The organism is Fibrobacter sp. (assembly GCF_045112255.1).
Classification (GTDB): Bacteria; Fibrobacterota; Fibrobacteria; order Fibrobacterales; family Fibrobacteraceae; genus Fibrobacter.
This window is the reverse complement of sequence record NZ_JBGUHR010000046.1, coordinates 1-57,671: the sequence shown is the minus strand read 5'-3', so window position 1 is coordinate 57,671 and position 57,671 is coordinate 1. Positions and strand designations below refer to the sequence as shown.

Sequence of the window (57,671 nt, the reverse complement as noted above, 5' to 3'; positions counted from 1 at the left end):
AAATGAATCTACCTACATATCGGCTCGTGGAATGGCGGAATACTTGCAGAAAATCTTCAATCCGTCAATCAATGTAAAAATTGAAATTAACGAGAACATGGGCTATGCACCAGCCTCGAAATTGCGTCTTTCCTCGGCTAAATTGCGTAGCCTGGGATGGGAACCCCGGTATGGATTGAAGGAGATATTTGAACGGTTGATTGAGTATCTGGGGGAGAACTGACTGGCTCTTGCCAGTTTTGTAAAAATTCAAAATTGATTAAAAAAGCCTAGCTTGCGTATGCAAACTAGGCTGAAATTTTTTGAAGCGTTGCTTATTTTTCGCACTTCTTGAAGAAGCAGCTGCGAGCGCCTGTGTGGCAAGCGACCTGCGGACCCTGCATACGCACCTTGAAAAGCAATGCGTCGGAATCGCAGTCGGCAGCCCATTCGACGACCGTCATCACGTTTCCGCTCGTGTCGCCCTTGTGCCAGTATTCCTTGCGGCTACGGCTCCAGAAAACCATTTCGCCGCATTCATGCGTACGGCGGAGCGCTTCTTCGTTCATCCATGCCATCATCAGCACGTCGCCTTTGTCGGCGTCCTGAACGATTGCCGGAGCGAGCTTCACGCCACCAAATTCCACTTCGAACTTTACTTCTTTAATCAAATCTTCGAACTTCATCTTTCGTCTCTCGTCTGTAGGCGCAAAGCGCCGTTCTTTCGTCTAATTATCCGCGAACCTGTCCATTGCCACGGAGAATCCACTTGTAGCTGCAGAGGCTTTCGACACCCATCGGGCCACGAGCATGGAGCTTGTCTGTAGAAATTCCCACTTCTGCACCGAGGCCGTATTCGCCACCGTCTGCAAAGCGCGTGCTGGCGTTCACCATGACGCTGCTGCTATCAACGTTTGCGACAAAGTAATCTTGCACGGCGGTGTCTTCAGCAACGACTGCTTCCGTGTGGCGGCTGCTGTTCTTTTCGATGTGGTCGCAGGCTTCTTCGACGTTATCGACGAACTTGACGCTTGCCTTGAGAGCGAGGTATTCGTGATGATAGTTGCTGTCGTCGCCGATGTCCTTGATGCGGCTGTCGTGCGATTGGGCGTCCTTGTTGCCAAAGAGTTCCACTCCACGGTCGGCGAGGCAATCAATGAGCTTCTTGACGTTGGCATCATCGATATGACGGTCGATAATCACGCATTCCATGGCGTTGCACACGCCTGTGCGCTGCGTCTTGGCGTTGATGAGGATGTTCACGGCCTTTTCGATGTCGGCGGACTTGTCCACGTACACATGGCAGATGCCGTTGAAGTGCTTGATGACAGGAATCTTGCTCTGTTCCACGACTGCACGGATCAAGCGTTCGCCACCGCGAGGAATCACGAGGTCGAGGCAATCGTTGCGCTGCAAGAGCATGCCCACGAGATCATGGCTCGTTTCGGTCACGAGCTGCACTGCATCCTTGTCAACGCCATTTTCTTCAAGCGCCTGGTGGAAAATCCCGGCGAGGCACTTTGCGGAGTTGAGCGATTCCTTACCGCCACGGAGAATCACGGCGTTGCCAGCCTTAAAGCAAAGGCAAGCTCCATCAATCGTCACGTTCGGGCGGCTTTCAAAAATAAAGAACACAGAACCTATCGGCACAGCGACACGGCTAATCTTGATGCCGTTCTTGAGTTCGCGCGATTCGAGGATGCGACCGAGCGGGTCGGTAAATGCGGCGATTTCTTCGGCACCCTTGGCCATCGATTCGATGCGGGCGTCGTTCAAAGTCAGGCGATCCATCTTGGAATCGTCGAGCTTGCCGGCGGCAGCTTCGAGGTCAATTTTGTTAGCGGCGAGGATTTCCGGCTTCTTTGCACGGAGGAGTTCTGCAACACGTGCGAGCACGGCTGCGCGCTTTTGTGCGCTCAATGTACGGATTTTCTTGCTCGCGTTCTTTGCGTTGTTGGCGAGCTCGTCAGAGTATTTTTCCAAATTAACGTTATTCTGTGTCATAATAAGCAAATATAGAAACTTCTTTTGCTGTCATCCCGGCCTTGTGCCGGGATCGCCTTCTTGTGTTGCTTGACTTAATACAAAAAGTCCCGCGCAGGGCGGGACTCTTGTAATTACGTTTGAACTGTGCCGAACCAATTACAGCAAGTTCACGATTGCCGTGAACAGAGCATCCGAAAGGGCGTTCGTTTCCAAGCCTTCAATCACGCTGAACTGGTTGAACATGATCTGGCCCTTGCCAAACGGCACGAGCTGCAGGTCCACACCCGTCTTGATTTCGCCATCCTTGAGCGTCACGGAACGTGCATAAACCTTAGCGCCAGCGAGTTCGTTCAACGAAATGCCCGGCATTGCCGATGCGGAGTTGTGGTCGAGAACGCCGTTGCCGCCGAACACAGCGAGGAGCGGGGAATCCTTCGGCAAGTAATGCAAGCTGAATTCGTTTGCGCCTGTGGTCCAGTGGGCTTCAATCTTGTTTTCGAAGTTGTGGCTCTGGTTCAAGAGGTCGATATCTTCAGTCGTCATATCGGAGAGCAACAATGTCTTGCCGCCGTTCTTCGTGACTTCGATAATCTTTTCCAGGATTTCATCCGGCCAAGAACTCAAGTTTGCAGTGAAGATAATTTGTTCAGAACCATCGAGGGCGGCGAGAACATCGCTTGATTCATCGTAGTTATCGAGGAAGCAAACCTTGCTCATGGCGTCCTTCACGTCGGCCTGATCAATCACGATCAAGTCTTCATAGCTGGAGTGGACTTCCTTGCCGCAATCCTTGAGCGTAAGCTTTATCTTGTACAAACCAGTGGCGCGCGGGGCCATCAATGTGCAAATGCCAAGCTGCGTAAGAGTCTTCTTTTCAGCCGGTTCTTCGGGCATGACCTTTTGCGTGTTGATGACTTTGTCCTTAGCGTCGAGGAGCGAAACTTCGATTTCCACGTCTTCCAGGCGGCTGTTGTTCAAAAGCGTAAGCTGGAAGCTGACTTCGCTCTGCGGCGTGACAACGTGTTCCAGTTCGCTGATGAGCACTCGGCTCGGAACCGTGATTTCGCGGGCAAAATTCTGGATGCCCTTGGACTTTCTGTTTTCATCGGTGAAACCGCTGAAGTCAGTTCCGTTGTCGGCCCACTGGTCAATGAAGAAACCTGCAATCTGCGGGTTGCTCTGGAATGCGGTGATCTGGTCGTACTTGCTCTTGAGCGCGATGCGGTAGACATCGGCGTTGAACGATTCGAAGTTTGGCCAAATGGAGAGCTTGTTGTCGGCGACGAATGTTTCCACAGACTTGAATTCGTTCTTGATCGCCTTCTGGCTCTTGACGCTGCGAGGACCGGCAATGGTGGTTGCGCGCTTCGGGAAGAGCGTGTTGTTCTTGAGCGTCACCAGGACCTTGTTTTCGATGTCGTTCAAGATCGGTTCTTCTTCATCCTGGAAGTGGCTGTCGCCAAGACCTGTATCTGGCACCATGAGTTCCACGTCTTCCTTGTCCAGCATGTGGGCGAGGTAGTGCGTGTAAGCGGCACTCGGGTTTAAACGCGGGTTCACGCGCATCGTGGCGTACTGCGAAATGCGGTCGATGGAGACCGGAATGATCTTGCCCGTATCCTTGTGGAAGTTGGCCTCGTTGTCGAGGTAAATGCTGTTGAAGTTGCTGATGGCCGGGCGGCAGGTGTCGATCGGGCTAATCGCGTTCAAGAGCTTGTTACCGTTCTGGAGCATGAACGTTCCGTTTTCGGAACCGAGAATCCAGGCGGCAATACACGGATGGTTGTGCTGGTCACGCACCATGTCGTTGATGAGCTTCTTCGTGATTTCGAGGCCTTGTGCGGTCGAACGCATCGTGTGGATCGGGAATTCCTGGAATACGAACAGGCCTATCTTGTCGCAAATGTCGAGAGCCGTGCTGCTGAGCGGAGCGCCGCAAGAACGGATGACGTTGAAGCCTGCTGCTTTCACTGCGTTCAGGTCCTTTTCGAGAGCCGGGTTCTGGTCAGTCCAGAGGCCACCTTCGCTCCACTGCTGGTTGTAGCTTACGCCCATGAGCTTCACGATGGAGTCGTTGATATAGTAGTCGCCCTTGAGGCAGTCGAACTTACGGAAACCGAAAGTCTTCACGACAGGGAAGGTGTATTCCGGGGCCTTGCCCTTCGCGCCCTTGATTTCAAGCTGCATTTCGATCGCAAACAGGTTCGGACGTTCCGGACTCCAGACGCACTTGTCCTTCTTCCAGTCCTTGATGCCGAGCAAGAACTTCTGCGTGGCGTTTTCCTTTTCGAGCTTGATGTCCTTGAAGTATTCGTAAACGTCGCCGTTCGGGTTCTTCATGAGGATGCGGAGGCGGGACTGGTAACCGCGCGGGTTGTTGAAGAAAGCTTCGACAGAAACGCGTTCCTGATCCATGTCCGGTTCAACGTGAATATCGGAAATAAATGCGGCGTTACCGAGAATCAAGTCTACGTGACCGCAGATACCGCCGTACGGATACTGCGACCAGGGGAGGCCAACCGGCATTTCTCCCGGGTGGGCATAGCGGTCATTTGCGCCTTCCTTGCTTTCGCGACCGAAGTCGATGCGGCTGTTTGTGGCACCCATGTTGGCAACGCGGATGCAGAGGATGTTTTCTTCGCCGAGCTTGATGGCCTTCTGCGTTTCAATGACAAAGGACGTGTAGGCGCCAAAGTGGTCGCCCAAAAGCTTACCGTTAAGCCAGATGGTGGCGTGCGTTGCGATCTTTTCAAAGCGGAGGAAAATGCGCTTCGTGACCTGCTTTTCGTCGTCGATCGTGAATCTCTTGAAATAGAACGCGCAGTCCTGAGCCATCAAAAGCTTGTCAAAAGCTCGTTCCCAAATGTGGGGGACGCTAACAGTTTGAGTTTTTTCAGGATACGTTGCATACCAACGATTGGAAATGCCGGTGTCTTCAGTGTCCCAGATCATCTGCCAATCGCCATCAAGGCTAATAATTTTGCTCATTAAAAGAACCCTTTATAAAATTCCGAAGGAAAGATAGCAAATTAGCCATTTGTCGATAGCCGTAAGTCTTTGCAAAATGCCTCGATTTTCACACACTCGTCATCTTGACGCCTGTCATCCTCGAAGCGAAGCGTAGGGGAACCATAATTTCTCGTAAATGCATTAAAAAAGAACCGCTCTCCGAAAAGAACGGCTCTTTTTGAATAAATTTAATTTATTCCTCAATTACGGCGTGACTTTATGCATGTTGTAGCCCAAGATAACGCGGTCGCCCGTGTTGCGAGTGCGTTTGATTTCAATTTTCAGCTGTGTGACGCCAGCCGGAACTGTTATGGATTTTTGACGGAATGTGGCAAGGCCAGCAGACGATGTGGTTTGTGCAATTAATGCTCCTGTTTGGTTGTTCAGGATTCTAAGCTGGTAATTAGACGAAAGGTGACGGACTTCATTAGCATAACGACCGCTTACAAGCCAAGCGATAGCGATGTTATACTGTGCGCCAGCTTCAACAGTTTCGTTGAAAGAATAGGTTTCATCGCTGTTGAAAAAGTCGCCGTTGTTGCCATACCAATAACGGGAAACGTTGTTTCTGACCATTTCATCAAATAACGGCACGTTCTTATCAGTAAGAACTGTGGCGTTGTTTAACATGTTGTAGTTGAACTGATAGATATTGTCTGTGTTAACTCTGATTACATGATTACTTGGATAGTAAGCTGTCAACATGAGGGCTTTTACCACTTCTGGATGCCATTTGTAGAAGGGATATTTTGAAAGAAGGTCGGCGGCCATGCCGGCTGCTATCGTGGATGCGCCCCAACCATCAGAAACGGCCATAAAATCGACTGTGTTGCCGTCGTGCTTGATACCTCTAGTGTAATCGTTCTCGGTGTTGTATGTGTAGGCGGGAACATATATTTCAGGCTTTGTGTACTCTGCGCCCTGTTTGTCTGCAAATTTCGGTTTGGTTGGGCTGGGGAGGAGTACCGCGAAATCGTCGTTTGACGCACCGACACTAATTGCGTTTAATGAGATACCCGCGCCCGTTTTTTGTCCGTTGATGGAGAACGGAGCGAATTCGATAACGCGATTGTGGTAAATGTAGTTGTCCTGTTCCGCAGCTTCGTCGTTGTACAGCGTTACATTTGTTGTTGTAGATGTTATGGAGTTTCCGATATGTTGACCATTGCTATAGGGATTTTGTGGGCGTGTAACGTAGTGTCCTGTAGCACGTGCGCTTCCTTCATTGATTGACGTGACTGTAACGTTTGGAGAAACACCTTTGAGAACGGAATTGGAGTAGTAATGTTGGATGCCGTATTTGTAGTTGTATGCGACATTACTTGTGTTGCAGTTGTTACCTGAAAAGGTTATAGGATTGTCGGCAACAATGTTGTACATATTGATGCCTGCACCGCAGGTGCTTGCAGACTCCGGCCAAGAACAGTCTTTTTTAACGATTGCTCCGTTTGAAAGATGTTTTAGATGTCCTAAATGCAACATGTCAAATGTGAGTTCTCTTTCAGAATAATATTTTTCGTTATCTGATTTGCTTACAACGGTGCAGTTGCCGCTTTTGCTTGGATATTGTGCTTGTGAGTGCGTGTAATTGATTTTGCTGTAGGAATTTCTGGGGGCGTCGTTTGCTTCAAAATTATCAATTGCGCTGAAATAGTTTTCTTGAGAACGCATGTATCCGTTCAAATGATATTTGTTGGTGTTCGTGTTGAACATTGCCCATACTTTTGAAACATGGTCTACGGATCCAATGGGCGTTACCTTTGCAAGAGCGTTTGACTTGATGGAATTGTTGACCTTTGTCGTGTTTAAGCTCTTTTCGAACTTTACAATGCCTGGATTTTTTGCATCCTTGCTGTTGATGATTTTCCCCTGAGCGTTGAATGTTGCTGCGTTTGCAGATACGGCAACGCATGATGCTAATAGGAGTGGAATGTATTTCATTTTTTTTATCCTTCTTGTTGTTAGTATGTACAAAATTTATTGAATAAATTTTGTTGAATAAATTATAACATAAATCGTTTTTATTTGTGTGAAATTTTGATTTTCTTGTTTGTAATTCTTTGTTTAAAAATTCATGTATTTGTATGAAATATAAGGACTTAGATAAGTCTAATAAATTTTTGTAAAATTAATTTTACAGTTTTAAAATGGTGAAATATTTGTGAAATTTTGCTCTTGTCCTGGGCGAAATAGGGATTGAATTTGACTGTTTCAATGCCTAAAATGGCGATTTTTTTTGCTTTTTTTCGAAAATTAAGCAACTTTTAACTAACAACTCCTTTACAAAAAGTCGTTTCGTTACTAAATTTGTGATCCCAATAGCAAACTAAAAAGGATTACAAAATGTATTCTATTGTTGAAGCAGGTGGTTTCCAGTATAAAGTCGAGCTCGGCAAGGCCTACAAGCTCCCGTTGATCGACGCCGCTGTTGGTTCTGAACTGGAGCTCAAGTCCGTCCTTCTTTTCTCCGGAAAAGAAGTGCAAGTCGGCACCCCTGTCCTGAATGATGCTTCTGTCAAGGTCGAAATTCTCGCCCATGGCAAGGAAGACACGATCATCGTGTTCAAGAAGAAGCGTCGTACTCGTTACGAACGTCGTAACGGTCATCGTCAGGGCTATACCGAGGTGCTCGTCACGGAACTCCGCTCTGGCGCTGAATCTGCAGTCGTAGACCCTCAAGTTATTACCCGCAACCGCGCTCGCGTGGCTGCCCTTGCTAAGCAGAAGGCTCAGAACAAGCCGCTCACTCGCAAGGAAAAGATCGCTCAGGGACTTCCGAAGCCGGCTAAGGTCAAGAAGAACTCTTTGCGTAAGGCTAAGGAGGCTTAATCCATGGCACATAAGAAAGGTCAAGGTTCAGTACGTAACGGCCGCGACAGTAACGCCAAGTATCTTGGTGTTAAGAAGTATGCGGGCGAAACCGTCAAGGCTGGCAACATCATCGTTCGTCAGCGTGGTTCTCACTTCCACAAGGGCAACAATGTCGGCATGGGCAAGGACTTTACCTTGTTCTCCCTCGTTGATGGCACTGTGAAGTTCGAACGCCTCGATGCAAAGCGCCAGAAGGTCTCTGTCTATCCTGAAGAAGCCTAATAACTTTGGTTAGCTTTTAAAAGCCGGACGCGAAAGCGCCCGGTTTTTGTTTTTATTTAGCATTGTCTCTCCGGACTCCGTTCTGGGGTCGATATACACGTTTTTATATAGCTTCTTGGTGTTCGCGTTTCTATCGTTTTTTCTAAATTAATAGCGTGAATTCTATGCGCTATTTAAATCTTTATTTCATATCTGCTTTGGCTCTGTTCTTCTTGGCCTGCTCCGACGATGACGACGGAACAGAATTCAAGTTCGACAGGGAAATCTACGAATATTCCATTATTGAAGGCTGCGGTCCTGGCGCACCTGAGGACAGTATTTGCTACAAGATTCGTTACCATTACCCGATTCGCACCGAAGATTATTCCGGCTTGTGCGTCTGGCTTGACGATGCTGTCATCGACGATACTTCGAAATCCGTTTCGAACAAGCAGATTGAAAAAGCTCATGACAATGTCGATAATTCTTTTTTCCGCAAATACCAGAAAAAGAGTAGCGAATACGATACGCTTGATCTCACGGAATCCATTGCTAAATTCGTAAAGATGGGCTATGACAGCCTTCAGGTTGTGATGTTCTGTGAGTATTCCGATGGCGGCGATCCGGGTTCTGTGCAACGCGTATTTTTGCCGTTTAAGGATGTCCTGCCTCCGACCGATGTGGAACCGTTGTCAGATTCCCTGTGGGCTACGGGCGCCTGGTTTGAATGGTATCGTCCGACCGATAGGACCAAGGTTCTTTCGCCGAATGATGTTTCTGGCAAGATTCTCGGCTACAATGTCGTCATCTATTCCAACGATCCCGATGAAGATGTCGGCAAGCTTGAAGTGACGATCCAGTCCCCGGCCGGTGTCGATAATAAGGGAACCCGCTTGTACAAGCGCAACGCCTACATCCATAAGAGAAATGACTCCGTTCTTGTCGATGCTATAAAGGTGAACGAAAAAAACAAGAACTATCTCCGTCTCGTTATTTACGATGGCGAAGGCTACAATTCCGAAGACATCTCGAAGAATCGTTTCCGCTTGATTGTTGACGGTCTCCGTACTCAATCTGGTGAAGATGATCCTGGTTATAGGATTGCAATTTCGTCTTGGGATATGGTTGGCAATGCTAGCGGTTCAGAAATCAACAGCTCCGTTGATTTTTGGCGCCAGTTCAACACGACGGATTCCATTGCACCTTTGATGGCAAGGAAAATATTTACGGCAGAAGATTCTCTGTTCCCCGGCTATACAAAGCTTGATAGCAACAATCGCGTGGGCATCTTGTGGAGCCGTAGTGTTGATCCGCTCAAGTTTGATCATGGAATCGAAGTCGATTCGGTTCTTGTGTTCCCGAGGGGCTGCAACGAAAATACTTGCTATAAGAATGTCTCGAACTACGAGATCGAGTATTATGACAAATTAGACAAGTCCTGGCATAAGTATTCTTCGAACAAAGAAAAAACCTACACGGACCGTTATAGCATGGATGAAAAGGGCAGGTTCAGTATTGACTATTCTGGCACGGGCCGCTTCGTGTCGGATACGATTCAATACGTTGCCCCCGGCGATACTTTGATCCTTCGCATCCGCTCTATTGACAATTCAGAATATAAGTCGGCGGCGCTGGTGGATACCATTTTCGTTTCGCCTGGCGAACTTGCAGATAAACTTAAATGCCCTAAAGGCTTTATTGCTGTATCGACCTCCGATACGTCATCCCTTTGCATGGAAAAGTTCGAACATCGTAGTGCGGATGGAAAATTCATGACGAATGTTCTGCATTCCGAGGCCGCTGCTGCTTGCGAGGCCATGTCTGCGAGCGGTTTTGAAATTTCTCTTTGCCGTGAACGTGACTGGGAGCTTGTCTGCCTGTCGGGCGGTTCTCTTCAGTATGGCGTTGTCGAAGAAAGTGATTCCAAGGCTTCCGATTACTTGTTCAAGGTTTGCAATGTCAGTACCAACGATTCTACCATTGCTGCAGATGTCAGAAAACGCGATCCGCATTGCATGAATCCGATGGGCATAAGGGATTTGCCTGGCCAGTACCAGGAGTGGGTGATGGGCCGGTCTGAAGATACGGCTGCGGTATTGAAGGGCGCAAGCTACATGGTTTATGAAGGCCTTGACCGTGAATCTATTGCTTACTGCACGAATCGCGCGTTCCCGTACTATACACGTCCGGGTTATACGCAGGATACTGTTTACCTTTACCGTGAAGGAACTTTGGTGGATACGGTTTATGCGGCCGATACAACGAGAAATCTGTATAAGAAGATTACGCCAAAAGACTTTAAGGATACGATCCAGTTCTACGATGTCGTCGATAAGAATGGTAAAGTGATCGGTAAGGACTTTTCGCTTTATTCCGAATACAAGAAGGGCGGCAAGGCTTGGCTCGATTCTCTTGGAAATGGACTTACGTATAAGCCTTCGAAGAAAGAAGCTGTGTTCCTTACTGGAGAGAAATCCTATTACCGTCAAGCGGCGTCTTTCTACAAGTCTCCCACGATCGGTTTCCGCTGCTGCGCGTACAAGAAGTAAGTAGGAAGTAGGCGGTAGGAAGTAGACAGTTGAAATTTGGATATAGAAACATGCAAGCTTGTTTCTGCATCACTCGACTCAGCCGTCATTCTCGACCCTGGAGTGCGTAGCGCGATAGGGGAGGGAATCCATAATTTCTCGTGGATCTCTTTTTAAATAAAGAATGAAAGAAATGAATACAGAAGATTTTTTGAATGTCGCCAAAGACCTTGCCCGCAAGGCGGGTGACCTTTGCCTTGAACTCCAGAATAACCTTGGCGATGTCCGCTACAAGACTGTCAAGGACGTTGTGACTATTGCCGATGTTTCTAGCGAAAAGCTTATTGTCGATGGGCTTCGCGCTGCGTTCCCGACGCATTCCATTCGCACTGAAGAAGCAGGCGTCATCGAAGGTTCGGACCCGCGCTACCGCTGGATTATTGACCCGGTCGATGGAACGGTGAATTTTAGCCGTGGCATTCCGCTGTGGGGAGTTTCTATTGCCTTGCATTTCGAAGGCAAACCGCTGGTGGCGGTTGTTAATTTGCCCAAACTCGGTGAGCTTTACACTGCTGCAAAAGGCATGGGCGCGTTCATGAATGACAGACAAATTCACGTAAGCCGCGAATCGAATCCGACGCATGCCATTGTTTCGAATGGCGATTTCAACGTGGGCGATGCTGCAAAAATCAATGCGCAGAATTCGCACAACTTTGCCCGCGAAGCCGAAACGTTCGAACGCGTGAAATGCTTGGGCTCTGCGGTGATAGAAGGTTGCTTCACGGCCTGCGGCCGCATCGACTGCTTTGTGATGACCATGAGCTATCCGTGGGACATTGCTGCGATTGCGCTCCTCGTTGAAGAGGCGGGCGGCAAATCTACGCACATTGACGGCACCCCCATGCAGTTCGTCGATGCCGAACAAGTTATCTTCACGAACGGCCTATTGCACGACACCCTCGTGAAAACGCTCGCTGTAACAGAACCTTTACTGGATTCCCCGCGCTGCTCGGAATGATGTAAGACTTTTGTCATCCTCGGAGCGAAGCGAAGGGGATCCATAATTTTTCGTAAAACAAAAAAATCCCGATTCTTTCGAACCGGGATTTTTTCATTTCCAATTGCTTTTAGCCATTGACCAATGACTATTGACCAATGACTAACAACTGATTACAGCGGAATATTTCCGTGCTTCTTCCAAAGCACAGCCTTCTTCTTGTTCTTCAAGTTTTCGAATGCAGAAACAAGGCGGTCGCGAACGCTCTTCGGTTCAATGACTTCGTCGATGAATCCGTTGCCAGCAGCAATGTACGGGTTCAAGTACTTTTCTTCGTATTCGGAGATGTACTGTTCGCGGAGCTTGGCCGGTTCAGCAGAAGCGGCGATTTCCTTTCTGCGGAGAATGTCGACAGCGCCTTCAGCACCCATAACGGCGATCTGAGCGATCGGGAGGGCGAACACGCAGTCTGCACCGAGGTTCTTGCTGTTCATGGCGATGTAAGCACCACCGTATGCCTTGCGGAGGATGAGCGTCACGCGCGGCACTGTTGCTTCGGCGTATGCAAAGAGGAGCTTTGCACCGTGGCGGATAATGCCGTTGTGTTCCTGCTTCGTGCCCGGCATGTAACCCGGAACGTCTTCGAGCGTAAGGATAGGAATGTTGAAGCTGTCGCAGAAGCGGACAAAGCGTGCAGCCTTATCGCTAGCGTCCACGTCCAGAGAACCGGCAAGGTACTTCGGCTGGTTAGCGACAACGCCAATCACGTTACCGTCGAGACGGATAAAGCCGATGACAACGTTCTTTGCAAATTCCGGCTGGATTTCGAGGAAGGAATCCTTGTCGGCAAAGCAGTTGAGCACGTCACGGACATCGTAAGCGCGCTTGAAGTTGTCCGGAATGATTTCTTCGATGTCGGCAGACTTGTCCACGAGCGTACCGGCCTGAGCGACGGACTTGTCGACGTTGCTCTGCGGGAGGTACTTGAGCAAGTTACGGACACCTTCGAGGCATTCCTTGTCGTCCTTGTAGACAAAGTGTGCAACACCGGACTTGGAAGAATGAACGCCTGCGCCACCGAGCTGTTCCGGGGTCACGACTTCAGCAGTCACAGCCTTCACGACAGCCGGGCCCGTGATGAACATCTGGCTCGTCTTTTCTGTCATGAAGATAAAGTCTGTAATAGCCGGGGAGTAGCAAGCACCACCTGCGCACGGTCCGAGAATCACGGAAATCTGCGGAATCACGCCGCTTGCCCAAGTGTTACGGGCGAAAATGCCGCTGTAACCGTCGAGGGAGCTAACGCCTTCTTCGATACGGGCGCCACCGCCATCGTTGATGCTGATGAACGGCACCATGGAATCAAGGGCGAGGTCCATCACGTGGCAAATCTTCTTCGCGTGTGCGGAACCGAGAGAACCGCCGCTCACCGTGAAGTCCTGGGAGCAGGCGTAAACCGGGCGGCCATTGATCTTGCCGTAACCCGTGACGACACCGTCACCGTAAATGCGCTTGGATTCCGGGAGTTCGATGCTCTGGGAAAGGCGCATGGCACCGATTTCCTTGAACGTGCCCTTGTCAAAAAGGATTTCAAGGCGTTCGCGAGCAGTGAGCTTGCCCTGGGAATGCTGCTTTTCTACACGAGCGGCGCCGCCACCGGCCTGAGCCTTGGCATTGCGTTCGCTCAACTTTTCTAAATACGATTTATCCCACATAGTATTCCTGTGTGTTTGCGATTACTTCTGAATGCGCTTGATAAGGTTGGTAAGGACTTCGCCGGGGCCAAGTTCCTTAAATTCTGTGGCACCGTCTGCAATCATGTTCTTGACCGTCTGTGTCCAGCGGACGGGGGAGGTGAGCTGAGTGAGAAGGTTAGCCTTAATTTCGTTCGGATCCGTGTGTGGCTTGGCGTCCACGTTCTGGTAGACCGGGCAGACCGGAGTCGAAAATTCAGTTTCTTCGATAGCCTTTGCAAGTTCTGCACGGGCACTTTCCATGAGCGGGGAGTGGAATGCACCACCGACCTGCAGCGGAACGACGCGCTTCACCTTGCCGGTGAGGTAGGCGGCGACTTCGTCAATGCCCTTCTTTTCGCCAGAGATAACGACCTGTCCCGGGCTGTTGAAGTTTGCCGGAACAACGGCTGCGTCCTTGACCTGTGCGCAAGCTTCTTCGACGAGTTCATCAGAACCGCCGAGAACAGCGGCCATCGTACCCGGGCGGAGTTCGCAAGCCTTCTGCATGGCTTCTGCACGCTTTGCAACGAGCTTGAGGCCAGCTTCAAATGTGATAGCGCCCGTAGCCGTGAGTGCGGAGAATTCGCCGAGCGAATGACCAGCGGCCATATCCGGCTTGCCACCCTGGACCTTAGCCATAGCAACAGAGAGCAGGAACACTGCCGGCTGCGTGACTTTCGTCTGCTTGAGGTCTTCTGCGGTGCCATTGAACATCACGTCAGTGATGTTGAAGCCGAGAATTTCGTTTGCCTTTAAGAACATCGACTTTACGTCGGCGTTCGACTCGAATAAATCTTTGCCCATTCCTGGGAACTGAGAACCCTGACCGGGAAATACGTATGAAATCATGCGCCATAATTTAGTAAATAATGTTTCTGTTAATGATATTTAAATATGTCAGAAAGCTTTCTTTTTGAAAAAGTTTACAATACGAGTTTCGAACGTAAATCCGCTTTGTTGTTACCTGTAACCTATTTATAATATCCATTACCGCTTATCGGCTAAAACTGCATTTTGTACGATTTTCCAAAAAGGGGCGGTTTTGGAAAGAATAATTTTCTATCTTTGTGCTAAAATTTTATCAAAAGAGGAAATAATATTATGGCAAACGAAGAAATCAAGAGCAAACTCAAGGCATTCTTTATGTCCGATCTCGGCGTAGATGGCGATGTCCTGAATTACGATACTCCGCTTTTCGGCGAAGAAATCGGTCTTGACTCCGTGGACTCCCTTGAAATCATCTCCTTCGTCGATGACAACTTCGGCGTTTCCATGACTGGCGTTGCTAAGGAAAACTTCCAGAGCATCGACACCATCGCCGCTTTCATCGAAAAGAACAAGGCTTAATCAAAGCCTTTTTATTTGAGTATTGTTTGGAATTTCTATGACATCTAATAATCGTCGCTGTGTTGTTTCTGGCCTTGGCGTCATCTGCGCTGTAGGCAACAATGTTGAAGAAACCTGGAAAAACGCCCTGAATTCCGTCTCCGGCATTCACAAGACCACTTCTCTCGATACCAAGAACTGCTATGCAGATCTCGCTGCCGAAGTGAACTGTGATACGCTGGACGATATTGAATGCCCGGACGAAAAGGACCGCGCCTCCAAGCTCTGCATCAAGGCTATGAAAGAAGCCCTGAACGATGCAGGTCTCGGTGACTTTGCCGATAGCAGCCGCGTAAGCGTCATCATCGGTAGCTGCGTGGGTGGAGTCCTCAGCATTGAACAGTACCACCGCCACGGTAAGAACGTCAACGAAATTCCGAAGATGCCCATTGCAGCAATCGCCTCCCAGGTGGCAGAAGCTTGCCATGCGGGCGGCATTGTCACAAACGTGGGCAACGCTTGCGCTGCCGGTACGATTTCCATTGCTCTTGCTTGCGACCTTATCCGCGCAGGCAAAGCCGATGTCGTGATCGCCGGTGGCTCCGACTCCTTTGCTTCTGTTCCGTATTCCGGCTTCCTTTCGCTCCATGCTTTGGACGAAAACGGCTGCTCTCCGTTCAACCACTGCAACGGCATCACCCTCGGTGAAGGCGCTGGCATCGTGATTGTCGAATCTCTGGAACATGCCGAAAAGCGTAACGCCAAGCGTTATTGCGAAGTCCTCGGCGCAGGTGTCACAAGCGACGCTCACCACATTACGGCTCCTCGCGAAGATGGCGTCTGCCTCCTCGAAGCGATGAACCGCGCTGTCAAGAATTCTGGCATCAAGAAGTCTGATATCGGTTACCTGAACGCTCACGGTACGGGTACGGGCAAGAACGACAATGCAGAAATCAATGCATTCCACAAGTTCTTCGACGAAGAAAATCCGACCTTGAGTGTTAGTTCGACCAAGGTAATGACGGGCCACTGCCTCGGCGCCGCCGGTGCAATCGAAGCCGTGTTCAGCATCAAGGCTCTCACGACGAACACCGTGCTCCCGACGCTCCATTACACTGCCGAAGATTCCGAAGCCCTCAAGGCCAAGGTCGGCACGATGGACTACGTGCAGAATACTCCTCGTACAAAGGAACTTGAATGCGTCATGAGCAACAACGTCGCTTTCGGCGGCACGAACGCAAGTATCGTGTTCAGCAAGAAGCCGGGCGATGTGCAGAGCCAGGTCGCTAAGGATAAGAAGATCGCTGTGACAGGTATTGGCATTGTAAGCCCGATCGGTAACAGCAAGGAAATTTACCTTGACGCCGTCAAGAACGGTAAGCTCCCGGAATCCGCTTCCATTTGCTCTACCGTCACGAACGACGACTACAAGGAACTCGGCATCAAGATGGCCTTCTACCGCAAGCTCGACAATCTGGGACAGCTCCAGACCGTGTCCGGCATGCGCGCCCTCAAGGATGCAAACTTTACGGTCACTGAAGACAACGCCAAGCAGATCGGTATCATCGTAGGTACTAGCGAAGGCGGCCTCGGTGCCACTTACGATTTCGAGGAACTCATTGCCGAAGCGGGCAATGCTGGCGGTAGCGCCTTCAAGTTCCCTCACACCGTTTATAACGCCGCCGGTGGCTACCTCTCGATCCTCTCTGGAATCAAGGGCTACGGCGTCACCATCACGACGGGTCCGCTCTCCGGTCTCGATAGCATCGGCTATTCCATGAACGTCATCCACGATGGCCAGGAAGATGCAATGATGGCTACGGGTACGGACGAAAACCTCCCGATTATCACCGAACTCTGCCAGAAGATGAACGTCGCCGCCGACAAGGTGGTGGAACCGTATTCCAACTCCAATGGCTTTGTGGTGGGCGATGGCTCCGTTTCTATTATCATGGAAACCGAAGACTACGCCAAGTCCCGTGGCGCAAAGGTTTACTGCTACGCACTCGGTTACGGCAATGGCCGCAAGAACGTGAAGTTCGGCCACATCTCCGGTTCTGACGAAGCTCTCGACATCGCTATCAAGGATGCCCTCAACGATGCAGGCGTCAGCATTGACGAAATTGACGCTGTCTGCGGTTTTGCAAACGGCTTCAAGAAGATTGACGATATCGAAAAGGGCGCATACGCTCGCGTGTTTGGCGACAAGCTTGCAAGCCTCCCGCTTATCCAGGTGAAGGAACGCGTGGGCGAAGGCCGTGCCGCTTCTGCGACACTCGCCGCTGCCGAAGCCGCTCTCATGCTCGGTGGTGAACTCGCCGAAGAAAACGCCTACTTTATCGCAAATGGCGAAGTTTCTAAGAAGAAGGTCGCGACTGCTGGCTTCAAGAAGATCTTGGTCACTTCCTTTGCTACGGGCGGTTCTTACAGCGCCGTCGTTCTCGGTAAATAATTTATTGAAGGAGAATTTATAATGAAAGTTGCAATCGTTACTGGTTCTTCTAAGGGGATTGGCAAGGCTTGTGCTTTGCGCCTTGCTCGTGACGGCTACACGGTCGTCGTAAACTACTCCAGCTCCGATGAAGCTGCTCTCCAGACGCTTGAACAAATTAAGGCCGAAGGTGGCGATGGCATGGTCTACAAGGCAAACGTTGCCGTGCTTGCCGAAGTCAAGCAGATGGTGCGCGATGTTTTCAAGGCTTATGGCCGTATCGACGTGCTCGTGAACAATGCTGGTATCGTCCGTGACGAATACCTTTTGATGATGAACCCGGATACGCTCGACAAGTGCTTTGACTTGAACGTGAAGGGCTACTTCTACTGCGCACAGCAGGTCGCTGTCAAGATGTACAAGCAGAAGTCTGGCGTGATCATCAACATGTCTTCTGTTTCTTCCAAGTTCGCTCTCGCTGGCCAGGCTGTTTACAGTGCCACGAAGGGTGCTGTGAACTCCTTTACGCAGACGCTCGCCAAGGAACTTGGCGGCTACGGCATCCGCGTGAACGCTGTCGCTCCGGGCTTTGTCGCAACCGAAATGATCGAAGCCATCCCGGAAGAAACCCGCAAGGGCTATCTCGAAAAGGTGCCGCTCAAGCGCTTTGCTTCTGCAGACGAAGTCGCGAACGTCGTTTCTGCACTTGCTTCTGACCAGTTCGCTTATGTGACGGGTCAGGTCATCGTTTTGGATGGAGGTCTTTCCCTGTGATGAACATTTACCAGATCAGTGAAAAGATTGCCCAGCGTCCGCCTTTCCAGATGATTGAAAAGGTGACGGAACTCGTTCCGAACGAATCTGCAACGGGCATCAAGAATGTTTCCGTGAACGAACCGTACTTCATGGGCCACTTCCCGGGCACCCCGATTATGCCGGGCGTCCTCATTTGCGAAGCTTGCGCCCAGCTCTGCTCTCTCGTGATCGAGAAGCCGGCTGAAGACCTCGAAAAGAACTTGTACGTTCTTTTGAAGATTGACGGTTTCAAGTTCGTGAAGCCTGTGATTCCGGGTGACCAGCTCGAAATCTCCGTCAACAAGACGAAGGGCGGTGGAGTCATCGTCGGCTTTGACTGCGTTGTCAAGGTGAACGGCAATGTCCACGCCAAGGGTTCGTTGACGTTTACGAGCATCCCCAAAGAATCTTTGGGCAAATAATTAGTTGTCCTTTGTGTCTTCCCGGCCTCGTGCCGGGATCGCCTTACATACAGTTGATGATTGAAAAATCGAAAAATATAATTGCTGATTTGTTCTGGAAGTTTGTGCTCTTCTTGGTTGTTCACTTGGTGCGCACTTACTTGTTAGTATTTTATCGTCCCAAGATGAAGTTCTTAGGGTCGGTCAAGTCGACTGACCTTAAGGAGCCGATGATTATCATTGCAAATCACACGAGTATGCTTGACCCGTTGTTGGTGCAGTCTTTGTTCTTCCATAAGCGCAGTATCGTTGTCGCCAAGGATCAGGTCGAAGACCCGCATTTTCATTGGGCTCTATCCCGCTTTAAGAATGTGATTCCTTGCGATCGCTTTAATCTCGATACCGAATGGGCCTTGATTGCAAAGAAGGAACTTGAAAAGGGCAATTCCGTTATTATTTTTCCGGAAGGCAAGTGCCGCTATGACGGCTTGTTGAACGAGTTCAAGACAGGATTTGCGTTCCTCGCCCGCAGTACGGGTACGCCGGTTCTTTCTGTTGGCATTGATGGCATTTACAAGATTGGGCACCGCACTCAGATTGTGGTGGACGAACCCGAAAAGATTGAACGTGTCAAGGGAATCCCGTCATCCAAGCATCTGGCAGAACGCAGCGAATACTTCCGCCAGAAGGTCTGGAACCTGAAGCAGATTGCTTTAGGACAGCAGGGGGCAATTCTTCCTGTCGCGGCTGAAACTCCTGAAGAAATCATTCCTGAGGAGAGCAAGTAGTGAAGATTGGCTTGGCTCTTGAAGGCGGTTCGCGTCAGACCATTTTTACGGCAGGTGTTCTGGATGCCTGGATGGACGAGGATATTTATTTCTCGTATTTTACGGGTGTGAGTGCCGGTTGCCATGCCGCGATGAATTTTGTCACGCGTCAGCGTGGACGTTTCCGCCATATCATTCAGCCGACTAAAATCCAGCAGGGGATGGATCACGCCAACCGCATTCTGGATGGAATCCAGAAAGAGTGCAATGCGCTCCATTACAATGCGGCGTATGGCGATATTCCGTTCGATTTTCACCTGTTCTTTGGCTCGGGCGTTGAATGCGAGTTTGGCCTCACGTGCTGCGAAACGGGCCGCTCGGAATTCTTCCAGGAGTACATGAGCGAAAAGCGGTTGCTCGACATTGTGAACGCGAGTAGTGCACTCCCGATTCTATTCCCGATTGCTGAAATAGATGGCAAACATTACGCGGATGGCTGTGTCACTTCTCCAATTCCGTACAAGCGCGCCTTTGAAAAGGGCTGTGACAAGGTCGTTGTCGTTTCGACGCATTACCCCGGTGAAAGTGTGACGGACTTTCGCAAGTTCCGGATGGTCTTGAATCCGGTGTTCAAGCGCAAGTATCCGGATTTCTTCCGTGCGCTTATGTTGCGTTACAAGCGTTACGAGAAGATGTTTGCTGAAATGGAAAAACTCGAAAAGACGGGCAATCTCCTGATTTTCCGCCCGGAGAGCAAGGTCTGTGACCTTTTCGAGACCGACCGTGAAAAGCTCGATGAAACTTATAACATGGGCTTTGAATATGCCAAGCGCCGCATGGGCGACCTCAAAGCCTTCATGGAAATCTAATTTTCGCAATGTCACCCCGGCCTCCGTGCCGGGGACTGTTGTTTATACAACATTGTCAAGCCCGCCTCCGAGCGGGCTTTTTTGCACTGTCACCCCGGCCACAGTGCTCTTTGACCACTTAGAACTTTAGTTCTTATGTGGTCATGATCCGCGAATGGGGACGGGGTCGCCATCTCGTATAAAGAAAAAACATTATAACAAATGTAAAACTTTGTTTACTGAAATTTGCAAAATACTAAAACTTACAAAAATGTAAGTCTTTCTGCTATATACCCTTGATTTTTCGCGAAAAAAAGCAATCGGCAAAACTGATGAAAAACTAACTTACAAAAATGTAAGAAATTGAAGATTTTTACTCCTTTTTCACTTTTTCCTAACACCCTTTACTATCTTTACAAGCGTTAAAACATTAACAATCAAAATTCTCAACGGAGATATAAAAAATGGCAATTAAGAATGCTTACCTTCAGAAGGTTTATGAAAAGGTCGTCGCACGCGATCCGGACCAGGCTCTCTTCCACCAGGCCGTCCGTGAATTCCTCGAATCCCTCGACCCGGTCCTCGAACAGGACAAGTCTTGGGAAACCAACGGCGTGATCGACCGCCTCGTCGAACCGGAACGCGTTGTTACTTTCCGCGTACCTTGGCTCGATGACAAGGGTAACGTTCAGGTCAACCGTGGCTACCGTGTTCAGTTCAACTCCGCTATCGGTCCTTACAAGGGCGGTATCCGTCTCCGTAACGAAGTTACTCTTTCCATGCTCAAGTTCCTCGGCTTCGAACAGATCTTCAAGAACAGCTTGACCACGCTCCCGATGGGTGGTGGCAAGGGTGGTTCTGACTTCGACCCGAAGGGTAAGAGCGACAACGAAGTGATGCGCTTCTGCCAGTCTTTCATGACTGAACTCTGCAAGCACATCGGTGCAGACACGGACGTGCCGGCTGGTGACCAGGGTACTGGCGCTCGCGAAATCGGTTACATGTTCGGTCAGTACAAGCGCATTCGCAACGAATGGGTTGGCGTTCTCACGGGTAAGGGCCTCTCCTACGGTGGTTCTCTCGCTCGTACCGAAGCTACCGGTTACGGCCTCTGCTACTTCACTCGCGAAATGCTCAAGGACCTCGCTAACGACTCCTTCGAAGGCAAGACTGTCGTGATCTCCGGTTCTGGTAACGTTGCTCAGTTCGCTTGCCAGAAGGCAACGCAGCTCGGTGCTAAGGTTGTTACCGTTTCTGACTCCAACGGCTACATCTACGACCCGAACGGCATCAACCTCGACGTCGTTCTCGACCTCAAGAACAACAAGCGCGCTCGTATCAGCGAATACGCTAAGCTCGTTCCGGGTTCTGAATACCACGAAGGTTCTAAGGGCGTTTGGACGGTCAAGTGCGACATCGCTCTTCCGTGCGCAACTCAGAACGAACTCGATCTCGAAGGTGCAAAGGCTCTTATCGCTAACGGCGTGAAGGCTGTTGCTGAAGGTGCTAACATGCCGTCTACTCCGGAAGCTATCGAAGCTTTCCAGAAGGCTGGCGTTCTCTTTGGACCGGCTAAGGCTGCTAACGCTGGTGGCGTTGCTACCTCTGGTCTCGAAATGTCTCAGAACTCTGAACGTCTCTCCTGGACATTCGAAGAAGTTGATGCTAAGCTCGAAGGCATCATGAAGAGCATCTACGCCGCTGCTTCCTCCGCTGCTGTCAAGTACGGCCAGAAGGGCAACCTCGTCATGGGTGCAAACATCGCTGGCTTCCTCAAGGTTGCCGATGCCATGAAGTGGCAGGGTGCGGTGTAATTAGCTTGGCTTTGCTTACCGCAAAGCCGCGCTTTTTACTAGGGAAGGCTTCGCCCTCCAAAACATGAGACCGAATCCGCTAGAATCTGGATGAAATATGCAGGCTGGCGGATTCTCTCGCAATCACGCCTCGTTAATACGAGGCGTTTTTCGCTCACGGCCCCTCCTTTTCCAAATGCGAATAGCATAGGGCTTTAAAGAACGATCAGCTAATACTGATCGTTCTTTTTTGCTTATAGGAAACCGCTAATGTAACTCGTCATCCTGAACGGCCGTAGGTCGTGATATATGAAACTAGGCAGCTTGCTGCCGTAGTTGAATTAGGTTCGAAGGAGCAGGATCCAGTCACTTTTCCAATGGCTAAATGCCAAATGCGAAAAGCATTGAAAAAGTCTCCGGTCAAAAGCCGGAGGCTTTTTTGCTTTGAATGTTTGCTTGTTTTTACATTACGAAATGTTACTTGTTTACATTTTGTCGCAGGGGTGGTGTGCCTGGGCAATTTTTTCGATCATGAAATTTTAGGAAAATGATGGTCGGGGAGGTGTCTTTTTTCGAAATTTTTGGAACGATTTGGATCATCTTGTGATACGAAAAAGAGTGATGATCCTCATAAAACGTAGTATTTAACGGTGTTGATAAATGGTAAAAAATAATTTATTCAAATTTTAGAAAATATTTTATCTATAATGAGCTTTTTCGATATTTTAAGCCTATATTCAATTATAGTTGATGTGGATACCTGTAAATTTTTAAATGCAAGTATCCATGTTGATTAACACAAATGATATTCCAAATTGGAATACTTGGAGTTGGAGTAAAGAAATCCTTACTAAATTCTTCCATGGTGTTCCGTTTTGAAATATTCTACATATTTTAGGTGTAAATAAAAGATTGGGTTGACATGAGACTTTTTGATGAACATGTGGTGTTGCGTTTTTCGCTATTGTTAGCGTGTTTCCTGTTTGCAGAATCGATTCCCGATATTCTGAATTTTACTGAGCACGTCTATAATTTCATACCGTACTTTTTGGCGATAGTTTTTTTGGCGTATGTTGCTCTTTTCTACAAGTTTCCAAAAGATGGTCGGAAGATCCGCAACGATGTTGAAATCCCTGAACCGAAGGTCGTAGAGCCGATTCGCGATCTTAAGAAGGATCTTCTTGAAAAGGATGAACTCTTCCAGATGATGATCGATGTGTCGTCTGATGGATTCTGGACATTTGATGTGGCGTCCGGGAAGGTTTACTGGTCCAACCGCATAGCGAAGTTGCTTGCCGCTGAAAGTGCGAACCTTGAAGATTCCTTTGAACCGCTGAAAAACAGGGTGATCGAAAGCGACTGGAATGCTTTCCGTGAACAGCTCAATGCCGCTTTGCAGACCTCAGGTACGTTCTCGTGCAATCTGACGTTGCTGGATGCTTCCAAGAAAAATGCAAAGCTCGTGATTAGCGGTCGTGTCCAGAGCAATGAAATGGGCCGCCCGATTCGCGTAATCGGTTCCCTGACTGAATCTGTCGATCGCAAGTCTGCGGAACGTGAACGCTATAATTACGTTTACCAGGATGCGCTCACGGGCATCTTCAATCGCAAGTATTTCCTTGAAAAGCTTAAGACCGACGTGGATATTGCTGCAAAGCGTCCGGGCTATGTTTTTGCCGTGGCGCTTTTGGATGTTGATAGCTTTGGCGCTATCAATGCTTCTTATTCCATCAATATTGGTGATAATGTTCTCCGCACGATTGCAGACCGTTTAAAATCGGTCGCTCGCCCGGATGACTGCGTGGCTCGTATTGGACCTGATGTTTTTGCTGTGATCTTGCATAACATCCAAAGCCGCGATCCCAATGATGATTTAATACCGCTTGTACGTAATATTCATAACAAGATAAAATCTCCGATTGCGCTGGAGGGCAAAGACCTTTACATCAGCGTTTCGATGTCGATTGTCGTAAACCAGGATGTCGATTGCGTCGAGGATATTCTTGCCAATGCAAACGCGAGCCTTCGCGATATGAAGAAGGGCATTAACCACGGCGGAATCCAGTTCTTTAGCGGCGGCATTCGCGAAAAGGCGATGAAGCTTTACAAGCTTGAGTTTGAAATCCGCCGTGCAATCCAGGCCCAAGAATTTGTGCTGATGTACCAGCCGATTGTCGATATCCAGGCGGGCAACAAGATTGTGGGCTTTGAAGCGCTTGTGCGCTGGAACCAGTCGGAACGAGGCATTATTTCGCCGGCTGAATTTATCCCGATTGCTGAAGAAACTGGGCTCATTGTGCCGATGGGAGCGCTCATTTTGCGCATGGCCTGCAGGCAGACCAAGCAATGGGTCGATATGGGCTTCAAGGATATCCAGGTGGCGGTGAACTTCTCGGCAAAGCAGTTCTCGATGGATTCCATGGTCGATGATGTGCGTCGCGTGTTGACCGAAACAAACTTGAATCCGCGTAACTTGAAGCTCGAAATTACGGAATACACAGCCATGTGTGAAGCGGACAAGACGATTGAAATCATGCGTGCGCTTTCGAACATGGGCATCCAGATTTCGATTGATGACTTTGGAACGGGTTATAGCTCGCTTTCTTACTTGAAGCGTTACCCGGTGCATACGCTCAAGATGGACAAGTACTTTGTGGATCATGTGGCGGATAATGAAGAAGATGCTTCGTTTGCCCGCATGGTGATTGGCATTGCGAAGTCCTTGAACTTGGACCTCATCGCCGAAGGCGTTGAAACGAAGGAACAGCTCGACTTCTTGTATCGCGAAGGCTGCCACTTGATTCAGGGGTACTACTTTAGCAGGCCGCTCAATACAGATAAAGCACTAGAGTACATGAAGGAACATTATAATGTTCCGGCGCAGGGATCCAGCTTCGAAACGGAACCGGAAGCCGTTAAGGCTTAGATTCCGTAACACGTTTTAGTATTTTCACGACAGTGATGGTAGAGGTCTTCTACCGTCACGTTTTTTATTTCGGCGAGCTTGTCGGCGATGAAGGGAATGTAGCCGGAGTGGCAGGGCTTGCCTCGGAAGGGGACGGGCGCCATGTAAGGGGCATCGGTCTCCAAAAGCATTTGGTTGAGCGGAATGAGCGCTGCTGCGTCTCGGACATTTTGCGCGTTGTTGAACGTGACGATTCCCGTGAATCCGACGAAAATGTTTGCGTCTAGTTGAAGGAGCTGCTCGACGAATTCTGGCGTACCTGTAAAGCAATGAATGTGAATGTTGCGGTTGTGCAAGTTTGCTGCGCGCAGAACGGCAAGGGCGTCGTCATCGGCTTCGCGAAGGTGGAGTACGAGAGGCTTGCCGCTTTCGATGCCGAGCTGCAAATGACGCTCGAAAAGCTTGACTTGTGCGGCCTTTGTTTCGGCACCGTAATGGTAATCGAGACCGAACTCACCGCAGGCAACGCACTTCGGGTGCTTCAAAAATTCCATCATGCGAGCTTCGTCTTCGGCAGTCTCTGTTTCGACATATTCGGGATGGATGCCGTAAGCGGCGTAGACAAATGGATACTTTTCGCTGAGTTCGCGAGCGCGGTCGAAGTCGGCTGGGTCGCAGGCCACATGGATAAATGCTTCTGGCTGCGCAATCTTGGAGGCTGCCGCTTTTTCTTTAGCGGAGCTGCGTTCGGTCGTGAAACTGGCGGTCTGGAAACGCTCTAAAAGCGCGTCAAAGGATTCGCCCGCATGGCGCTCGTAAGAATCAATATGACAATGAGTATCGATGAACATTTAGTGAATTTGGAGTTCGGAATTCGGAGTTCGGAATTGAAATAATCGCGGCAAAGCCGCCAAATTAAATAATTTCTAATTCCTACATCCTAATTCCGAATTAATAAGTTACCTCTAATATCTCGTACGTGATTTTTCCGCGGGGGGCTTGGACATCGACGGTGTCACCGGCTTTTTTGCCTTGCAAGGCTTCGCCGATGGGGGACTTCATGCTGATGCGGCCCTGGAGCGGGTCGATTTCCTTGTCGCCAACGATTGAGTAGACCTTTTCGCGTTTGGTCTTCTTGTCGATCATCTTGACGGTAGCGCCAAAGCGGATGGAGCCGTCCTTGGTGGCGGCGTTTTCGACAATCTGTGCGCCATCCAGAATGCGGTCGAGTTCACGCAGGCGGCGGTCAATTTCGCGTACGCGCATACGGCCGTAAGTGTAGGCGGCGTTTTCGCTGCGGTCGCCTTCGGCAGCGGCGGCTTGCACCTGGTTGATCATTGCCGGGCGTTCAACGTATTTGAGATGTTCCCATTCTGCCTTGAATTTTTCAAAGCCTTCTTTCGAAATCAAGTGTTTCATGGGTGAAAATTTAGAAAAAGTGGTTAGGCGGTTGGGTCAATAGTCTTTGGTCATTGGTCCTTAGTTCGTATAATCGCAGCAAAGCCGTCAAATATTATTCTAATAACTAAAGACTAATGACTAAATCTTGTTGCTTGAAATAAAAACTATATTTGAAAAAACTTTGTTAGGGAGAATCTTGTGTTGTTGAAGAATTTGTGGTGTGGAAAGATGTCTTTGCGTGGGGGAGTGGCTGCTGCGGCTGTTTCTGGTTTGCTTTTGCTTGCGGCTTGCGGTGGTGACAGCGGTACTAGTGCTCTAAACGACAATGGAACATCTGGTTCTGAAGATATTCTCAGTTCTTCTAGTAGCCCCAAAGTTGAATCGTCGTCTAGCGTCATTCTGAGTGGCGATAGCCACGAAGAATCCAGTAATAGTTCATCATCGAGCGGGAAAAATGGTGATGGCTGGAGCTGGGACGTGCCGAAGGAAGATCGTTTGAATCCTGAAATAGACTACGGTTCAATGACGGATTCCCGCGATGGTCAAATTTACAAGACTGTAAAAATCGGTGACCAGGTATGGATGGCTGAAAACTTGAACTATGCTGATAGTGTCAAAACTCCGAGCTTGATGGGCAAAAGTTGGTGCTATGCCAACAAGGCTGAAAACTGTGCTGTGACTGGCCGCCTTTATACTTGGACGGCGGCGATAGACTCGGTGAAGCTCGCGACTGATGCCGACAATCCGCAGGACTGCGGTTTAGGCAAAAGCTGTACTCTGCCTGATACGGTGCAGGGCATTTGTCCGCTGGGCTGGCATTTACCGGAAAAAAAAGAGTGGGATACTTTGCTTACCAAAGTCGGTGGGGAAAAAACGGCGCTCAATGTTCTCAAGTCGCAGACGGGGTGGTTTCATGAAGGTAACGGCTCGGATGACGTGGGCTTTTCCGCACTGCCTGCTGGCGACAGGATCGACAATGGCAATTTCTTTGACATTGGCAAACTCGCCGGCTTTTGGAGTGCTTCTGAGATAGATGACAACTACGCTAAAGCCTTGAACTTGGGCTACTGCAGCAACTATGCGGCCCTGGGCTACTACAAGAAGAGCCTCGGTTTTTCAGTTCGTTGTTTGAAGGACTAGCCGGGGTTGGCGTTCCGCTTTTGTAGAACAAAGACTTTACTCTCGTCTCTCGTCTTTAGTCTTTCCTCTATATTTACTATCTTTGGCTCGGTTAATTACGAGGTGATATGGTTAAATTGAGAAGGAACGAATCGAAGTACAAGCGCTTAAGCCGTATTTATTACAATAGGATGTTTCCGAGGCGTCAGGATGCCATGCGAGTGGCGTGGTCTGTGGCGGCGGGCGTCTTTATTGGCATTTGGCCGACGATTGGTGTCGCCATTATTTTGACGGTTGCGTTCTGTGCCTTGTTCCGCCTTCCGAAGGTTCCGGGGATTGTTTCGTCGTTTGTGGCAAACCCGCTGACTCAGTTCGGGTTCTTCTACCCGACGGGTTATATGCTCGGGTGCAAGATTGTCCATCCGGCGGCGATTGAGTTTGACTTTTTGGAAGAATTCCAGGGGCTTTCGTTCAAAAATTTCACGACGGTGATCGGGCATTTGTGGAATAACGCTGCGGACCACCTGTTGGCGTTCATGATTGGCATTACAATTGTCGCGGCTATTGGCGGCGTCATCTTCTTTTTTCTAGCTTATTTCATCGTAAGTTACAGGAAGAAAAAATGGATTGCGGCAAAGACGGGTTATATCCATAACTTGATTGCCGAAGACGAAGTTTTAATCAAAGAAGCACACAAAGGAAAGAAACCTATGATGCACATCTATCCGTTCAAGGCTTTGCGTCCGGTGAATCCGGCTGAAGCTGAGACTATCTCTGCGCTCCCTTACGACGTGATGAATCGCGCCGAAGCCAAGGCTATGGCTGAGGGCCTTCCGCACTCCTACTTGCGCGTGACGCGTGCCGAACTCGAACTTCCGGATTCTGTCGACGCTTACGATCCGAAGGTTTATGCCCACGCTCGTGAAAATCTCGACAAGATGATCAAAGACGGCGTGATCGCTTTCGACCAGAAGCCGTGCCTCTACGTTTATCGCCAGACGATGAACGGTCGCGAACAGTACGGTCTTGTGTGCTGCGTTCCGGCTGCCGACTACTTCAACGGCACCATCAAAAAGCACGAACTTACCCGCGCAGACAAGGAAGAAGACCGTTTGCGCCATGTGCTTGCTACGAACGCCAATACGGGTCCGGTGTTCCTCACTTACCGCGACAACGGCCAGTTCGATATCTTCGGTGCAGTGACGAAGCGCAAGCCTGTTTACGACTTCGTGAGCAAGGGCGACGGCTTTGGCCACACGGTTTGGGTCATCGACGATGACGCTGAAATCGAAGCTATCCGCAAGTCCTTCGAAGAAATTCCGGTAAGCTACATCGCTGACGGTCACCATCGCAGTGCTGCTGGTGCTCGCGCTGCCAGCTACCGCGCCGAACAGAATCCGAAGAACACGGGCGACGAAGAGTACAACCGTTACCTCGCTATCCTCTTCCCGAGCACCCAGCTCAAGATTTTGGACTACAACCGCGTGCTTAAGGACTTGAACGGCCGCACGCCGGAACAGCTCATGGAAGAAATGAAGCTTGTGTTCGACATCGAAGAATTGCCGAGCATGCAGAGCCCTGCCAAGCAGAACCAGGTGAACTTCTACATGGGCGGCAAGTGGTATGCTTGCACGTTCAAGGACAAGTTCCTCAAGAACCTTGGTCCGGTCGACAGCCTCGATGTGGCTCTCCTCCAGAAGCTCATCTTGAAGCCGCTCTTCGACATTGACGATCCGCGTACTTCCAAGCGCATCGACTTTGTCGGTGGCATCCGCGGCCTCGGCGAACTTGTGAAGCGCGTCGATAGCGGTGAATGCGCCTGCGCATTTGCAATGTACCCGACCACGCTCGATCAGCTCATGAGCATTGCCGACGCTGGCGAAATCATGCCGCCGAAGAGCACTTGGTTCGAACCGAAGCTGCGCGACGGTCTCTTGGTCCACACGCTTGACTAATTGTTTGTAGGCCGCGCGAGCGCTCATTGTAGTGCGAGATGCGCGGACTCCAAAAGCGAAATTGCAGAACGCACCCGGCTCGGGTGCGTTTTTGCTTTTAATACGCAATGCTTTTATTTTTGTGTTCTTGCAAACGGTTGGTTGCAAAATTCGGCATTCTTCTGCTTTTCTTAAAATAGGATTCTAAATTATCAAAGCGTAAAAATCTTGGAATGAGAATGTTAAGACAAATGAATAAATTGTTGAGACTTTTAAATTTATTGCGCTTGGCTGTTTTCTGGAAATTTAGATTTTTTAAGTTTTGGTAGCTTATTGTTTTTTCTTGTTCGCTTTCTTCTTGGATTTCTTTATTTGCTGCTGAATCGATTTTTGGAAATTCAAAATACGGTTGTCGATTTCTGATTGAATCTTATTGGCGACTTTGTTTGCTCGGCCGAGAAGGCGATTTTTTGTAAAGAATCCGATTTCTCTTGAATCCGCGCAGTGGCTTGCCTTTTCGCAAACGAGGTAGTAGCAGTCTTCTGGTACAACGTAATAAGAAATCTTGGATGAATCTGTGGCGCTGAAGAGTTCTCGCTTGATGTGGATGGGCGTGTTGCCCGGTTCTGCAAGGAATATTTGCAGTTCGACGAGGAATCGGTCTTGCCACGGCATGTAGTCGATTTCCTGTAAACTCACAAGGCGGTTTCCAAGTTTGGTGGAACCGATGCGTTCTATGGGCATTTCTCGATTGCCTTGCCAGAGACTCGACTTGACATAGATTTTTTCGTTCTGCTCATGCATGAGCGAAATAAGGTAGTCTTGTTCTACATCGTTTAACTGGTCAAAACGGAGCGTGTCTCCCTTGCGCGGAACGTAGATGCTTCGCGTTTCGATAAAGGCGTCTTCTCCTCTCCACTTAAAATTGCGATGAGGTGTATAGACTTTGCCGTTGTTTGTAATTGTGATAGAATCGCCTGGAACGCCAAGAACTCTACGCACCATGTTGTCCTGGTTCCGCATGATTCCCCAGACAAAGTCTCCGTCTGCGATACTGTCTGTGCAGCGGGGGAGCTTGCACATCCACAGTATGCTGTTCTTCTTGAATTTGGGATAGAGAGAATTGTCCAGAACTCGGACGGGTTCCATGATGTAGTAGCGCACTGCAACCATGACGGCGAGTACAACACCGAGGATAAAGACGAGAAAGAACACGTGCGCCCTGGAATGGCGTCGTTGTAATGACTTGACTTTACGATCGAGTGCTGACATGGCTTTGATTGCGGTTAGTCGTTGCCGCCGGTGGAATCGTCGCTGAGGGAGAGCACGGCGAGGAATGCCTTCTGCGGCACTTCTACGGAGCCGATGCTCTTCATGCGCTTCTTACCTTCCTTCTGCTTTTCGAGGAGCTTACGCTTACGGGTGATGTCACCGCCGTAGCACTTGGCAAGCACGTCCTTGCGCACAGCCTTCACGGTCGAGCGACTGATGATCTTTCCGCCGATGGCGCCCTGGATGGCGACGTCGAACTGCTGGCGCGGAATAAGGTCCTTGAGCTTGACGCAGATGGCGTTAGCGTAGGTGTTTGCCTTGTCGCGGTGGATAATCACGGAGAAGGCGTCAACCGGGTCGCCGTTCAAGAGAATGTCGAGCTTGACGAGGTTGTTGCGCTTGTATTCGCTCGGCGTGTAGTCAAGGCCAGCGTAGCCGCGGCTTAAGGACTTGAGACGGTCGTAGAAGTCGAACATGATTTCGGCAAGCGGGAGGTCGTACTTGAGGATGACCTTCGTTTCGTCGATGTATTCCATCGTTTCGAACGTGCCGCGCTTTTCTTCGCAAAGCGTCATCATGGCGCCGACATATTCCTTCGGCGTAAAGATCTGAGCTTTCACGTACGGCTCTTCGATGTAGTCGTAGCGGCTAGCGTCGGGGAGCTTGGACGGGCTTTCGATTTTCACCATGGAGCCGTCGCTCATGTACACGTGGTATTCCACGTTCGGCACGGTCGTGATGATGTCCACGTTGAATTCGCGGTCCAAACGTTCTTGCACGATTTCCATGTGCAAAAGTCCGAGGAAGCCCGTGCGGAAGCCAAAGCCGAGCGCTTCGGAAGTTTCCGGTTCCCAGCAGAGGGCGGAGTCGTTCAAGCGGAGCTTTTCGAGGGCTTCGCGCAAATCCTTGTAGTCTTCCGGGTCGATGGGGTAGATACCCGAGTAAATCATCGGGAGCACGTCCTTGTAGCCTGGGAGAGGTTCTTCGGCCGGATTCGCGGCATCGGTAAGCGTGTCACCGATTTTCACGTCGCTAATCGTCTTCACGTTTGCAAGCACGTAGCCGACCATGCCTTCGGTGAGTTCCGGGCGCGGGTCGCGGCGCATGCTGAATGTACCGACTTCGGTCACCACATATTCGCCGCCCGTCTTCATCATGTGGATTTTCATGCCCGCCTTGAGTGTGCCTTCGACAATGCGGATGTAGTTGATCACGCCTCGGTAAGAATCGTAAACGGAGTCGAAGATGAGGGCCTTGAGTGGCTTGCCTGCATCGCCCTTCGGGGCCGGGATTTCATCGACGATCTTGTCGAGAACCTGTTCCACGTTGAGACCCGTCTTGGCGGAAATGCGCGGGATTTTGTCCGGGTCGTAGCCGAGTAGGTCGCCGACGAGCTGTGCCACGTGATCGGGCTGTGCACCTGGAAGGTCTACTTTGTTCAAAACCGGGATGATCGTAAGGTCGTTTTCAATCGCAAGGTAGAGGTTCGAAAGCGTCTGGGCTTCAATGCCCTGGCTTGCGTCCACGACGAGGATTGCGCCTTCGCATGCGGCGAGGGAACGGCTGACTTCGTAAGTGAAGTCCACGTGCCCCGGCGTATCGATCATGTTTAAAATGTATTCTTCACCATCTTTTTCGTAGACCATGCGGATGGCGTGAGCCTTGATGGTAATGCCGCGTTCGCGTTCCAGATCCATGTCGTCCAGGAGCTGGTTCATCATTTCGTTTTTGGAGACAGTCTTGGTCAGTTCAATCATTCTGTCGGCCAAGGTGGATTTGCCGTGATCGATGTGGGCGATAATACTAAAATTACGGATATTGTTGTTTTGCGGCATATTAAGATGTTGAAGAGTTTTTGCATAAATATAGAAATCTTGTGCCTGTTTATTGTAATTCGCTGTGAACCCTTTAAAAAAAAACTATATTCTTGTTTAACAATTTGTTCTTTTAGAACGATATAACGACGGAAGTTAAGTTTTGTTTAGAAAACTCATTATTTGCAGTGCCTTGTGCCTTGCCGCAAATGCTTTTGCTGCGGGAAAAGTTTTTAACAAGGATTATACGGGTGTTTCCCAGATTCTTGCTGAAATTACAACCCATGAGGGAAAAATTGTGGTGGACTTGAACTTTAAGGCCGCTCCGAATACCGTAGCGAACTTTGTTGAACTTGCGAATCAGGGGTTCTACAATGGTCTTGTGTTTCACCGCGTTGTTCCGGGATTCATGATCCAGGGCGGCGACCCGAACGGTGATGGAACGGGCGGTCCCGGTTACACTATCGACGATGAGAAAAACGATCTTAAGCATGAGACTGGTGTGATTTCTATGGCGAACAAGGGTCCGAATACTGGCGGCTCTCAGTTCTTCATCACTCATCTCCCGCAGCCGCATTTGGACGGCCATCATACCGTATTTGGTAAGGTTATCGAAGGACATGATGTTGTCTGCCGTATTGACCTGAACGATCCGATTTTAAACATTAAAATTGTGGAAAAGAAGTAAATATGAGTTCAAAAAAAGCGACATCAAAAGCGCCTGCAAAGGCTAGTACTTCTGAAAAGAAAGCGGCAAAGGCCGCTCCGGCCAAAAAGCCTGTAGCAAAGGCAGCTCCGGCACCGGCAAAGAAAGCTGCGCCGGCGAAGGCTCCTGCAAAGGCGGCCCCGGCCAAAAAGCCTGTAGCAAAGGCCGCTCCGGCTCCGGCAAAGAAGGCTGCGCCGGCGAAGGCGCCTGCAAAGGCTGCCCCGGCTGCTTCGGCCAAAAAGCCTGTCGCAAAGAAGGATGTTCCGGCAAAGAAGGAACCCGCAAAAGTGGTGAAGGCCGCCCCGGCGAAGGCTCCTGCAAAGGCAGCTCCGGCAAAAGCTGTTGCCGAAACATCCAAGAAACCAGCTCCCGAAAAGAAGGTTGAACCGGCAGTCGAGGCTAAGGCTCCTGTAGCTCCGAAAAAGGTTGTCGAAAAAGAAGCTGTAAAGGAAGTTGAAAAGAAAATCGAAAAGGAACCGGTTAAGGAGACTGTCGAAAAGGCTCCTGAAAAGGTTCTTGAAAAAGTTGAAGTTGTAGAAAAGTCTGAACCCAAAAAGTCCGCTGTGAAATCTGATTATCCGTATGCTGTTTTGCTTGAAGGCGGTAAGAAGCCTTGCAAGTTCATTATGTTTGTTGAAATTGATGAGCAGGAAGAACGCGCCAACAAGAAGAAGGTGACTTCTGAAATGAAGAACCTCGAAAAGAAGCCGACTTCCGCTATCCGCCACAAGATTTCTCTTGCTGAAGAAACGCAGGAAGAATTGACGGAACGCATCTTGAAGGAACTCGAAGAACAGAACGCTGCGTTCACGCGTGAAGCGGCAACGCAGATTTGCACTCGCTGCAACAAGAACCTTGTGTCTCCGGAATTCTGGGTCGACAAGCATCTCGGCTACTGCGAAGAATGCGCCGCTATTTTGCACTTGGGCCAGTCCAAGGAAGCCCGCAAGGTGGAATACCAGCTGGGCGCCATGGGCGGTGACTCTCTTGACGAAGTGGAGGACGACGATATCGAAGGACCGGACGCAGCTGACCTCAAGGAAGCTGAAGAAGAACTCGCCGATTTCGACGATTAATGTCATCCTGGAACGTAGCGACGGACAGCCTCGATAGGCGAAAGTCGCATCCGTTAAATTGTACGAACGAAAAAAGCCGAGGCGTTGAACCTCGGTTTTTTGTTGTTAAATTTTTATTATTGATAAACTAATTGACTTTTCTCATGACGCCGATGACGCGGCCAGCAATGGAGAAGTCTTTTTTGTTGTTCACAATGATTGGCTTGTATTTCGGGTTGGCCGGGCGCAGTTCCACATGGTCTGCGCTCGGATGGTAGTACTTGACAGTCGCTTCGTTATCAATCTGTGCAACGACGATTTCGCCAAGGTCGGCGGTCTTTTGCTGACGAGCAAAAATCAGGTCGCCATCGAAAATGCCGGCATTGATCATGGAATCGCCTTTGACGCGGAGCGCAAAGACATCGCTACGGCAAGCGAGAAAGTCTCTGTCGATGGTGACTGTGCCTTCGAGGTTCTGCACGGCGAGAATCGGCGTACCGGCGGCAACGCGACCGACGATAGGAATCTCGATGGTGTTGCTTGCAACTTCCTTGTTCGATTCTTTGTCGTCGCTCAAAATCTCGATACCGCGGCTGAGGCGCGGAGAGCGGTTGATGTAGCCTTTCTTGATGAGGGCGGCGAGAATGGAACGTACGCCGTTCGTGGAAGAAATGTCGAAGTGGTTGCCAATTTCGCGGACCGTTGGCGGCATGTGGTTTTCTTTAGAATACTTCTTGATGTATTCGTAGATTTCTTCTTGCCTTGCGGTCATCTCTTTGCGTTTTTCGTTGTTGTTTTCCATGGTTTGCCTCTCGTCATAAAGGATGCTGGAATATATACAATATAAATATAATGCACAACTGGGCAATTGTCAATATTTTCAGTGCACAAAAGTGAAGTTTTTGTGAAAAATTTTATTATAGATAAATTTTTTTCGTAAATAGACTCAATTTTCTGTTAATCTTTGCTATATTTGGAGCACTTCGGGGTGTAGCTCAGCCTGGTAGAGCGTCTGCTTTGGGAGCAGAATGTCGTCAGTTCGAATCTGGCTACCCCGATACACAAAGAGCCGCCCCGTAGGGGTGGCTCTTTGTGTATTTGGTGAGGTGCCAGATGAACTGACGAAGTCAGTTCGATTAAAACCGGCGAGAGCGTAGCGAACACAGCCGGTTTTAAGCCTTGACTTGAGCGAAGCTCAAGCAAGCCCGAAGGGCAAATCGTGAAACGAAGTGAACGATTTGGCAATCTGGCTACCCCGATATTTAATCGGGATCCAGCGCCGCCCATCTGGCTACCCCAAGCATTTCCAAGCATATAAAAAAATCTACGCAGCCGTAAGCTACGCAGATTTTTGTTGTTTGGGGGATATGTGTTTAATATAGTTATTCAATATCTTTAAAATATTGCTTTTTACTTCGCTAAATGATATGACTGTATTGACTGTATTTACGGCCTGTAATTAATATTTTTGATGACAATTATTAATCCTTTTTCAAAAAATATTTATCCATCGGGAAAAAATCAATAAGAAACGATCCTTGATAAACTGTGTAAAATTCAGTTCCAATATTCGTTGCTAAATAAGTGCGTTTGCTGACCGTTATGCTCGATTTGCTACTGAATATAAGGTCGTAATGCATCCCTGATTTTGTTGTCCAAGTATCTTTATCAATAAGGATTTCTTTTTGGAGTATTGGCTTTTTTGTGAACCTTGCAGGAAGTTCGATAATCTGCGGAATAGAAACGAGAATGGCAAGTAAGACTAGGAAAAATAATTCAGTAATAAAATTTTTTGTAGATGGCACTTTGTTGTTTTTTCTTATTGGCAATACTTTAAAGAAGTGTAAAATGATGCCCATCCCAAAGCTTACACAGAAGGCTAGTGAAATTCTAAGCAATGTTCTGTATAACTCACGCTCGGCAAGTTTGTCTAAAAATGCATCATCGATGATATAGTCGAGATTAAACGAATGTGTTTTTGCTTTTAGAAGAAAAAATGCTGTAATAAAGCATACTTCTAGTATGGATAAAATAATTAGCGTTTTTTTTCTGAATGAATTTTTTTTAGAAATTGTTGACTTCACTTCGGACGGTGGGAGAGGTTGACTTTCCATCATCATGAGCTTTCTGCGTCTTTTGGCTGCTCTGGACATATTCCCAATATAAAAAATCCCCGCGACGCTTGTTCGCGGGGAGGAGGATGTGGATTGTGTGATATCTTACTTGAACACTGCCGTAATTGTCATACCTGCGGTGGGCGTAACCTTGTGAGGGTTTTCTGTTGAACCGTCAGACCATCCCGTGAATACTGCACCGGCGCTTGCCGCAGCTGTCAATTGAAGCTCGTTGTTGCTGAAGAACTTGCACTGATAATTGTTGCTCGGAAGCTTCATGCCGTCCACCTGTACGCTGCCGTTTCCGCTAGCCGCGATTGTTACGGAGACTTCGTTTTCAAGGTCAAAGCGTTCGGCCATTTCTTTCTTGAGCGTTTCGCCGCGATTCTTGGCGTAGGATATAAGTGTATTGCCTGTCGGATCCCACTTGAAATTGCTCTGGTTGCGCGGCCAGCGTTTTTCGTCGCGCTGCTGTTCCGAAGAAGGTATTGTGGCCATCATGGACTGCACAGTGCTCTGCACCTTTTCGTAAGTCAAGTAGCTGTTGAGGAGGATGCAGGCGTTGTTGATGAACATGCGCTTGAAGTCGGGATTTTCGAGGAGCTTCTTGAGCATGCCGCCTGGAGATCTGCTGTCAACGGAGCTGCCGCCGCCAAAGCCGCCGAAACCGCCCCACATGCCACCGTTTCCGCCTTGATTGCTTGATTTTGAACCGAGAACCCAGTCGAACATATTTTGATTTTGGGCATCGAAACCGCTAATGCCCGGTGTAAATCCAAAACCGTGATCTGTGTCGAATGCGACGAATTTGAACGGATGGCCGTTGCCGCCCCAAGCGCGAACATTGTTGTTTGGCCAGTCGCCGTTGTGGTAGTACATTTCGGCGAACATGTACTGGGCAAAACTGTTCACGTTGAGCTTGCTCTTAATCTGTTCGTACTGAGCGTTGTTTTCGCCTGCAAAATTTGCACTAGAAATGCTGTTTACAAGTTGCTGGTAATCGCTTGTGGAAGCTCCGTTTGTACCGCTTGCTTCGTAGCTTGTACCGGCAATCTTGATCATGTTGATGGACTTGGAGTCAATGCCGTAGTTTGTTTCGACAAAGTGTCTGTTCAATCGTTCACGCATGTCGTGGATGCCGAAGTATTCGCCATTGTAGAATACGACGACTTGGCGACTGCGCTGGTAATCAACTTCTGTGCCTTCCATGAGCGATGTCATCATGGCGTCACCGACGTAATCCGTCCAGAAACGGTTGCCGTTGTTGCGTAAGTTGAAGCTTTTGAATTTCTTTGCTTCTGGGCGCGTTTTGAACAAAGAATATTTAATGGTCTTGTCGCCGTAAGTATCGTTGTCCATTTTTATGGCCACGCTTTTCTTGGGCTTGTATCGGCTCCAGTTTCCGATAATCGAAATGCCGGCATCAATTTCCCAAGTTTTTTCGGTGGTGGAACTTCCTTTTTCAAAGTATTCCACGTGTACGGGGAGTTCCGTGTCTTTCCAGAAGTTTGCGGCCTTGCAAGGTTCTGTACATTTGGGATTGCTGTTGTCGGTAGTGTTGCCTCCGCCTATGTCCCACATGCCGCCGCCAAATCCGCCGCCAGTGAGGTTCCCTGTGGCGTAGAGACCGTCAGTAGAGTCGAACATGTCGTGGTGATTGACGGTGAGTGCGACAACCGGCATCGAGACGCTTTCGTTGATGAAGTACGTCTGTGTCGTGGTATCCACAGCCATGCCGTTTATGAATTCAGAACAACGTACAACGGAATTTTCTGTAATTGGAGTGGCTGTTGTAATTTGTTTGGAATTGGCCGTCGGAAACGAACCGTCAAATGTACAACGGATATCGCCGCCTTTTTGTGGGGTGGGCGGTTCAATAGTTAAACTCTTGTAGAAGCCTGCTTTCGGGAGAAAAGTCGCTTTAGGCTTGTGGTTGTCGCCATAATCCTGAAGGCTGCTAGATGATGATTGCTCTGTCGATGTATTTGATGTTGCTGCGGAGCTTGAAGAAAGTGCTGGCTGCTCTGGTGTAATCGAACTGCTTGTCTCTGGAATTACAGAACTCGAAAGCGCGATAGGCGAGGAAGAACTGCTAAGGTTGTTTACGCTAGATGAGCCTGGAACAGGGGCGGTTTGTGAACTTGAAACTTCGGAAAATTCGACAGAAGAAGACAAAAATTGTGCTGGAGGAAGTTTGCTTGAATTTTCCTGAGGTTCGTTAGATGACGAACTTTCGCTGATTTGAAGTGTGTCGTCAAACGGAGCTGCGACATTGTCGTCTGTGCAACTACAAAAATATGTGCTCGCAAACGCAAGAAACCAAACTATATGTTTATTCTGCATATCTCATCCCATAATGAATTAACAAACACCCTAACACCTTCATATTGGAATATATAGTGGTTTATCTTGTATTTTATAATATTTGTCAAAAAATTTTATTGACTGTTGTCAAAATTGAGAATTTTATAAAACGAGTGGGGTAAAAACGCTCAGAAAAAATTCTGCATGAAAGAAGTATTTTTTTTATATGATTTAAATGATTGCTTTTTAAATTGATTTTAGTTATAGAGCGTAAGTTTGGCATTTTTTTTATCAAAGAGAAATGGCGAGCCGAAACCCGCCATTGTTTTTTTATTTGAGTGTAATGGAAAATCTTAGCAGAAAAAATCTTTCCAGATTTGATTGCCGAGTTCATTTAAGCGAATCTGGACTTTTTCAATTTGTTCGTGAAGTCCCTGGTCGATGATTTCTTCGATGGTGGTGAATGCGATGTCGGAACGCAACTTGCCCAGAAGGCGGATTGAATCCGCCTTGCTCTTAACGGGATAGGCAATGTTCTTGAGACACAGCTCCGCTTTCTCCAGGCAGTAGCGCAAGGATCGTGGAAAGTCTTCGGAGAGCAATAGAAATTCCGCGACGTTATGCGGCGTCACATTCGAATTGCGGCGGTGGAACATTTCGTACGCACCGACACTCTTGAGAACGGCGTTCCACTGCACGGTATCGAGCGCCATGCCCACCATGCTCACATCCGGAAGCAAGATGTAATACTTGACATCCAGAATACGCGAAGTCTGGTCGGCGCGTTCGAGTAATGTGCCGAGATGCGTAAAGTTCCAGGCGACATCGTGGTTCATCGTGCCTTGAATGATGCCTGCCGTGAGCTGGCTGAATTCCTTGACACTGTTGTAAAAGGCGTGAGGGCCAGCCAATGCTTCTTTAGGCATTTCGGGGTCGTTTAGTTTCAGATAGAACTGATTGATGGCAATCCACAGTTCCGACGAAATCCTTTCGCGGACGCAGCGGGCGTTTTCACGGGCGGCCCCGACGCATGAAATGATGCTGTTTGGATTCTCTTTGTCGAACGTCAGGAACATGAGCGCGTTTTCGATGGAAACATGGGCGTATTTTTTGAAGAAAGCATCTGCGTTGCCGGCGATCTGGATCACCGGTTCCCAGGGGCGTTCTTCACCGGGCAAGTCCAGTTGCAGCTGGAGGTTTACGTCGATGCTTCGCGCGACGTTTTCGGCGCGTTCAATATAGCGGGCGAGCCAATAAATGGAATTTGCGACTCTACTTAACATAATACATTTCCTACTTCTAAATTCCTATTGTTGTTGCTGTTGTTGTTCCATCCAGAGTTTAGCTTGTCCGAGTTCCGGGGCCTTCTCGTTTTCGGCGATAACCCAGGTGTCCTTGCATCCGCCACCCTGCGAGCTGTTCACCACGATAGAACCCTTGCGGAGTGCCACGCGAGTGAGGCCACCAGGGAGGATGTAGGTTTCCCGCCCTTGCACAATGTAGGGGCGCAAATCCACATGGCGACCTTCGAAACCGCCATCGACAATGCAAGGCACGCGGCTGAGCGAAATCATGGGTTGCGCGATGTAGTTGCGTGGGTTTGCGATAATTTTGCTCTTGAACGCTTCACATTCCTCCTTGGTGGATTTCGGGCCGACGAGCATGCCGTAGCCGCCGGATTCGCTGGCAGCCTTGACGACCATGTTTTCGATGTGGTCCAGCACATGCTGCATGTACTTCGGGTTTTCGCATACGAATGTCGGCACGTTCGGAATAATCGCTTCTTCGCCGAGGTAGTACTTGATAATCTGCGGCACATAGGTGTAAATCGCCTTGTCGTCGGCAACGCCGCAACCGGGCGCATTCGCAAGCGCTACGTTTCCCGCCTTGTACGCTTCGATCAATCCGGGTACGCCGAGGCAAGAATCCGGGCGGAAAACCTTCGGATCCAAGAATTCATCATCGACACGGCGGTAAATTACATGAACCTGCTTGAGGCCACGCGTCGTGCGTGCGTAGACTTTCTTGTCTTGCACAACGAGGTCGTCTCCGGTCACGAGGTCCACGCCCATCTGCTGTGCCAAATAGGAATGTTCGTAGTACGCCGAATTGTAGATACCGGGAGTCAACACCACGACCTTTGGCGATGCCGTGGAATCGGCCAAGTATTCCAGCGCATGGCGCAGACGGGTGCAGTATTCGTCTACCGGGCGAATGGAACAATTGGAGAATACCTGCGGGAATGTACGCTTGAGAATCTGGCGGTTTTGCAACACGTACGAGACTCCACTCGGGCAACGCATGTTGTCTTCGAGCACATAGAATGTGCCGTCGGTATCGCGCACAAGGTCTGTACCGGTAATGTGTGCCCAGATTCCCTTGGGCGGTACAAAGCCTTCCATCTGCGCTCGGTATGCGGTGCAGGTGTTGATGAGACTTTCGGGCACAATCTTGTCGCGCAAAATCTTGCGGTCGTTGTAGATGTCCGTCAAAAAGCAGTTCAGCGCTTCTGTACGCTGTTTGAGGCCTGCTTCGAGGTGCTTCCAGTCGGCTGCGCTTACAATACGCGGGATGACATCAAAGGGAATGATTTTGTCCTTGCCTTCCTTGTTGCCGTAAACCGCGAATGTAATGCCGTTATCGTAAAATGCAGATTCGGCAATGGTCTGGCGGCGTTGCAGTTCTCCTTCGGGAAGCTCGTTGATTTTTGTAAACAGCGGCTCTGCGGCCGGGCGGGGAGTCCCGTCAGGTAAGCAAAGCTCGTCGTAAAAGCCTTCGGTATCGTAGTTTCCAAATCGCATGTTGTGTTTCCTTATGCTTTTATGTGTTAGTTATTAGTCTTTAGTTGTTGGTCATTAGAAAATCTCGATATGAAATTCTCTAGTAACTAGTAACTCAGAACTAGTAACTCTATCTATCCTTCAGATCCACGTTCACGGACACTTTCAAGGTGTGCTCGCCCCCTCCGGTGATGACTCCCTTTAACGGGCTCACATCTCCGAAGTCTCTGCCCCAGGCGAGTATGATGTGCTCGTCGCCTCCGAGCACGTTGTTGGTGGGGTCCAGTTCTACCCAGCCGTGGCTGGGAATGTAGGTGCTGACCCAAGCGTGGGTCGCGTCGGCTCCGACAAGTTTGGGTTGGCCTTCGCAAGGGTGTGTGCGGAGGTAACCGCTCACATAGCGGCATGGCAAGCGCAGTGAACGCAAGCAGCCGATCATCAGGTGCGCAAAGTCCTGACAGACGCCTTTTCGCCCGCGCAAAATTTCTTGCGGCTGAGCGCCGATTCTCGTGGCTCCCGGTGTGTACTTGCAATCGGTGTAGATTCGGGTCATGAGTTCGTAGGCGGCGTCAAAAATAGGGCGACCCTGCTCAAAACTTTCGAGTGCGTAATTGCGGACTGATTCGTCAAATTTGGCGAAAGGGGAGGCGTAGGCGTACATCGCGGCGTCCAGCGTTTCGTCGCTTGTTGGGCGTTCCAAAAGTTTTGCGACATCTTCCCATTTCATCGTTTCACCTTGTTTTGGCGGCTCGTCATTTTGAACATCCACGATGCCTGTCGTTTTGAATCTAAAGTGCGTATGCTCCTGTTCGATGCTAAATGCCAACACCCTGTTCCCGAAAATGTCCAGGCGTTCCTGCCGTATCGTTGGATTCGGTTCTACTTCGATGCTGTGGCTGAGCCAGTTTTGTCGGCTGACGGTTCGTGGGAGCATGTGGGCGAGGTGGTTGCTGTAAAGAACGGGGAGGCGGTAGTCGTAGACGGTCTCGTGATCAACTTGATAAATGGGCATCTTAAACCTCCGATACGTCAGTCATTGTCGCGTGGAAAACATCTGCGCGTGGGGCGTGGCTTAAGTAGAGCCTGTTCACGATTTCGGCAATCCGTTCAATAGAGTTTATCTGTGTTTCTACGAGTTTTATGAGGTTCTCCCTTTTGTTGTCAACGGTTTCTGCAAGCTGTTCAATGTTCGCGAGGCGAAGCTCGGCGAGTACGCGCATCAGTTCGCGGTCCAGCGGCGAGAATGTTGCTTCGCTTTGGTCGTTTCCGGGCAGATGCTTTGCCGCTTTCCGCAGTTTTGCCACCTGGTAGGCGACGCTTCGCGGGTTAGATTCGTCCGACAATAGCAAGTCAATGACGGGGACAACTTGCAAACGACCTCCATAGCGGCGGTGGTATGTCATGAGTCCATCACCGATTTCAAGCACTGCTTGCAACAAACGCAAGTTCGTCATCTCGTCAGTGGGGGCGGTGTACAGTAAGCTTTTGACCAGCTGCAAGGTGCGGATGGCGTACTCGATTTCACGACCGAGTTCCAAAAAGCGCCATTCGTGGCCGCGCGTCATGGAATCTGCTGCAAGCCCGGCCACTGCAGCGCTGTCCGACAGAACTTCCTTTAGGTATGGCAACAGCGCTGCCGCACCTGTGCCTGCCGGCACTTCTGCAATGCCAAATCCGTTCAAGTAAAGCCATAAATCCTCCGAAATGCGGTCTCGCAGTTGCATGCCGAGTTCTCGAATTTCCGTCAGCACACATTGCATGCCGTTCTTGTTGTCCTTGCGCAAGATAAAGTAACGGAGTGCGTTTTCGGGATCTTGCGCGAGCCTGGATTGCGATTCGTCCGTAAGCCCCGCTTTCAGAATCCACGGCAGTTCAGGCATATCCATCCAGGACTCGTCCGAGAGCCTCACCGCGATGCCTCTTGCAATACGCGCCATCATGTTTGAAGCCGACAATGCTCGCCCCAGCCGGAACAAGTTCTCGGCCGCACGGCTAGGCAAATCGCCTCCAGCTCTCGACGGCGTGATTGCCTGACTTGCTGGAGCGAGCAAAGAAAAGTTTGCCACCGGATTTTCCGAAAGCACCCAGATGTCTTTTTCGCCAAGGTATTCGTTCTTCGCGCAAACCATTGAACCGCTCGCATCACTTGTGGCGTTGGATTCCGCGAACTTAAATATCCCGAGACCGCCAGGCATCACCGAAGTTTCTTTTGCTGTATTGACCGCAAAGAAACGCATCAGCGAAACGGCCGGAGTGAATTCTCCACGGTAAGCGTAAACTGTTGAAACCTCCATTGATTTTTCGACCGCCCATTGTTCGGGCGCGTTCTCTACCGCTTGCAACAAGGCGAGCTGTGCAGTCGTCGTCATGGTCGCATATGCTTTGGGTTCAGCCTCCTTGACGCTCCCTTCGTCGCGGAACGCCTTCTTGAAAATCCATTTTTCTGGTTCTGCCAAAACGCGTTCCGCATCGGCTGCGTTTCCTAGCCAAAGAGTTTCTACATCGCGCAACAGCAGTTCTTCGCCCAACAGTTCTCGGCAAATCTCCGGCAAAAACGGCTTGAACACGGGCGTCTCCAGAACTCCTGTCCCGAGGAAGTTTGCTATCGCGACATTCCCTGCGCGCACGGAACTGATTAAGCCCACGGCCCCTTCGCCACTATCAATGCGTAACTCCAGCGGGTCGCACATGCCGTCTTCCACTCGGCGGAAAATGGTGCCAATCTTCTTGAGTCCCATAAGCGTCTTCATGTACACCTGCATGTTACGAATCGCGAGGTCGTCGTTTTCGACAAGCGGGATCCCGAGGTAACGGGCTATTACTGCATCTTCTGCGCGACGCGGATTGTCCGGACTCGATGCCAAAAGTACCACCTTGCTGGTTTCACCTTCACCTCCTATGTTCTTGTGCATGGCGTCTAGGCCATCCATCAGTTTCTTGAAAAATCCCGCCAGCCGTTCCGTTTGCATGCTGCGGAATAGTTCCGGGAACGCTCGGCTCACGCCAATGCGATTCTCCAGCGCACGTCCCAAGCCTTCGGGCACTTGCAAATGGTCCGACACAGCCACGAATGATCCGTCTTTGAGCCTTGCTACATCGGTCGATGTCAAGTTCACAAAAACATCGCCAACTGGCCTAACTTTCCAGACGACTTGCAAAAAATCCGGGTTCGCAAACAGCAGCGCGGCGGGCAATTTGCCGTTTTTCCAAAGACGTTGTTCGCCATAAATGTCCTTTGCCAATGCATTGAAAAGCCTTGCCCTTTGCGTCACTCCTGCTTTTAGCGTTTTCCATTCTTCAGCCGTAATCACGAGAGGGATGGGGTCTGTACCCTTGTGGTTGCCTCCCATGCTCGACGAAAGATCGTTCTCGTCAAGAACGTTATACAAACGTCTACAGCGGTGCTCGAATTCCACTTTCGACAATGCCGAAATGGATCGGATAAAAGTATCTTCTGTCTCTACACATTCCATGTTCATTTAGTCGCAAAAAATGTGCCAAGACTTATATAGGCTTAAAATCGCGTGATTTTATAATATATTCATTACGTTTCTTGTAACTATTACGGAAATTGTTGTGTAAAAGAGTGTTCCATTATTTGTATAATCCATTGCTTAGAATTCATTAAAATGCCCAAATTGCCCTAAAAAATGCTCTCTAAAGCATTATTTCTTTCAAAATTTGGCTTTTTTACGGCAAAAACACTTTTTGGCACGAATTTTGCAATCCTTTTGCGGAGACATTTAAAATTATGAACACTGCTGAAGTTTTGATCAAGTCCTTAGAAAGTGAAGGCGTCAAGTACATTTTTGGAATCCCTGGTGAAGAAACTCTCGAGTTGATGGAAGCGATTAAAAAGTCGTCCATCAAGTTCATTACGGTGCGTCATGAGCAGGGCGCGGCATTCATGGCCGATGTCTATGGACGTTTGACGGGGAAGGCGGGCGTCTGCCTTTCGACTCTTGGCCCAGGCGCTACAAACCTTGTCACAGGCGTTGCCGATGCGAATTCCGATGGCGCTCCGCTGATTGCCATTACGGGACAGGTGGGTACAGAGCGTATGCACTTGACGAGCCATCAATATTTGGACTTGGTGAACATGTTTACGCCGATTACCAAGCGCAGTAAGCAGGTTGTCCGCCCGGATACGGTAAATGAAATTGTTCGTATTGCGTTCAAGTATGCCGAAATGGAAAAGCCCGGTGCTTGCCATATCGACTTGCCGTGCAACATTGCCGCGATGGAAGTGGAAGGCGAGGTCGCTCAGACTCCGCTGAAGCATCATCGCGAAAACACCGTGTATGCCAGCACCGATGCGATCCTCGCGGCTGGCGGTGTCTTTGCAAATGCAAAGCGTCCGGTGGTTCTCGTGGGTCATTCTGCCGTGCGTAACCACGCTTCCGAGGCTTTGCGTTCATTTGTCTCTTCGTCCAAAATTCCCGTGGTCTGCACCATGATGGCAAAGGGCGTGATTCCCTCTTGTGAAAAGTATTTCATGGGATGCATCGGCATGCCGCAAAGGGATTTCCCGAACATTGTCATGGAACAGGCGGATCTCGTGATTGCGGTTGGCTATGATGTTGTGGAATATGCGCCTGCCAAGTGGAACCCGAATGGCGACAAGATGATTATCCACATCGACGAAACGCCGAACCATGTGAACAAATTCTATCAGCCCGATGAAGAAATCATTGGTGATATTTCTGCGTCTCTTGATGCGCTCAGTAGCGTTTGTCCGAACTCCTGGGAGCCGGAATGGGCGATGCAAATCCGAGAGATGATGGTGGCTGATCACTCGCGTTACGATCACGATACGAGCTTCCCGCCGACACCGCAGAAGGTGCTTCATGACATCCGCCTCGTTCTGGATGAAGATGATATCCTGATTTCGGACGTGGGTGCGCACAAGATGTGGATTGCCCGCCAGTACCATTGCGATCACCCGAACACCTGCATCATTTCTAACGGCTTTGCGACCATGGGAATTGCGGTGCCTGGCGCGATTGCGGCAAAGCTTTTGAACCCCAAGAAAAAGGTCTTGGCGGTCACGGGTGACGGCGGCTTCATGATGAACAGCCAGGAACTCGAAACGGCTTACCGCGAACACATCCCGTTCGTGACGCTTATCTTTACTGACGGAGGCTATGGCCTCATCAAGTGGAAACAGGAAGAGCGCTATGGCGACAGCTATGCGGTCGAATTCACGAACCCGGATTACGTCAAGTACGCCGAATCCATGCACCTGAAGGGCTACCGCATCGAACGCACCGAAGACTTGCCGAGCACCTTGCGCGAAGCCTTCCGTCAGGATGTGCCGAGCATCATCGAGTGTCCGGTGGATTACTCCGCGAACATGGAACTCTCGCAATATCTGAAGAATTTGAAAATATAGGAGAACGACATGGGATACATCAATAGCCTATTCACAGGGCAATCGGAATTGTTCGGTGTCGCCGTCTCCGAATCCTCGCATTTTCTTTCTATCGACAGCATCTCGGGTCACCCCGCCGTTTACCGCCATCTGAAACCCTGCGGCAATGCCGAAGAACATAAACCGCAGAAGCAGACCTTATAAAAAAGACTCCTCCATACAGTAATCAAAGAACCGCCGGTAGCAATACCGACGGCTCTTTTCATAAATGGTGCGATACTCGCAAACATGTCATTCCCGCCACCATTGTCATCCCGGACCCTGTTCCGGGAGGGAATCCCCTTTACAAAGAAACCCCGCGGTATTCCGCGGGGCTTTTCTCTCGTCTCTCGTCTGTAGCGAGCTTGCGAGCGTCCTTTCGTCTACTTAGCTGCCTTAGGCATCTGCACGGAGATGTGGATGTCCTGCAACTGCTGGAGGTCTACTTCGCTCGGGCACTGGTCCATCGGGCTAGAAGCACTCGTGTTCTTCGGGAACGCGATGTAGTCACGGATAGATTCTTCACCTTCCATAGTAGCAACAACGCGGTCGAGACCGAAGGCCAAACCACCGTGCGGAGGAGCACCGTACTTGAATGCATCGACGAAGAAGCCGAACTTGGTCTTCACCTGTTCTTCGGAGAGACCGAGCAAACGGAACACCTTTTCCTGAACTTCCGGGTTGTGAATACGGATAGAACCACCGCCGATTTCCACACCGTTAAGAACAAGGTCATAAGCTTCGGCGTTGCAATCCTTGAGGTTGCCACCGAGCATCATGTCCAAGTGTTCCGGAAGCGGGTTCGTGAACGGGTGGTGCATAGCCATGTAGCGGCCTTCCGTGTCGCTGTATTCGAACATCGGGAATTCGGTAATCCACACAAATTCACGCTTCTTCGGATCGCGGAGACCCTTGATACGGGCGACTTCCAAGCGGAGCTGACCCATAGCCGTAGCAGCAATCTTTTCCGGACCAGCGATGAAGAACATCATGTCGCCGCACTTAGCGCCAACAGCGTCGCGGAGCTCGTTAAGCTGTTCGGTCGTGAAGAACTTGCCGACCTGAGTTTCAACTTCGTCATTTTCCTTGACGCGCATCCACACGAGGCCCTTAGAACCGTACTTGGCAACATAAGCAGTGAGTTCGTCGATCTGCTTACGAGTAAAGTCGACGCAACCCTTAGCAGCGATACCGCGGATCTTGCCGCCAGCGGCAACGCAGTTCTTGAACACGCCAAAGTTGGACTTTGCACCGATTTCGGACACGTCATGAATTTCGAGGTCGAAGCGGAGGTCCGGCTTGTCGGAACCGTACTTGAGCATAGCTTCTGCCCACTTCATACGGCGGATGTGACGCGGCGGTTCGAAGTTCCAAACCTTGCCGAGAACTTCAGTCACGAACTTGTCGAACATTTCCATGACTTCGTCCTGGTTGACGAAAGACATTTCAACGTCGATCTGCGTGAATTCCGGCTGACGGTCAGCGCGGAGGTCTTCGTCGCGGAAGCACTTGGCGATCTGGAAGTAGCGGTCCATGCCAGCAATCATCAAGAGCTGCTTGTACTGCTGCGGAGACTGCGGGAGGGCGTAGAACTTGCCCGGGTTCACGCGGGACGGCACGAGGTAGTCACGTGCGCCTTCCGGAGTGGACTTGCAAAGGCACGGCGTTTCGATGTTTTCAAAACCGTTAGAGTAGAAGAAGTCGTACACGGCCTTGAGGAAGCGGCTCTTGAGGAGGAGCTTCTTCTGGATCCACGGACGGCGGAGGTCCAAGTAGCGGTACTGCAAGCGGAGGTCGTCGTTTTCCTTGCATTCTTCGTTCGGGTCGTTAATGGCGAGCGGAGAAGTGAGGGCGGCGTTCAAAATTTCGAGCTTGTCAGCCTTGACTTCGATTTCACCCGTGGCGAGCTTTTCGTTCGTGTTGCCTTCTTCGCGGGCGTAGACCTTACCAGTCACGTAAATAACGTATTCGTTACGGAGCTGTTCGGCAGTCTTCAAAACATCGGCATTGTAATCCGGATTGAAAACGATCTGGGTCTTGCCATACTTGTCGCGGAGGTCAACGAAAATCACACCACCATGGTCACGGCGGCGATCCACCCAACCGGCGAGTGTTACGGTCTGGCCAACATCTTCCTTGCGAAGCTGGCCGCAGTTATGTGTACGTTTCATGGTTGTATCCTTGAAGATAATTTTCGGGCAAAATATAGTAAAAGGAGAGTGCCGCGACAAAACATTTTTATGGGAATGGGGGAGGAATCCCCCTCGCTACAGCCTTGGTTTCCAACCAAGTCTTCCGCTACCCCTTCGAGCGGGCTTCAGACGCCAGCCCGCAACGCCCGGCTTGCCTAAAACGCTCTAAAATCCTCATTTTCGGCTGATTTTCCGCACTTTCTTGATGTATATTTACTGACAAGGTTTGCTCATGGATCCGAATAAGAAAGAACTTTCCGAAGAAGATATCAAGAACCGCTACATAACGCCGGCGTTAAACGCTGTAGGCTGGGCGGCCGAAGATATGCGTATGGAAAAGTATTTCACCGACGGGCGCGTTATTTTCCAAGGTGGCAAACATGCACGCAAGCAGGGCAAAAAGGCAGATTACCTGCTTTACTCTTCGCCGAATTACCCAATCGCCATTGTCGAGGCAAAAGACAATAACCACCCTGTAGGTGGCGGCTTGCAACAGGCGATGGATTACGCTTTGATTCTTGACATCCCCTTTGCTTACAGCAGCAATGGCGATGGCTTTGTAGAACACGACTTTTTGATGGGGACGGAAACGGAAATCCCGCTAGACAAGTTCCCGACACGCGAACAGCTTCTTGAACGAGTACGGGCGAAAAAGAATTTTACTCCCGAACAAGAAAAGGTCATCAATCAGCCTTACTACTGGGATGCGGACACTCATGCTCCGCGCTATTACCAGCGAATCGCGATTAATCGCACCGTGGAAGCCGTCGCTCGCGGAGACAAAAGAATTCTCCTCGTGATGGCAACAGGTACAGGCAAGACCTATACGGCGTTCCAGATTATCGAACGATTGCATAAGTCCGAATGCAAAAAGAAAATCCTTTATCTTGCCGACCGTAATGTTCTTATTGACCAGACCATGGGTCAGGATTTCAAGCCTTTCAAAAAGATAATGACAAAAGTGAAGGGTAAGGAGCTGGATTCTAGTTATGAAATCTACATGGCGTTGTATCAGCAGCTGGTTTCGTACGATGAGGGCGTGCCTGATCCGTTTACTGCCTTCAAACCTGAATTCTTTGATTTGATTCTGGTGGACGAATGTCATCGTGGTTCTGCAAAAGAAGATTCCGAATGGCGAAAGATTCTTGAGTATTTCAGCGGTGCAACGCAAATTGGCATGACGGCAACGCCTAAGGTTGCGAATGGCGCGAATAACCTGGAATACTTTGGCGAACCGATTTTCACGTATTCGTTGAAGCAGGGGATTGAAGACGGTTTCCTTGCTCCGTATCGCGTGACAAACAGTTTTTTGAATGTGGATCTGAAAGGCTGGGCGCCAGAAGGCCCGCAAGAAATAGACCTTTTTGGCAATGTAATCCCGGAACAACTGTATCAGCGTCCGGATTTTGGCCGCGAGCTCGTCATTAAAACCCGCCGCGAGGTGGTAGCTCGCCGCATTACACAGATGCTTTACAGAATTGGCCGTATGACCAAAACCATTGTTTTCTGCACCGATGTAGAAGAAGCGGAAGCAATGCGCCAATTGCTTGTAAATCTGAATGCCGATATGGTCAAGGAAGATTCCCACTACGTAATGCGCATTACAGGCGACGATGCCGTTGGCAAAAAGCAACTCGGTAACTTTATCGAACCGGACGAAGCCTACCCCGTTGTCGTGACGACTTCGGAAATGTTGAGTACCGGCGTAGACTGCAAAACCTGCGGACTTATCGTTATCGATAAGGAAATTGGTTCGATGACGGAGTTCAAACAGATTGTTGGTCGTGGCACACGCCTCAAGACAGACAAGGGCAAGTGGCATTTTGAAATTCTTGATTTCCGCAACGCAACCAAGCTTTTCAAAGATCCCGAATTCGATGGCGAACCGGAAATGCCCGAGGAACCGAAACATGGTGGCGGCAGTGTGCACGCACCACCTCCTCCGCCATATAATCCGGGCCCGAAAAAATACTACATCAACCATGTTGAAGTGAAAATCGATGCCGAGACAGTTTCATATTTAGGAGCCGACGGCAAGACCCAAGTGGTTGAAAGCTTTACTGACTTTACCCGCAAAAATATCCGCGGCAAATACGCTACATTAGACGATTTTATCAAACGCTGGACTGCCGAAGAGCGCAAAGCCGCGATTGTTGAGGAACTCCAAGAATACGATGTTTTGATTGAAGCCATCCGTGAAGCAAACCCAGAATTGGCTAAAGTGGATGTTTTCGACATCATTTGCCATGTGGCATTTGACCAAAAGCCATTGACCCGCCGTGAGCGCGCAAATAATGTGAAAAAGCGTAATTATTTGGCAAAATACGAGGGCAAGGCTCGCGAAGTTCTAGAGGCTTTGCTTGTCAAGTATGCCGATGATGGCATTTTGCAGATGGAACAGAACGATGTTCTGAAATTGGACCCGTTTAGCCATATCGGCACTGTGCCCAAGATTATGAAACTCTTTGGTGGGCGAGAAGGCTACGAAGCCGCTGTTATCGACCTGAAAAAACAGCTCTACTTGACCGATGATGTCGCATAATATATATTTATGATGTCGGAATAATGTCGGTTTAATGTCGGATAAAAAGTCCATGAAATTGTCGGATAAATACGAGCCGCCTTTTACACTTAACGAGGCGATAGTAAATCTTGTTGCAGAGATTTCTGCCAAGGTCGAACGATTTGTTATTCGATTGGAGCAACCGGATGGTCTGCGTTTGCGCAGGATTAACCAAATTCAAAGCATTCATAGTTCGTTGGCTATAGAAGGCAACATGCTTTCTGAAGATCAGGTGTCCGACATTATTGAGGGTAAACGGGTTATTGCCCCTGCACGTGAAATCTTGGAAGTGAAGAATGCATTGCGGACCTATGAGTTGTATCCTTCGCTGAATGCACTTTCCGAAAAAGATTTGCTTAAGGCCCATGGCATAATGATGCTGGGTATGATTCCCGATGCCGGCAAATACAGAAATTGCAACGAAGGTGTTTTTAAAGGGAATAAATGCGTCCATTTCGCCCCGCCACCGAACATAGTTCCGCTCCTGATGAAGAACCTCTTTTCTTGGTTAAAGAGGAGCAAGATGCATTGGTTAATTCGGTCTTGCATTTTTCACTATGAATTTGAATTTATCCACCCGTTCCGAGATGGCAATGGGCGAATGGGGCGTCTGTGGCAATCCCTTATTCTAAGTAAGTGGAATTCCGTCTTTGCGCACTTGCCTGTTGAAAATTTGGTCTACGCCAACCAACAGGAATACTACAATGCCATAAACGCCTCAAGTACCGCAGGCAACTGCAACATTTTTGTCGAGTTCATGCTGAACAAGATTCTAGAGGCATTAAAGGATGCTCAGAAAATTGAAGTTGAAAAGCCGATTGCAGAGGTCGTTCATTTGACCGCCCGTCAAGAAAAGATTATTGCAGCGTTAAAAAAGAACAACTTCCTTACCGAAAAGGATTTGGCAGAAATGTTTGGCGTCACCCCAAGAACGATTGAGCGTGATTTAGCGAAGCTGCAACAGAATGGAACTCTTACACGCGTCGGTTCAAAAAAAGACGGCCGTTGGATTGTCAAATAGGTTTTATAAGGTAATATATGTCCGTAAATAACTTGGTCAAGAGATTGCAGAACGAAATGCGCGGCGATGCCGGTATCAACGGCGATGCCCAGCGAATCGAACAGATGGTGTGGATGTTTTTCTTGAAGGTCTATGATGCTCAGGAAGAAATCTGGGAATGCACCAAGGACAAGTACAAATCCATCATTCCCGAAAAGATGCGCTGGCGCAATTGGGCTGTCGATGAAAAAGACGGCAAGGCGCTTACGGGTGATGCGTTGCTTGCATTCGTGAACAACGAACTTTTCCCGACGCTCAAGAACTTGCCCGTGAACGAAAATACGCCGCGTGGCAAGGCGATTGTGCGGATGGTTTTCGAAGATTTGAACCAGTACATGAAAGACGGCATCATCCTCCGCAAGCTCTTCAACATCATCGACGAAGTGGACTTTAGCGACGCTGACGACCGCCACACCTTCGGCGACATTTACGAAGGAATCCTGAAGGATTTGCAAAGCGCGGGTAATGCGGGCGAATTCTACACCCCGCGTGCATTGACGGACTTCATTGTGCAACAGCTGCACCCGAAACTCGGCGAAACCTTTGGCGACTTTACTAGTGGAACAGGCGGCTTCTTGACCAGCTGCCTGAATTACCTGAAACCCTCCGTAAAGACCACGAGCGACGAAAAGAAATTCCAGTCGTCCATTGTCGGGCAGGAATGGAAACCGCTCCCGTACCTGCTTTCGATAACCAACATGCTCGTCCACGACATCGAAGAACCGAATATCACCCATACGGATTCGCTTGGCCGCAAGGTGACGGAATTCAAGGACAGCGACAAGGTGGATTGCATCGGCATGAACCCGCCCTATGGCGGCAGCACCGGCATGAATGCCAAGCTGAACTTCCCGATGAATATGCAGAGCAGCGAAACGGCAGACCTTTTCATTGTGCTCATCATGTATCGCCTGAAAAAGATGGGGCGCGCGGGTGTGATTATCCCCGATGGATTCCTATTCGGTACCGATGGCGCAAAACTCGCCATCAAGCAGAAATTGCTCCGCGAATTCAACCTGCACACAGTCATTCGCCTGCCGGGCAGCATATTCAGCCCTTACACCAGCATCGCGACGAACATCCTGTTCTTCGATAACGAAAAGGCGAAAGGCGCACCGACAGGATTCAGCACCAAGGAAACCTGGTTCTACCGCCTCGATATGCCCGAAGGCTACAAGCATTTCAGCAAGACGAAACCGATGCGCTTGGAACATTGCAAGCCCATAATGGACTGGTGGAACAACCGCGAGGAAATCCTCGAAACCAACGACGATGGCGAAGTCGTGAGCGAAAAGTCCCGCAAATTTACGCCCGAAGAACTCGTGGAAATGGACTGCAACTTTGACCAGTGCAAGTTTCCCAAGGAAGAAGAAGAAGTTTTGCCGCCTGCGGAACTCTTTTCTTTATTTCATGAGAAAAGTGAAAAATATCTTGATGATATTTTTGGAGTGATTTCAAATCTTCAAACGATTCTTGACGGAGAAAAGGCTTCAAAGAAGAATGTTGATTCAAAATCATTTTACAAGTATAGTGAATTGGTAAAAGGCATTCCAGAAACTTTAAAAAAGAGTTTTCTCCAAGAAGCCATCCAAGGCAAACTCGTCCCCCAGAACTCCAAAGACGAACCCGCCACTGTTCTCCTTGCCCAAATCAAAAAAGAAAAAGAGTCCCTTGTTAAACAAGGAAAACTCAAAAAGAAAGATTTAGAGACTGCTCCGATTAACGAAGAAGAAATTCCGTTTAAAATCCCCGAAACTTGGGTGTGGTGCAGGCTTGGCTCAATTTGCGACTATTTGCACAGAGGTAAATCTCCTGTTTATTCTGACAAGAAAATTCTCCCAGTAATGGCTCAAAAGTGCAATCAGTGGGATAAAATCTATACAGAAAAATGTTTGTTTGCTGATCCTAAAACAATTGAAAAATATACCACGGAACAATATCTTCAAGTAGGTGATGTTATAATAAATTCAACGGGTGGCGGAACTGTCGGGAGAACAGGATTTGTCGATGAATATGTTTTTTCTGAATACGATAAATTTGTTGCAGACTCTCATGTGACCGTAGTTCGCTCCAACAAGAACGTAAACTCAAAATATGTCTATTATTTCTTAATAACCCCGTTGATTCAACGAGGAATTGAGGAAAGATGTTCTGGTAGTACAAATCAGATTGAATTGGGAACGGAAACTGTAAAAAATTACCTATTCCCCCTTCCGCCCCTAGCTGAACAGAAACGAATTGTTGCCAAATTAGAACAATTATTTAAAGTGCTGTAAACCATATGCTAAATAATGAACGATATGATTTGAGTGATAAGTTAATACATTTCTTTAGGTCAATTGATCCTGAAGATGGGTCTATGCCTGTAAGCCTTGATGATTGGGGCTTTAATAATATAGAAGAAGGGGGTGTTTTACAGCCTTTATTTTTATTGAGGGTTTGCATTAGATGTTGTCTATTGTGGTCTACATGGTCTTTTAGGAATGGTGTTAGAACGATTTATGGTTCTGATCCAGCGGTGTGCTTTACAGATATGCCTCTAGCGGCTTTTTTTGAAACATCTCAAAAACGTGGTGGCAACGGTGAAAAAATTAGTCCTTATGCTCTTATTTTTGATAAAAATCAAATGTTTCAAAACGGAGCAAGACCGGTGATTTATGGATTTTCCAATGAATGCTTTAATTTGCCTAGTGGAAAAGATGGCGGCCCAAGAATTATAGATGAAAAAATTTTGCCTTTATCTGAGCAATATAGGTTTGTTGCATATAATCCTAATGCTCAACCTTCTATAGATTGGACTCATGAAAGAGAATGGAGATTGCCAAATAGAAATTCTACTAGTTTCTATGAAAAGGAAATAAAAAAATATGGGTGTGTTGAAGACCCTTTGTTTGTTCCAGGTATGGATTTAACATCAAATAATGTAAATAATATCGGAATTATTGTAAAATCAAAAGAGGAAAAAGAACAGGTTCTCTATGATATTCTTTCCTTGATTCACAGGAATGAAATTTCTCCACAAAAATATGGATATGTTATTTGTTATGAAGAGCTTGAAGGTGTTGATACATTAAAAAATTATAATGAACAAAAGAAATTATTCGAGTTGTCAAAAATAAATTATAACCAATTCTTAAATCAAAATTCAATTCTAGCAACAAAAATGATAAAAAAAATTTATGATATGGAAAAACAAATTAACGCAAATACTAAATATACTCTTGTGAGCAATGTAGGGAAATGTTGGCTGTGGATGTATGATTTCTTTGATAAAAAGGTTCAAGCTATGTTGAATGAAGGATTTTTGAAAGTCAATAAGTATGGAAAAATATTGTATAAACCCAAATACATAAGTAATAGAAGAGATTTAGGGCAACAAGAAAATATGATAGAAGAGCTAGCAAAGCGTGTAAAGACTGAATTGGGAATAGAATGCGGGTATATGTCTGTTGCATATATAGGTAAGTCATATGATATGGATTCTCTTCCATATTACAATTCTCAAGACTTAAGCAAACGATTAGATAAACTATATTATAATTACAATGGTATTGATTGAATTGAAAAAGGTTTTATAAATACCATTTTTTTTAGTATATCTTTTGCCCTTAATTAACAAGATTGGATTTTGTACGAAATGTTATCAACTTTTTAATAAATGAAAGTTAGGATTACATACAATGAATAAAGATTGGAATAAACTCCGCTGTTTTGATGGGTCGCAAGAAAAGGCCTTTGAAGAATTGGTCTGTCAATTAGCTAGGGCTGAAAAAGATGATAATCGGGAATCTTTTTTCCGAATAGCTGCGCCTGATGGTGGTGTTGAGGCGTATTCCGTTCAAAAAGATGGTTCTGAATATGGCTGGCAAGCAAAATTCTTTTTCTCTTTGGGAAAGACTCAATGGTTTCAAATAGAAGAATCTTTTAAGACTGCATTAGAAAAACATCCAAAGTTGGTTAAATACATTGTGTGCATTCCTTTGGACCGTCCTGATCCACGAATTACAGTTACAAAAGGAAAACGAGCGGGAAAAAGCAATAAATCTCTGATGGATTGCTGGAATGAAAAAGTTGCGCTTTGGAAGAATTTAGCAGAAAAACAAGGTAGAACCGTCGATATAGAGTTTTGGGGCGATTCTGAAATTTTTTATAGGTTAAGTAAAGAAGAGAATAGAGGCCGAAAATATTTTTGGTTTAACGAAGAATCCTTTTCTAAGGAATGGTTTGCGGATAGGCTAGAACAGTCTATTGCCAATTTAGGAAAAAGGTATACTCCTGAACTTAATGTTGAATTACCGATTGCAGAAGTGTTTGATGGCTTGTCTGGTGGGAGCTTCTTTTACAAATACTTCTATAAGTGTATTAATCAAGTGCTAAGCAATCGATATAAAATCAATGGTAGCGATTATCCTGAAAATATTGAATTACAAAGAAAAGAAATAAGTTGTAAGATAAATACATTGTTTGAAATTTTTGATAATGACGATAAATTGACTATAGATAATGTTGTTTCATCACAACAAACATTAAAAGATTTTTTTCAACAGTTGGTTAAATTTTACGATTTGGTCAAAGATTGGTCAAAATCTATAAAGGATAGAAGTCTTGGGTATATTCGTAATTCCATCCTTGAATACCAAAATATCATATCGGATGTATTGGATTATCTGGAATCTCCCTCATGTAATTTATTTTTAAATCCTAGTATGTTGCTCATCGGAGACGCGGGAACAGGAAAATCGCATTTGCTTGCAGATGTTGCAAAGAAAAGATTAGATAAAAATGCTTATACGTTCTTATTCCTGGGAAATCAGTTTAATGACGATGATTTGTGGACGCAGATTTTAAGCAAAGTATCAATTAAATGTTCTCGAGATGTGTTTTTAGGGGCTTTAGATTCATTAGCCGAAACCAATAACGAAAGAATTCTTTTCTTTTTTGATGCGTTAAATGAATGCGACTATCATAAATTTTGGAGCCAAAATATTGCAGGACTTGTAGCTTCTATACGAAAATACAAAAATTTGGGCATAGCTTTTAGCGTAAGAAGTTCATATAGAAGGAAAGTTTTAACTAGTGATTTAGAAGAATCGTGTAACTTTGTTGAGGTGGAACACCACGGCTTTTCGGGTGTAGAATATAACGCAATCAGTCTATACTTTGAAAAATATTGCATTGAACAACCGTCTGCACCATTACTAAATCCTGAATTTTCAAACCCGTTATTTTTGATGCTTTTTTGTGAAGGTTTAAAGAAAAAGGGGTTGCACAAAATTCCAAAAGGATATTGGACTATGCAGGAGTTTAATAAGAGGGTAGCGTAACTACTATATTCATTGCACATCCCCAAAAGGTAAAGCAATGGCAAAAATCA

At 48.5% G+C, this 57,671-nt stretch carries 42 protein-coding genes, 1 tRNA gene and 2 pseudogenes (1 of these 45 running past the window's edge); 27 read left to right on the top strand and 18 right to left on the bottom strand.

Annotation, left to right across the window (positions count from 1 at the left end):
• Positions 1-223 carry the 3' end of an NAD-dependent epimerase/dehydratase family protein gene (locus tag ACJMM9_RS06780; protein WP_405324959.1) on the top strand. It extends 758 nt beyond the left edge of the window, so the window shows 223 of its 981 coding nt (coding positions 759-981); the start codon falls outside the window, past its left edge; its stop codon occupies positions 221-223.
• Positions 224-314: 91 nt separating this feature from the next.
• Here ACJMM9_RS06780 and hisI read toward each other — a convergent pair whose 3' ends face one another.
• From hisI to ACJMM9_RS06760, 4 genes are all read right to left on the bottom strand, one after another.
• Positions 315-665, bottom strand: coding sequence for a phosphoribosyl-AMP cyclohydrolase (gene hisI / locus ACJMM9_RS06775; protein ID WP_073424020.1), 351 nt, complete (start codon positions 663-665; stop codon positions 315-317).
• Positions 666-711: 46 nt separating this feature from the next.
• The gene (locus ACJMM9_RS06770; protein WP_405324956.1) at positions 712-1,983 is read right to left on the bottom strand and encodes a glutamate-5-semialdehyde dehydrogenase; all 1,272 of its coding nucleotides are present in this window, start codon (positions 1,981-1,983) and stop codon (positions 712-714) included.
• A gap of 138 nt (positions 1,984-2,121) precedes the next feature.
• Entirely contained in the window at positions 2,122-4,953 is a 2,832-nt protein-coding gene (locus tag ACJMM9_RS06765) for a sugar-binding domain-containing protein (protein WP_405324953.1), read from the bottom strand.
• A 225-nt stretch (positions 4,954-5,178) separates the two neighbouring features.
• The gene (locus tag ACJMM9_RS06760; RefSeq protein WP_405324951.1) at positions 5,179-6,915 is read right to left on the bottom strand and encodes a hypothetical protein; all 1,737 of its coding nucleotides are present in this window, start codon (positions 6,913-6,915) and stop codon (positions 5,179-5,181) included.
• Between the two features lie 402 nt (positions 6,916-7,317).
• Between ACJMM9_RS06760 and rplU the strand changes: the two genes are divergently transcribed.
• The 4 genes from rplU (at position 7,318) to ACJMM9_RS06740 (ending at position 11,592) form a co-directional block, all read left to right on the top strand.
• The gene (rplU, locus tag ACJMM9_RS06755; protein WP_072828036.1) at positions 7,318-7,803 is read left to right on the top strand and encodes a 50S ribosomal protein L21; all 486 of its coding nucleotides are present in this window, start codon (positions 7,318-7,320) and stop codon (positions 7,801-7,803) included.
• A 3-nt stretch (positions 7,804-7,806) separates the two neighbouring features.
• Positions 7,807-8,067: a 50S ribosomal protein L27 gene (rpmA, locus tag ACJMM9_RS06750; RefSeq protein ID WP_014545145.1), complete on the top strand. Its 261-nt coding sequence runs from the start codon at positions 7,807-7,809 to the stop codon at positions 8,065-8,067.
• 164 nt (positions 8,068-8,231) lie between these two features.
• On the top strand, positions 8,232-10,595 hold the full coding sequence (locus ACJMM9_RS06745; RefSeq protein ID WP_405324948.1) for a hypothetical protein: 2,364 nt from the start codon (positions 8,232-8,234) through the stop codon (positions 10,593-10,595).
• Between the two features lie 172 nt (positions 10,596-10,767).
• A complete protein-coding gene (locus tag ACJMM9_RS06740; RefSeq protein ID WP_405324946.1) occupies positions 10,768-11,592 on the top strand; it encodes an inositol monophosphatase family protein in 825 nt (274 codons plus the stop codon).
• Positions 11,593-11,744: 152 nt separating this feature from the next.
• On the opposite strand, the gene ACJMM9_RS06735 is transcribed toward ACJMM9_RS06740, so the two are convergent.
• Together ACJMM9_RS06735 and fabD are read right to left on the bottom strand one after the other, a co-directional pair.
• A complete protein-coding gene (locus tag ACJMM9_RS06735; RefSeq protein WP_405324944.1) occupies positions 11,745-13,286 on the bottom strand; it encodes an acyl-CoA carboxylase subunit beta in 1,542 nt (513 codons plus the stop codon).
• A 21-nt stretch (positions 13,287-13,307) separates the two neighbouring features.
• Positions 13,308-14,156 carry an ACP S-malonyltransferase gene (fabD, locus tag ACJMM9_RS06730; RefSeq protein ID WP_088641118.1) on the bottom strand — a complete coding sequence of 283 codons (849 nt, stop codon included), beginning with the start codon at positions 14,154-14,156 and terminating at the stop codon, positions 13,308-13,310.
• A 252-nt stretch (positions 14,157-14,408) separates the two neighbouring features.
• Between fabD and ACJMM9_RS06725 the strand changes: the two genes are divergently transcribed.
• From ACJMM9_RS06725 to ACJMM9_RS06690, 8 genes are all read left to right on the top strand, one after another.
• Positions 14,409-14,654 carry an acyl carrier protein gene (locus tag ACJMM9_RS06725; protein ID WP_014544921.1) on the top strand — a complete coding sequence of 82 codons (246 nt, stop codon included), beginning with the start codon at positions 14,409-14,411 and terminating at the stop codon, positions 14,652-14,654.
• Positions 14,655-14,691: 37 nt separating this feature from the next.
• Positions 14,692-17,085 carry a beta-ketoacyl synthase N-terminal-like domain-containing protein gene (locus tag ACJMM9_RS06720; RefSeq protein ID WP_405324941.1) on the top strand — a complete coding sequence of 798 codons (2,394 nt, stop codon included), beginning with the start codon at positions 14,692-14,694 and terminating at the stop codon, positions 17,083-17,085.
• Between the two features lie 21 nt (positions 17,086-17,106).
• The gene (locus ACJMM9_RS06715) at positions 17,107-17,838 is read left to right on the top strand and encodes an SDR family NAD(P)-dependent oxidoreductase (RefSeq protein WP_014544923.1); all 732 of its coding nucleotides are present in this window, start codon (positions 17,107-17,109) and stop codon (positions 17,836-17,838) included.
• Positions 17,838-18,281 (top strand): 3-hydroxyacyl-ACP dehydratase FabZ, encoded by a 444-nt coding sequence (gene fabZ / locus ACJMM9_RS06710; RefSeq protein WP_015732419.1) that lies wholly within the window; start codon positions 17,838-17,840, stop codon positions 18,279-18,281. The genes ACJMM9_RS06715 and fabZ overlap by 1 nt, the downstream gene beginning before the upstream one ends.
• A gap of 56 nt (positions 18,282-18,337) precedes the next feature.
• Positions 18,338-19,048, top strand: coding sequence for a lysophospholipid acyltransferase family protein (locus tag ACJMM9_RS06705; protein WP_405324936.1), 711 nt, complete (start codon positions 18,338-18,340; stop codon positions 19,046-19,048).
• Positions 19,048-19,896, top strand: a complete 849-nt coding sequence (locus ACJMM9_RS06700) for a patatin family protein (RefSeq protein WP_405324933.1) — start codon at positions 19,048-19,050, stop codon at positions 19,894-19,896. Before ACJMM9_RS06705 ends, ACJMM9_RS06700 begins: the two co-directional genes overlap by 1 nt.
• 443 nt (positions 19,897-20,339) lie before the next feature.
• Entirely contained in the window at positions 20,340-21,689 is a 1,350-nt protein-coding gene (gdhA, locus tag ACJMM9_RS06695; protein WP_405324931.1) for an NADP-specific glutamate dehydrogenase, read from the top strand.
• Positions 21,690-22,590: 901 nt separating this feature from the next.
• On the top strand, positions 22,591-24,594 hold the full coding sequence (locus ACJMM9_RS06690; RefSeq protein ID WP_405324928.1) for a putative bifunctional diguanylate cyclase/phosphodiesterase: 2,004 nt from the start codon (positions 22,591-22,593) through the stop codon (positions 24,592-24,594).
• Here the strand turns inward: ACJMM9_RS06690 and ACJMM9_RS06685 are convergent.
• Entirely contained in the window at positions 24,591-25,424 is an 834-nt protein-coding gene (locus tag ACJMM9_RS06685) for a TatD family hydrolase (RefSeq protein ID WP_405324927.1), read from the bottom strand. The genes ACJMM9_RS06690 and ACJMM9_RS06685 overlap by 4 nt on opposite strands.
• A 100-nt stretch (positions 25,425-25,524) precedes the next feature.
• Complete coding sequence (gene greA / locus ACJMM9_RS06680) at positions 25,525-25,992, bottom strand: transcription elongation factor GreA (protein WP_405324924.1); 468 nt, start codon at positions 25,990-25,992, stop codon at positions 25,525-25,527.
• 210 nt (positions 25,993-26,202) lie between these two features.
• Between greA and ACJMM9_RS06675 the strand changes: the two genes are divergently transcribed.
• The 3 genes and pseudogenes from ACJMM9_RS06675 (at position 26,203) to ACJMM9_RS06665 (ending at position 29,048) form a co-directional block, all read left to right on the top strand.
• Complete coding sequence (locus ACJMM9_RS06675) at positions 26,203-27,114, top strand: fibrobacter succinogenes major paralogous domain-containing protein (RefSeq protein WP_405324921.1); 912 nt, start codon at positions 26,203-26,205, stop codon at positions 27,112-27,114.
• A gap of 107 nt (positions 27,115-27,221) precedes the next feature.
• A pseudogene (locus ACJMM9_RS06670) lies at positions 27,222-27,704 on the top strand (DUF2062 domain-containing protein); the annotation flags it as partial.
• A gap of 99 nt (positions 27,705-27,803) precedes the next feature.
• Positions 27,804-29,048, top strand: a complete 1,245-nt coding sequence (locus ACJMM9_RS06665) for a DUF1015 domain-containing protein (RefSeq protein WP_405324981.1) — start codon at positions 27,804-27,806, stop codon at positions 29,046-29,048.
• Between the two features lie 309 nt (positions 29,049-29,357).
• On the opposite strand, the gene ACJMM9_RS06660 is transcribed toward ACJMM9_RS06665, so the two are convergent.
• Positions 29,358-30,299 carry a S26 family signal peptidase gene (locus ACJMM9_RS06660; protein WP_405324919.1) on the bottom strand — a complete coding sequence of 314 codons (942 nt, stop codon included), beginning with the start codon at positions 30,297-30,299 and terminating at the stop codon, positions 29,358-29,360.
• A 14-nt stretch (positions 30,300-30,313) separates the two neighbouring features.
• Complete coding sequence (lepA, locus tag ACJMM9_RS06655) at positions 30,314-32,134, bottom strand: translation elongation factor 4 (RefSeq protein WP_405324917.1); 1,821 nt, start codon at positions 32,132-32,134, stop codon at positions 30,314-30,316.
• A 241-nt stretch (positions 32,135-32,375) separates the two neighbouring features.
• Here lepA and ACJMM9_RS06650 point away from each other — a divergent pair, with 241 nt between their 5' ends.
• Together ACJMM9_RS06650 and ACJMM9_RS06645 are read left to right on the top strand one after the other, a co-directional pair.
• Complete coding sequence (locus ACJMM9_RS06650) at positions 32,376-32,801, top strand: peptidylprolyl isomerase (protein WP_173353887.1); 426 nt, start codon at positions 32,376-32,378, stop codon at positions 32,799-32,801.
• 2 nt (positions 32,802-32,803) lie between these two features.
• Entirely contained in the window at positions 32,804-33,895 is a 1,092-nt protein-coding gene (locus ACJMM9_RS06645; RefSeq protein ID WP_405324914.1) for a hypothetical protein, read from the top strand.
• A gap of 127 nt (positions 33,896-34,022) precedes the next feature.
• Here the strand turns inward: ACJMM9_RS06645 and lexA are convergent, their stop codons facing one another.
• Positions 34,023-34,676, bottom strand: a complete 654-nt coding sequence (lexA, locus tag ACJMM9_RS06640; RefSeq protein WP_072828019.1) for a transcriptional repressor LexA — start codon at positions 34,674-34,676, stop codon at positions 34,023-34,025.
• Between the two features lie 182 nt (positions 34,677-34,858).
• On the opposite strand from lexA, the gene ACJMM9_RS06635 reads away from it, so the two are divergent.
• Positions 34,859-34,932, top strand: a tRNA-Pro gene (locus ACJMM9_RS06635).
• Between the two features lie 423 nt (positions 34,933-35,355).
• On the opposite strand, the gene ACJMM9_RS06630 is transcribed toward ACJMM9_RS06635, so the two are convergent.
• From ACJMM9_RS06630 to ACJMM9_RS06605, 6 genes are all read right to left on the bottom strand, one after another.
• Positions 35,356-36,027, bottom strand: a complete 672-nt coding sequence (locus tag ACJMM9_RS06630) for a hypothetical protein (RefSeq protein WP_405324912.1) — start codon at positions 36,025-36,027, stop codon at positions 35,356-35,358.
• 66 nt (positions 36,028-36,093) lie between these two features.
• Positions 36,094-38,331 (bottom strand): CotH kinase family protein, encoded by a 2,238-nt coding sequence (locus ACJMM9_RS06625; RefSeq protein ID WP_405324909.1) that lies wholly within the window; start codon positions 38,329-38,331, stop codon positions 36,094-36,096.
• 314 nt (positions 38,332-38,645) lie between these two features.
• Complete coding sequence (locus tag ACJMM9_RS06620; protein WP_405324907.1) at positions 38,646-39,575, bottom strand: alpha-E domain-containing protein; 930 nt, start codon at positions 39,573-39,575, stop codon at positions 38,646-38,648.
• 24 nt (positions 39,576-39,599) lie between these two features.
• Positions 39,600-41,093 (bottom strand): circularly permuted type 2 ATP-grasp protein, encoded by a 1,494-nt coding sequence (locus ACJMM9_RS06615; RefSeq protein WP_405324904.1) that lies wholly within the window; start codon positions 41,091-41,093, stop codon positions 39,600-39,602.
• A gap of 109 nt (positions 41,094-41,202) precedes the next feature.
• Positions 41,203-42,084, bottom strand: coding sequence for a transglutaminase domain-containing protein (locus tag ACJMM9_RS06610; protein ID WP_405324901.1), 882 nt, complete (start codon positions 42,082-42,084; stop codon positions 41,203-41,205).
• A gap of 1 nt (position 42,085) precedes the next feature.
• Entirely contained in the window at positions 42,086-44,551 is a 2,466-nt protein-coding gene (locus ACJMM9_RS06605; RefSeq protein WP_405324898.1) for a circularly permuted type 2 ATP-grasp protein, read from the bottom strand.
• Between the two features lie 272 nt (positions 44,552-44,823).
• Here ACJMM9_RS06605 and ACJMM9_RS06600 point away from each other — a divergent pair, with 272 nt between their 5' ends.
• Both ACJMM9_RS06600 and ACJMM9_RS06595 read left to right on the top strand, forming a co-directional pair.
• Positions 44,824-46,464, top strand: a complete 1,641-nt coding sequence (locus ACJMM9_RS06600) for an acetolactate synthase large subunit (protein ID WP_405324895.1) — start codon at positions 44,824-44,826, stop codon at positions 46,462-46,464.
• A gap of 9 nt (positions 46,465-46,473) precedes the next feature.
• Positions 46,474-46,647, top strand: coding sequence for a hypothetical protein (locus ACJMM9_RS06595; RefSeq protein WP_405324893.1), 174 nt, complete (start codon positions 46,474-46,476; stop codon positions 46,645-46,647).
• Positions 46,648-46,865: 218 nt separating this feature from the next.
• On the opposite strand, the gene aspS is transcribed toward ACJMM9_RS06595, so the two are convergent.
• The gene (gene aspS, locus ACJMM9_RS06590; protein ID WP_405324891.1) at positions 46,866-48,653 is read right to left on the bottom strand and encodes an aspartate--tRNA ligase; all 1,788 of its coding nucleotides are present in this window, start codon (positions 48,651-48,653) and stop codon (positions 46,866-46,868) included.
• Positions 48,654-48,906: 253 nt separating this feature from the next.
• Between aspS and hsdR the strand changes: the two genes are divergently transcribed.
• The 6 genes and pseudogenes from hsdR (at position 48,907) to ACJMM9_RS06560 (ending at position 57,621) form a co-directional block, all read left to right on the top strand.
• Positions 48,907-51,216 (top strand): EcoAI/FtnUII family type I restriction enzme subunit R, encoded by a 2,310-nt coding sequence (gene hsdR, locus ACJMM9_RS06585; protein ID WP_405324889.1) that lies wholly within the window; start codon positions 48,907-48,909, stop codon positions 51,214-51,216.
• 34 nt (positions 51,217-51,250) lie between these two features.
• Positions 51,251-52,258 carry a Fic family protein gene (locus tag ACJMM9_RS06580; RefSeq protein ID WP_405324887.1) on the top strand — a complete coding sequence of 336 codons (1,008 nt, stop codon included), beginning with the start codon at positions 51,251-51,253 and terminating at the stop codon, positions 52,256-52,258.
• 17 nt (positions 52,259-52,275) lie between these two features.
• Positions 52,276-53,772 (top strand): annotated as a pseudogene (locus tag ACJMM9_RS06575) (N-6 DNA methylase); the annotation flags it as partial.
• Positions 53,746-54,573 carry a restriction endonuclease subunit S gene (locus tag ACJMM9_RS06570; protein ID WP_405324978.1) on the top strand — a complete coding sequence of 276 codons (828 nt, stop codon included), beginning with the start codon at positions 53,746-53,748 and terminating at the stop codon, positions 54,571-54,573. The pseudogene ACJMM9_RS06575 and the gene ACJMM9_RS06570, both read left to right, overlap by 27 nt.
• A gap of 5 nt (positions 54,574-54,578) precedes the next feature.
• A complete protein-coding gene (locus ACJMM9_RS06565; RefSeq protein ID WP_405324885.1) occupies positions 54,579-55,856 on the top strand; it encodes a DUF4427 domain-containing protein in 1,278 nt (425 codons plus the stop codon).
• 121 nt (positions 55,857-55,977) lie between these two features.
• Positions 55,978-57,621 carry a hypothetical protein gene (locus ACJMM9_RS06560; protein WP_405324883.1) on the top strand — a complete coding sequence of 548 codons (1,644 nt, stop codon included), beginning with the start codon at positions 55,978-55,980 and terminating at the stop codon, positions 57,619-57,621.
• Positions 57,622-57,671 lie beyond the last annotated feature (50 nt).

What these genes read in the sequence shown, in the direction of transcription:
- hisI (WP_073424020.1), bottom strand. Translation starts at nt 665, where the DNA reads ATGAAGTTCGAAGATTTGATTAAAGAAGTAAAGTTCGAAGTGGAATTT.
- ACJMM9_RS06770 (WP_405324956.1), bottom strand. Translation starts at nt 1,983, where the DNA reads ATGACACAGAATAACGTTAATTTGGAAAAATACTCTGACGAGCTCGCC.
- ACJMM9_RS06765 (WP_405324953.1), bottom strand. Translation starts at nt 4,953, where the DNA reads ATGAGCAAAATTATTAGCCTTGATGGCGATTGGCAGATGATCTGGGAC.
- ACJMM9_RS06760 (WP_405324951.1), bottom strand. Translation starts at nt 6,915, where the DNA reads ATGAAATACATTCCACTCCTATTAGCATCATGCGTTGCCGTATCTGCA.
- rplU (WP_072828036.1), top strand. Translation starts at nt 7,318, where the DNA reads ATGTATTCTATTGTTGAAGCAGGTGGTTTCCAGTATAAAGTCGAGCTC.
- rpmA (WP_014545145.1), top strand. Translation starts at nt 7,807, where the DNA reads ATGGCACATAAGAAAGGTCAAGGTTCAGTACGTAACGGCCGCGACAGT.
- ACJMM9_RS06745 (WP_405324948.1), top strand. Translation starts at nt 8,232, where the DNA reads ATGCGCTATTTAAATCTTTATTTCATATCTGCTTTGGCTCTGTTCTTC.
- ACJMM9_RS06740 (WP_405324946.1), top strand. Translation starts at nt 10,768, where the DNA reads ATGAATACAGAAGATTTTTTGAATGTCGCCAAAGACCTTGCCCGCAAG.
- ACJMM9_RS06735 (WP_405324944.1), bottom strand. Translation starts at nt 13,286, where the DNA reads ATGTGGGATAAATCGTATTTAGAAAAGTTGAGCGAACGCAATGCCAAG.
- fabD (WP_088641118.1), bottom strand. Translation starts at nt 14,156, where the DNA reads ATGATTTCATACGTATTTCCCGGTCAGGGTTCTCAGTTCCCAGGAATG.
- ACJMM9_RS06725 (WP_014544921.1), top strand. Translation starts at nt 14,409, where the DNA reads ATGGCAAACGAAGAAATCAAGAGCAAACTCAAGGCATTCTTTATGTCC.
- ACJMM9_RS06720 (WP_405324941.1), top strand. Translation starts at nt 14,692, where the DNA reads ATGACATCTAATAATCGTCGCTGTGTTGTTTCTGGCCTTGGCGTCATC.
- ACJMM9_RS06715 (WP_014544923.1), top strand. Translation starts at nt 17,107, where the DNA reads ATGAAAGTTGCAATCGTTACTGGTTCTTCTAAGGGGATTGGCAAGGCT.
- fabZ (WP_015732419.1), top strand. Translation starts at nt 17,838, where the DNA reads ATGAACATTTACCAGATCAGTGAAAAGATTGCCCAGCGTCCGCCTTTC.
- ACJMM9_RS06705 (WP_405324936.1), top strand. Translation starts at nt 18,338, where the DNA reads ATGATTGAAAAATCGAAAAATATAATTGCTGATTTGTTCTGGAAGTTT.
- gdhA (WP_405324931.1), top strand. Translation starts at nt 20,340, where the DNA reads ATGGCAATTAAGAATGCTTACCTTCAGAAGGTTTATGAAAAGGTCGTC.
- ACJMM9_RS06690 (WP_405324928.1), top strand. Translation starts at nt 22,591, where the DNA reads ATGAGACTTTTTGATGAACATGTGGTGTTGCGTTTTTCGCTATTGTTA.
- ACJMM9_RS06685 (WP_405324927.1), bottom strand. Translation starts at nt 25,424, where the DNA reads ATGTTCATCGATACTCATTGTCATATTGATTCTTACGAGCGCCATGCG.
- greA (WP_405324924.1), bottom strand. Translation starts at nt 25,992, where the DNA reads ATGAAACACTTGATTTCGAAAGAAGGCTTTGAAAAATTCAAGGCAGAA.
- ACJMM9_RS06675 (WP_405324921.1), top strand. Translation starts at nt 26,203, where the DNA reads ATGTCTTTGCGTGGGGGAGTGGCTGCTGCGGCTGTTTCTGGTTTGCTT.
- ACJMM9_RS06665 (WP_405324981.1), top strand. Translation starts at nt 27,804, where the DNA reads ATGATGCACATCTATCCGTTCAAGGCTTTGCGTCCGGTGAATCCGGCT.
- ACJMM9_RS06660 (WP_405324919.1), bottom strand. Translation starts at nt 30,299, where the DNA reads ATGTCAGCACTCGATCGTAAAGTCAAGTCATTACAACGACGCCATTCC.
- lepA (WP_405324917.1), bottom strand. Translation starts at nt 32,134, where the DNA reads ATGCCGCAAAACAACAATATCCGTAATTTTAGTATTATCGCCCACATC.
- ACJMM9_RS06645 (WP_405324914.1), top strand. Translation starts at nt 32,804, where the DNA reads ATGAGTTCAAAAAAAGCGACATCAAAAGCGCCTGCAAAGGCTAGTACT.
- lexA (WP_072828019.1), bottom strand. Translation starts at nt 34,676, where the DNA reads ATGGAAAACAACAACGAAAAACGCAAAGAGATGACCGCAAGGCAAGAA.
- ACJMM9_RS06630 (WP_405324912.1), bottom strand. Translation starts at nt 36,027, where the DNA reads ATGTCCAGAGCAGCCAAAAGACGCAGAAAGCTCATGATGATGGAAAGT.
- ACJMM9_RS06625 (WP_405324909.1), bottom strand. Translation starts at nt 38,331, where the DNA reads ATGCAGAATAAACATATAGTTTGGTTTCTTGCGTTTGCGAGCACATAT.
- ACJMM9_RS06620 (WP_405324907.1), bottom strand. Translation starts at nt 39,575, where the DNA reads ATGTTAAGTAGAGTCGCAAATTCCATTTATTGGCTCGCCCGCTATATT.
- ACJMM9_RS06615 (WP_405324904.1), bottom strand. Translation starts at nt 41,093, where the DNA reads ATGCGATTTGGAAACTACGATACCGAAGGCTTTTACGACGAGCTTTGC.
- ACJMM9_RS06610 (WP_405324901.1), bottom strand. Translation starts at nt 42,084, where the DNA reads ATGCCCATTTATCAAGTTGATCACGAGACCGTCTACGACTACCGCCTC.
- ACJMM9_RS06605 (WP_405324898.1), bottom strand. Translation starts at nt 44,551, where the DNA reads ATGAACATGGAATGTGTAGAGACAGAAGATACTTTTATCCGATCCATT.
- ACJMM9_RS06600 (WP_405324895.1), top strand. Translation starts at nt 44,824, where the DNA reads ATGAACACTGCTGAAGTTTTGATCAAGTCCTTAGAAAGTGAAGGCGTC.
- ACJMM9_RS06595 (WP_405324893.1), top strand. Translation starts at nt 46,474, where the DNA reads ATGGGATACATCAATAGCCTATTCACAGGGCAATCGGAATTGTTCGGT.
- aspS (WP_405324891.1), bottom strand. Translation starts at nt 48,653, where the DNA reads ATGAAACGTACACATAACTGCGGCCAGCTTCGCAAGGAAGATGTTGGC.
- hsdR (WP_405324889.1), top strand. Translation starts at nt 48,907, where the DNA reads ATGGATCCGAATAAGAAAGAACTTTCCGAAGAAGATATCAAGAACCGC.
- ACJMM9_RS06580 (WP_405324887.1), top strand. Translation starts at nt 51,251, where the DNA reads ATGTCGGATAAAAAGTCCATGAAATTGTCGGATAAATACGAGCCGCCT.
- ACJMM9_RS06565 (WP_405324885.1), top strand. Translation starts at nt 54,579, where the DNA reads ATGCTAAATAATGAACGATATGATTTGAGTGATAAGTTAATACATTTC.
- ACJMM9_RS06560 (WP_405324883.1), top strand. Translation starts at nt 55,978, where the DNA reads ATGAATAAAGATTGGAATAAACTCCGCTGTTTTGATGGGTCGCAAGAA.